The 57,671-nt window shown below is 67.2% G+C and carries 42 protein-coding genes (2 of these 42 cut by a window edge); 21 read left to right on the top strand and 21 right to left on the bottom strand.

All coding sequences use genetic code 11. From position 1 onward, the window contains the following. From D187_RS37880 to D187_RS37840, 9 genes are all read left to right on the top strand, one after another. Nucleotides 1-1,241, top strand: partial view of a xanthine dehydrogenase family protein molybdopterin-binding subunit gene (locus D187_RS37880; protein WP_002627445.1) — the 3' portion only. 964 nt of this gene lie to the left of the window's left edge; 1,241 of the gene's 2,205 nt are visible here — the last part of the coding sequence; its start codon lies beyond the left edge, outside the window; the stop codon is at nt 1,239-1,241. Nucleotides 1,242-1,309: 68 nt separating this feature from the next. Next, the gene (locus D187_RS37875) at nt 1,310-2,938 is read left to right on the top strand and encodes a peptide-N4-asparagine amidase (RefSeq protein ID WP_002627446.1); all 1,629 of its coding nucleotides are present in this window, start codon (nt 1,310-1,312) and stop codon (nt 2,936-2,938) included. Nucleotides 2,939-3,033: 95 nt separating this feature from the next. Continuing rightward, nucleotides 3,034-3,963 carry a LysR family transcriptional regulator gene (locus D187_RS37870; RefSeq protein WP_002627447.1) on the top strand — a complete coding sequence of 310 codons (930 nt, stop codon included), beginning with the start codon at nt 3,034-3,036 and terminating at the stop codon, nt 3,961-3,963. 87 nt (nt 3,964-4,050) lie between these two features. After that, complete coding sequence (locus D187_RS37865; RefSeq protein WP_002627448.1) at nt 4,051-5,784, top strand: DUF3616 domain-containing protein; 1,734 nt, start codon at nt 4,051-4,053, stop codon at nt 5,782-5,784. A 157-nt stretch (nt 5,785-5,941) separates the two neighbouring features. After that, nucleotides 5,942-6,877 (top strand): hypothetical protein, encoded by a 936-nt coding sequence (locus D187_RS37860; RefSeq protein ID WP_002627449.1) that lies wholly within the window; start codon nt 5,942-5,944, stop codon nt 6,875-6,877. Nucleotides 6,878-6,989: 112 nt separating this feature from the next. Beyond that, nucleotides 6,990-8,213, top strand: coding sequence for a cytochrome P450 (locus D187_RS37855; RefSeq protein ID WP_002627450.1), 1,224 nt, complete (start codon nt 6,990-6,992; stop codon nt 8,211-8,213). Nucleotides 8,214-8,241: 28 nt separating this feature from the next. After that, nucleotides 8,242-9,003, top strand: a complete 762-nt coding sequence (locus D187_RS37850; protein ID WP_002627451.1) for an SDR family oxidoreductase — start codon at nt 8,242-8,244, stop codon at nt 9,001-9,003. Between the two features lie 211 nt (nt 9,004-9,214). Beyond that, complete coding sequence (locus D187_RS37845) at nt 9,215-10,024, top strand: SDR family NAD(P)-dependent oxidoreductase (RefSeq protein WP_043433644.1); 810 nt, start codon at nt 9,215-9,217, stop codon at nt 10,022-10,024. A gap of 146 nt (nt 10,025-10,170) precedes the next feature. Continuing rightward, on the top strand, nt 10,171-11,430 hold the full coding sequence (locus D187_RS37840; RefSeq protein ID WP_002627453.1) for a cytochrome P450: 1,260 nt from the start codon (nt 10,171-10,173) through the stop codon (nt 11,428-11,430). Between the two features lie 2 nt (nt 11,431-11,432). Here D187_RS37840 and D187_RS37835 read toward each other — a convergent pair whose 3' ends face one another. Beyond that, nucleotides 11,433-12,587 (bottom strand): glycosyltransferase family 2 protein, encoded by a 1,155-nt coding sequence (locus tag D187_RS37835; RefSeq protein WP_002627454.1) that lies wholly within the window; start codon nt 12,585-12,587, stop codon nt 11,433-11,435. 161 nt (nt 12,588-12,748) lie between these two features. On the opposite strand from D187_RS37835, the gene D187_RS37830 reads away from it, so the two are divergent. Both D187_RS37830 and D187_RS37825 read left to right on the top strand, forming a co-directional pair. After that, nucleotides 12,749-14,053 carry a PQQ-dependent sugar dehydrogenase gene (locus D187_RS37830; RefSeq protein ID WP_438356973.1) on the top strand — a complete coding sequence of 435 codons (1,305 nt, stop codon included), beginning with the start codon at nt 12,749-12,751 and terminating at the stop codon, nt 14,051-14,053. Between the two features lie 120 nt (nt 14,054-14,173). Continuing rightward, on the top strand, nt 14,174-15,769 hold the full coding sequence (locus D187_RS37825) for an AMP-binding protein (RefSeq protein WP_020918539.1): 1,596 nt from the start codon (nt 14,174-14,176) through the stop codon (nt 15,767-15,769). Nucleotides 15,770-15,856: 87 nt separating this feature from the next. Here the strand turns inward: D187_RS37825 and D187_RS37820 are convergent, their stop codons facing one another. Further along, nucleotides 15,857-17,893, bottom strand: a complete 2,037-nt coding sequence (locus tag D187_RS37820) for a hypothetical protein (protein ID WP_002627457.1) — start codon at nt 17,891-17,893, stop codon at nt 15,857-15,859. 89 nt (nt 17,894-17,982) lie between these two features. Between D187_RS37820 and D187_RS55895 the strand changes: the two genes are divergently transcribed. Both D187_RS55895 and D187_RS37810 read left to right on the top strand, forming a co-directional pair. Then, the gene (locus D187_RS55895) at nt 17,983-18,387 is read left to right on the top strand and encodes a protein kinase family protein (RefSeq protein ID WP_155893881.1); all 405 of its coding nucleotides are present in this window, start codon (nt 17,983-17,985) and stop codon (nt 18,385-18,387) included. Next, a complete protein-coding gene (locus D187_RS37810; RefSeq protein ID WP_043433638.1) occupies nt 18,327-18,995 on the top strand; it encodes a phosphotransferase family protein in 669 nt (222 codons plus the stop codon). Before D187_RS55895 ends, D187_RS37810 begins: the two co-directional genes overlap by 61 nt. Before the next feature lie 16 nt (nt 18,996-19,011). On the opposite strand, the gene D187_RS37805 is transcribed toward D187_RS37810, so the two are convergent. The 3 genes from D187_RS37805 to D187_RS37795 form a co-directional block, all read right to left on the bottom strand. Continuing rightward, complete coding sequence (locus D187_RS37805; protein ID WP_002627459.1) at nt 19,012-19,908, bottom strand: RluA family pseudouridine synthase; 897 nt, start codon at nt 19,906-19,908, stop codon at nt 19,012-19,014. A 185-nt stretch (nt 19,909-20,093) separates the two neighbouring features. Further along, nucleotides 20,094-20,393 (bottom strand): hypothetical protein, encoded by a 300-nt coding sequence (locus tag D187_RS37800; RefSeq protein WP_002627461.1) that lies wholly within the window; start codon nt 20,391-20,393, stop codon nt 20,094-20,096. Between the two features lie 43 nt (nt 20,394-20,436). Then, entirely contained in the window at nt 20,437-26,970 is a 6,534-nt protein-coding gene (locus D187_RS37795; RefSeq protein WP_002627462.1) for an AAA family ATPase, read from the bottom strand. Between the two features lie 469 nt (nt 26,971-27,439). Between D187_RS37795 and D187_RS37790 the strand changes: the two genes are divergently transcribed. Then, nucleotides 27,440-28,837 (top strand): FAD-dependent oxidoreductase, encoded by a 1,398-nt coding sequence (locus D187_RS37790; protein WP_155893880.1) that lies wholly within the window; start codon nt 27,440-27,442, stop codon nt 28,835-28,837. A gap of 4 nt (nt 28,838-28,841) precedes the next feature. On the opposite strand, the gene D187_RS37785 is transcribed toward D187_RS37790, so the two are convergent. From D187_RS37785 to D187_RS37765, 5 genes are read right to left on the bottom strand one after another with little or no spacing between them, the layout of a single operon-like run. Next, complete coding sequence (locus tag D187_RS37785; protein ID WP_002627465.1) at nt 28,842-29,498, bottom strand: 2-hydroxychromene-2-carboxylate isomerase; 657 nt, start codon at nt 29,496-29,498, stop codon at nt 28,842-28,844. A gap of 27 nt (nt 29,499-29,525) precedes the next feature. Then, on the bottom strand, nt 29,526-30,476 hold the full coding sequence (locus tag D187_RS37780) for a hypothetical protein (RefSeq protein ID WP_002627466.1): 951 nt from the start codon (nt 30,474-30,476) through the stop codon (nt 29,526-29,528). A gap of 14 nt (nt 30,477-30,490) precedes the next feature. Then, nucleotides 30,491-32,110, bottom strand: coding sequence for a caspase family protein (locus D187_RS37775; RefSeq protein ID WP_002627467.1), 1,620 nt, complete (start codon nt 32,108-32,110; stop codon nt 30,491-30,493). Continuing rightward, the gene (locus tag D187_RS37770; RefSeq protein WP_002627468.1) at nt 32,089-32,835 is read right to left on the bottom strand and encodes an anti-sigma factor family protein; all 747 of its coding nucleotides are present in this window, start codon (nt 32,833-32,835) and stop codon (nt 32,089-32,091) included. The genes D187_RS37775 and D187_RS37770 overlap by 22 nt, the downstream gene beginning before the upstream one ends. Further along, on the bottom strand, nt 32,832-33,347 hold the full coding sequence (locus D187_RS37765) for an RNA polymerase sigma factor (RefSeq protein WP_002627469.1): 516 nt from the start codon (nt 33,345-33,347) through the stop codon (nt 32,832-32,834). Before D187_RS37765 ends, D187_RS37770 begins: the two co-directional genes overlap by 4 nt. A 396-nt stretch (nt 33,348-33,743) precedes the next feature. Between D187_RS37765 and D187_RS37760 the strand changes: the two genes are divergently transcribed. The 4 genes from D187_RS37760 (at nt 33,744) to D187_RS37745 (ending at nt 39,432) form a co-directional block, all read left to right on the top strand. Next, nucleotides 33,744-35,114: a hypothetical protein gene (locus D187_RS37760; protein ID WP_245591927.1), complete on the top strand. Its 1,371-nt coding sequence runs from the start codon at nt 33,744-33,746 to the stop codon at nt 35,112-35,114. Beyond that, nucleotides 35,104-35,790: a hypothetical protein gene (locus tag D187_RS37755; protein WP_002627471.1), complete on the top strand. Its 687-nt coding sequence runs from the start codon at nt 35,104-35,106 to the stop codon at nt 35,788-35,790. The genes D187_RS37760 and D187_RS37755 overlap by 11 nt, the downstream gene beginning before the upstream one ends. A 9-nt stretch (nt 35,791-35,799) precedes the next feature. Then, nucleotides 35,800-37,350 (top strand): DUF1501 domain-containing protein, encoded by a 1,551-nt coding sequence (locus D187_RS37750; protein WP_002627472.1) that lies wholly within the window; start codon nt 35,800-35,802, stop codon nt 37,348-37,350. Between the two features lie 117 nt (nt 37,351-37,467). Continuing rightward, a complete protein-coding gene (locus D187_RS37745) occupies nt 37,468-39,432 on the top strand; it encodes a PKD domain-containing protein (protein WP_002627473.1) in 1,965 nt (654 codons plus the stop codon). A gap of 109 nt (nt 39,433-39,541) precedes the next feature. Here D187_RS37745 and D187_RS37740 read toward each other — a convergent pair whose 3' ends face one another. Both D187_RS37740 and D187_RS50985 read right to left on the bottom strand, forming a co-directional pair. Beyond that, entirely contained in the window at nt 39,542-40,123 is a 582-nt protein-coding gene (locus D187_RS37740) for an imm11 family protein (RefSeq protein WP_043433636.1), read from the bottom strand. Next, the gene (locus tag D187_RS50985) at nt 40,120-41,478 is read right to left on the bottom strand and encodes an AHH domain-containing protein (RefSeq protein WP_002627475.1); all 1,359 of its coding nucleotides are present in this window, start codon (nt 41,476-41,478) and stop codon (nt 40,120-40,122) included. Before D187_RS50985 ends, D187_RS37740 begins: the two co-directional genes overlap by 4 nt. Nucleotides 41,479-41,693: 215 nt before the next feature. On the opposite strand from D187_RS50985, the gene D187_RS37730 reads away from it, so the two are divergent. Next, nucleotides 41,694-43,100 carry a serine/threonine protein kinase gene (locus D187_RS37730; RefSeq protein WP_002627476.1) on the top strand — a complete coding sequence of 469 codons (1,407 nt, stop codon included), beginning with the start codon at nt 41,694-41,696 and terminating at the stop codon, nt 43,098-43,100. Nucleotides 43,101-43,124: 24 nt separating this feature from the next. On the opposite strand, the gene D187_RS37725 is transcribed toward D187_RS37730, so the two are convergent. Beyond that, entirely contained in the window at nt 43,125-43,562 is a 438-nt protein-coding gene (locus tag D187_RS37725) for an SMI1/KNR4 family protein (RefSeq protein WP_081714015.1), read from the bottom strand. A gap of 22 nt (nt 43,563-43,584) precedes the next feature. Then, nucleotides 43,585-44,964, bottom strand: coding sequence for an HNH endonuclease (locus D187_RS50980; RefSeq protein WP_155893919.1), 1,380 nt, complete (start codon nt 44,962-44,964; stop codon nt 43,585-43,587). A 150-nt stretch (nt 44,965-45,114) separates the two neighbouring features. On the opposite strand from D187_RS50980, the gene D187_RS55890 reads away from it, so the two are divergent. Together D187_RS55890 and D187_RS37715 are read left to right on the top strand one after the other, a co-directional pair. Beyond that, a complete protein-coding gene (locus tag D187_RS55890) occupies nt 45,115-46,293 on the top strand; it encodes a hypothetical protein (RefSeq protein ID WP_162159747.1) in 1,179 nt (392 codons plus the stop codon). A gap of 159 nt (nt 46,294-46,452) precedes the next feature. Further along, on the top strand, nt 46,453-47,205 hold the full coding sequence (locus D187_RS37715; protein ID WP_002627480.1) for a TFIIB-type zinc ribbon-containing protein: 753 nt from the start codon (nt 46,453-46,455) through the stop codon (nt 47,203-47,205). A gap of 10 nt (nt 47,206-47,215) precedes the next feature. On the opposite strand, the gene cglE is transcribed toward D187_RS37715, so the two are convergent. The 7 genes from cglE to D187_RS37680 form a co-directional block, all read right to left on the bottom strand. Further along, nucleotides 47,216-47,812 (bottom strand): adventurous gliding motility protein CglE, encoded by a 597-nt coding sequence (gene cglE, locus D187_RS37710; RefSeq protein ID WP_043433635.1) that lies wholly within the window; start codon nt 47,810-47,812, stop codon nt 47,216-47,218. A gap of 86 nt (nt 47,813-47,898) precedes the next feature. Beyond that, complete coding sequence (locus D187_RS58960; RefSeq protein ID WP_002627482.1) at nt 47,899-49,797, bottom strand: AgmX/PglI C-terminal domain-containing protein; 1,899 nt, start codon at nt 49,795-49,797, stop codon at nt 47,899-47,901. 39 nt (nt 49,798-49,836) lie between these two features. After that, the gene (locus D187_RS37700; protein WP_002627483.1) at nt 49,837-50,118 is read right to left on the bottom strand and encodes a hypothetical protein; all 282 of its coding nucleotides are present in this window, start codon (nt 50,116-50,118) and stop codon (nt 49,837-49,839) included. A gap of 183 nt (nt 50,119-50,301) precedes the next feature. Next, the gene (locus D187_RS37695) at nt 50,302-51,720 is read right to left on the bottom strand and encodes a tetratricopeptide repeat protein (protein ID WP_043433785.1); all 1,419 of its coding nucleotides are present in this window, start codon (nt 51,718-51,720) and stop codon (nt 50,302-50,304) included. A gap of 11 nt (nt 51,721-51,731) precedes the next feature. Then, a complete protein-coding gene (locus D187_RS37690; protein WP_002627485.1) occupies nt 51,732-55,409 on the bottom strand; it encodes a tetratricopeptide repeat protein in 3,678 nt (1,225 codons plus the stop codon). 272 nt (nt 55,410-55,681) lie between these two features. Continuing rightward, nucleotides 55,682-57,154: a hypothetical protein gene (locus D187_RS37685; protein ID WP_002627486.1), complete on the bottom strand. Its 1,473-nt coding sequence runs from the start codon at nt 57,152-57,154 to the stop codon at nt 55,682-55,684. A gap of 10 nt (nt 57,155-57,164) precedes the next feature. Then, nucleotides 57,165-57,671, bottom strand: the 3' portion of a protein-coding gene (locus tag D187_RS37680) for an outer membrane beta-barrel domain-containing protein (RefSeq protein WP_002627487.1). The gene runs 510 nt beyond the window's last position; only the last 507 of its 1,017 coding nucleotides appear in the window; its start codon lies beyond the right edge, outside the window; the stop codon is at nt 57,165-57,167.

The following is a 57,671-nucleotide window of genomic DNA, read 5'->3' as shown; positions in this document are numbered from 1 at the left end:
AGGTGACCTCGCGCCTGTACGGCATCGCGAACTTCCGTGGCTACGAACGCCTGATCCGCAACGACATCCAGACACCGGGCTACGCGCGAGCCCCCTTCGAGCACATCGCCGCGTGTGCCTTCGAAACCGCCGTCGACGAGCTGGCGTACAAGCTCGGGATGGACCCGGTTGCGCTCCGCATCGCCAACGACACGTCGGTGGATGCATTGACCGGCCGGCCGTTGTCGTCCCGGCATGTCGCGGAGTGCCTGAAGAGGGGCGCCGCGCGGTTCGGCTGGGAGAAGCGGACCCCCACTCCGGGCTCGATGAGTCTGGCCGATGGCACCCTCGTCGGATGGGGCGTCGCCATCGGGGCCTACAAGGCGGCGACCGCGCCGGCCATCGCGCGGCTGCGCGTGACCGATGCGGGCGGAATCCACGTGAGCGTCGGTGGACACGAAATGGGCCAGGGCATCCGCACGGCCATCGCGGCCACCGTCGCGGCGGAGCTCGGCGTCCCGCCCGAGACGGTGACCGTTTCCGTCGGGAATACCGGGAGCCTGCCCCAGCACCTCACCGCGGGCTCCTGGGGCACCGCCACGGCGCTACCGGCCGTGCACCAGGCGGCCGTGAACCTGATGAAGGAACTGCGACAGCTCGAGGGGAACGGACCCGCTGGCCGCACGCCCCAGCAGATCCTGCGAGAGGCCGGCAAGCCGTTCCTCGAGGTCGAGGCACGGCACCGCGCGCCCGGCCAGCCCGAGGCGATCTTCGACCGTGTGTCCCAGGGACTCCCCTCGGCCGTCGGCCCGGTCTATCCCGACTACGTCTCCTTCAGTTACTGCGCCCACTTCGTCGAGGTGCGGATCGAGCCGCGCACCCGGCGGATCCGCGTGCCGCGTGTCGTGAGCGTGCTGGACTGTGGCCGGGTCATCAGCCCCCGCACGGCGCGCAGCCAGGTCTTCGGCGGCGTCATCTGGGGCCTCGGCGCGGCGCTGCGCGAGGAGAGCGAGGTGGATCCCCGCTACGGGGGCTTCCTCAACGCCGACCTCGCGGAGTACGCGATTCCCGTCCACGCGGACATTGGCTCACTCGAAGCGGAGTTCATCGACGAGCCGGATCCGCTCATCAACGAGCTGGGCGTCAAGGGGCTGGGCGAGGTGGTGATGGTCGGGGTAGCCCCCGCGATCGTCAACGCCATCCACCACGCCACCGGGCGCCGCATCCGTCACCTGCCCATCCGTATCGAGGACGTGCTGTAAGTGTCATTGCCCCCGGCGCCCATGAGTCCTACTCTCTCCAGGCTTTCCCTGCCTTCCTGGAGAACACCATGAATCGTCTCCCCGCCCTCCTCATGGCAACGGGCCTCGCGCTCGGAGCGATGAGCTCCGCCCGGGCCGCCGAGCCGCCCCCCGAGTTCGGTACGGATTGGGACGACCCGCGCACCGCCGCCCCCGCGGTGGAGAAGCCAGCGACGACGTCGTGCACGGTGAAGATCGTCGACGAGAAGTTCGACGACTTCACCCCCTACACCAGCACCTTCACTCCGCCCGCGGACTGCCCCGGGCCCTGGAACAAGGTGGTGCTGCGCATGGAAGGCAAGGTCCAGGGCGTCCAGTACGATCGGCTCGGTCACCTGGAGGTGGGTGGGGTCACGATCTTCAAGACGTCCACGCCCGAGCCCTCCCGGGACGGCATCACCTGGTCGGTGGAGAAGGACGTCACCGCCTACGCCCCGCTGCTCTCCCGGCCCCAGCCCATCTGGATGCTGATTGGCAACGTGGTCAACGAGACCTACACCGGCGTGCTGGACGTGCAGGTGTACCTGACCTTCTACCAGGCGAAGGGCCGCTACAAGCCGGCCGACACCGCGAGCGACGTGCTGCCCCTGGCCAACCCGCGCCGTGAGGGCAGCGCGCTGGTGGGAGAGGTGACGGTGCCCGCCAACACCGAGCGGCTCGTCGCCGAGGTGTACGCGACCGGCTCGGGCGGAGGCTGCGAGGAGTTCTGGTACTTCACCGTGCCCACGGTGGTGCCCTACTCCTGCCCCGCCGACTCGGGCCCGTACCGCGAGGTGCGGATCGAGGTGGATGGCAAGGTGGCCGGTATCGCCATGCCCTTCCCGCATGTCTACACGGGCGGCTGGTCCAACCCCTTCCTGTGGTACGTGCTGCCGGCGCCGCGCGCCTTCGACATCCGCCCCATCCGCTATGACCTGACCCCGTTCGTCGGAGGGCTGACCGACGGCCAGCCGCACCAGCTCGCGGTGCGGGTGCTGGGTGTTCCCGAAGGCCGCCCGGGCTGGGACCTGCCGACCCACGTGTTCGTCTGGCGCGACGCGCGGAGCAAGCGCGTCACTGGCGAGCTGACCGAGCATCGGCTCGGTGCGCAGACCAACGACTCGACGCACGCGCTGGTGGACGGCTGGAACCAACTGGACACACGGGGCGGCCACCGCCTGCGCGTCTCCGGTTTCCTGTGGACCTCGCACGGCCCGGTGGTGACGACCGTCGAGCAGTCGGTGTCCAACGAGAGCATGCACCGCTGGCTGGGAGAGCAGGAGAACCCGGATGCACTCACCGCGACCTGGAGCGACTCCAGCACCGTCACGGTCTTCGACCGCGGCCTCATCCCGACCGTGAGCCGGTCCGACAAGCGCTTCACGCTCGATGGGCGCATCAGCGTGTCGCCGGAGAACCGGCTCACCACGACCATCTCCCTGCACGACGAGGAGGACGCGCGCACCACCCGGTGGCCGCTCACGCTGGAGCACCGGGCGCTGAGTGACCTCTATACCGGCGAGGCCGCCTACAACTATGGAGTACCGCGTGCGCAGCGCAACGCGGTGGGCACCTCCACCCAGCGCTACCGGCTGACCGGGGAGCGCGGCGCCTGCTACGACCGCTCCATCTCCACGCGCAACGGCACGGTCACCGAGGACGTCCAGCACTGCGATTGACGGACGCGGGGCAGAAAGGAGGACCCACGCCCGGCGGGACGTGGGTCCCCGAGCGGAGAACACTGGACGGGCACTTGACGCGAAGGGCGAGGTGAATGGACCGTTTCGACGCGATGCGTGTCTTCACGCGCATTGTCGAGTTGGGCAGCTTCACGAAGGCGGCGACGGACCTGGGGTTGCCGCGCGCGACCGTCACGCTCGCGGTGCAGCAACTGGAGTCGAGGCTCGGCGCCCGGCTGCTGCACCGCACGACGCGCGAGGTGAGCGCGACCCCCGAGGGACAGCTCTACTACCGGCGCTGTACGCGCGTCCTCGCGGAGGTGGAGGACGCGGAGGCGGAGCTGGCGCAGGGCGCGGGCAAGCTCCGGGGCAAGGTGCGGATCCACATGGTCGCGGGCATGGCGGCGCACGTCGTCATCCCGGCGCTGCCCGATTTCCACGAGCGCTATCCGCGAATCGACGTGGAGGTTGGCACCGGGGACCGCGCCGTCGACCTCGTGCGGGAGGGCGTGGACTGCGCATTGCGCGCCGGCGTCGTGGATACGCCGCACCTGGTCGTACGGCGGCTGACGCCGATGCCGCAAGCCACCTTCGCGAGCACGATCTACCTCGCACGCAAGGGCGAGCCCCGCTCGCTCGAGGCCCTGGAGCGGCACTGGGCCGTCAACTACGTGGAGGCCACCACCGGCAAGCCCTATCCGCTGGACTTCGTCGTGCGCGGCGAACTGAAGCAGGTGACGATGAACGGCGTCCTGACGGTGATGGACTCGGAGGCATACGTCTCCGGGTGCCTGGCGCACTTCGGGCTCATCCAGGTGCCAGCCTATCGCCTCGCGGCCCACATGGCGGACGGACGGTTGCGTGAGGTGCTCCCGAATGCACGCCCCCCTCCCCTGCCGCTCGCGCTGGTGCACCCCTACCAGCGCAAGGTGCCGCCGCGCGTGCGGCTCTTCATGGATTGGATCGCCGCCCTCTGCGCGAAGCAGTTCGGCACGAGCGCGGAGGAGGCGCCCACCGGGGACTGACGTGGATTGTTGACGAAACGTCACGTGGCGCGTGCGCCAGATGGGCCACCGTCCCCGGCTTTCGCCTCAGGGCGCGAGGGACACGACATGCGTGGATGGAAGGTTCCAGTCAGTGGTGCGTTGGCGATGTGCTTCCTGGTGGCCGCGGGGTGCGGCTCCGAGCGATTCGACGAGAGCGGCGCGGAGACGGAGTTCTCCTCCCTCTCCCAGGGGCTGACGAGCACGTCGTTCCAGGACGGGGTGTCGCCGTCCTCGAGCTACGCGGGGACCCGCGATGCGATGATCGAGGAGGAAGACACCAACGCCAACCATGGCTCGGCCACCAGCCTCTCGGCGAGCGGAGACACGCCCGCCGGCAGCGGCAACGAGAACTACATCCTGCTGCGCTGGGATGTCTCCAGCATCCCGGCGAATGCCATCATCCGCTCGGCCTCCATCGTCGTGACGGTGTCCGACAAGGCGGACCAGAGCTACGACTTCTACGAACTGACGCGCGATTGGAACGAGAGCCAGGTCACCTGGCAGCAGGCGGACTCCAGCCAGGACTGGGCGTCGAATGGCGCGGATGGAGCAGGCGACCGGAACACGGCCTCGCTGGGCTCCATCCGGGCCTCCGCCACGGGGACGTACACCGTGACGCTGAACGCGCAAGGGCTCGAGGTGGTGCGCGGGTGGGTGGCCAATCCGTCGAGCAACCACGGGGTCATCGTCGCCAACAAGGACAATGACAACCGGCTGGAGATCCGCTCGAGCGAGTACTCGACCAAGACTTCCCGCCCGAAGCTGACGGTGTCCTGGGAGGTGTCCAGCGGGGATGGAGGAACGACTGGAGGGGGCGGCTCCGACGGTGGCACGGACGGGGGGGCACCGGTCGCGGGGACGTACAAGGGCACCTGCGACGGCTCGGGCGGGGTGTGGCTCGACTCCACCCACTTCCTGAACTTCAACGATGAGTCCCAGACCGCGCGCATCTTCGCCCAGGGCTCGGGAACCACCGCGGTCCAGAGCAAGGAGTTGAGCGGCGCGCTGGGCCTCTCGTCCTCGGACGAGGCCGACTTCGAGGACGCCGCGCGCGTGGGCAACCGCATCTACGTGACCACCTCCCATGCTCGCAACAAGAACGGAGAGCTCGAGACGTCGCGCTACAAGTTCTTCGCCCTCGACGTCTCGGGCACGGTGCCCACGGCCTCGCTCCAGGTCGCGGGAACCTCGTCGAACCTGTTGAGGGACATGCTGGTGGCGTCCAACTGGACCGTCCCCAACACCTCGGTCATCACGCTGCTCAAGGAGCGCTCGCGGCTGTCGGAGGCCACGGTGCCGGAGCTCGCGCCGAAGGTGAATGGCACCAACATCGAGGGGCTGGCGGCGCTTCCCTCGGGAGAGCTGGTGCTGGGCTTCCGCAACCCCCGCTCCGGCACGAGCGCGGTGATGGTCACGCTGACCAATCCCGACGCGGTGGTGGCGGGGGCCACGGCCCGGTTCGGGCAGGCGATCCTCGTGAACCTGGGAGGCCAGGGCATCCGGGGCATGGCGTGGTCCGAAGCCCATCAGGCGATGCTGCTGCTCAGCGGGCCCGCTGACGAGAGCAACGGGCCCTTCGCGCTCTGGCGGTGGAGCGGCGTCGCGGGCAGTGCGCCGGTGAAGGTGATGGACCTGAGCGCGCCCTCGGACTCCGCGCCGGAAACGGTGATTCCCACTCCTGGCGGCAAGCATGTGCGCATCCTGTTCGACATGGGCTCGCGCCTGATCGGCGGGACGGCGTGCAAGGACACGTCCTCCTCCACTCAGTCGTTCAGCGATTTGATCGTCCATCTGGACTGAACGAGGACGTCCTCGCGAGCTGGCGAGCTCCCCGGAGAGGGGGCTCGCCTCGGGGGCTGGTCCTGTCACGCCTCCATCACGCCCCTCGAGGGAGAACGCGTGTGCCCTGGCCGGTGGGGCAACGACAACGCGTCTTCACGAAGACAAGGGGTACAACATGATGAAGAAGATTCAATGGAAGGGAACCCTGGGGTTGCTGCTGGCGGCGCAGGTGCTGGCGGTGGGCTGCGGGCCCGCGCAGGAGTTCCACGCACCGTCGGCCCTCGCCAACCAGACCCAGGAGATCCGGATCGCCAACGGGCTGTCCACCAACGGGCTGTCCACCAACGGCTTGTCCACGAACGGGCTGTCCACGAACGGCTTGTCCACGAACGGCCTGTCCACGAATGGGGTGAACACGGCCGATTTCACGACGTGGTTCCAGGGTGACCCGGCGAGGAACGACACCCTGATGCAGTACGTGGTGCGCTGTGGCGTGCGGAGTGGCCAGAGCATCTCCTACACGGACCCGGCCACGGCGCACAGCTACACCTGGCAGGGGCTGCTGGGCCTCACGCCGGGGTGGGCGGGGGGCGCGTCGGTGACGGAGGCGGAGCAGCAGGTGATGACGGCGTGCCTGGTGGCGCACGTGAACAAATACGGGATGAACACTCCACTGTCCGTGCTGGGGCGGAACACGCAAGGGGAGGAGCTCGAGTACAGCCAGGAGGAGCTGGAGACATACTCACGGCCCGAGGGGTGCTTCTTCGGCAATCTCTTCACGAGCGAGGGCTTCTTCGTGGGGTCGGATGGAAGCCTCCTGCAGGACACGGAGAGCTCGCCGCGCGCCTGCGCCCTGATGTCCAGCACCACCGACTCCGCGTGCGCGCCGGTGACATACGTCGGAACGTGCGAGAGCCTGTGCACACGAACGGGCACCCAGCCGTACTACACGAGCTGCACGCTCAACGGACGCGAGTACCTGCCCATCACCACGAGGCTGCGGCCCGAGGAGGTGTACCAGTGCGGGGACGGGGTGTGCCAGTGGACCGAGCAGTGCGGCGGTGGGACGACGCGTGACAGCTGCGCGGCGGACTGCGGCATCTGTTCCTGAGTCCGCCCTACTTCATGCGCGGCACCGGCGCTCCCTGGCGACGTTTCATGCGCTCCCTGTCATGCTACGCCGCCAGCGAGCGCGACTTCTCCCACCGCGCCCAGGGAGCCCCATGCAACACGCCACCCAGCAGCAGCCCTCCACGTTCGACTTCCTCAGCCTCGAGGCCGCCCGGAACCCGCACCCGATGTACCACGAGCTTCGGGCCCAGCAGCCGATCCTCTGGAGCCCCCAGCTCAACGGCTGGGTGCTCACCCGCCACGCCGACATCGCCCAGGTGCTGAAGGATCCCCGCCTGGTGGCCGGGCCGATGACGGGGCAGTTCGAGCGCCTTCCCGAGGAGGTCCGCACGCAGCTCACGCGCCTGCGCGACGCCGTCAACATGTGGATGGGGCACACCACCAACGAGGGCCACCTTCGCTTCCAGGCGCTGCTCAAGCGCTACTTCACCCCGCGCACCGTGGAGAACTTCCGGCCCCGCATCCAGGCCCTCACCGACACGTTGCTCGACACCGCCGCGGCCCGCGGCTCCTTCGACATGGTGAAGGAGCTCGCCATCCCCCTGCCCGCGAACGTCATCGCCGACATGCTCGGCGTGCCGCTCACCGACGAGCACCTGCTCCAGCGCTGGTCTCGCGACCTGGCGGCCATCTTCAGCAACTTCCATCCCGAGCAGCTCTTCCACAGCCAGAAGAGCATCCTGGAGATGATGGACTACATGCGCGAGGTGCTCTCCAAGTACCGCCGCGGCTCGGGCGAGAACATCCTCGAGGTCTTCCTGCGCGCCCAGGACGAGGGACTCGTCTCCGAGGAGGAGATCCTCGCCAACTGCGCGCTGCTCCTGTTCGCCGGCCATGAAACCACCGCGCGGCTCATCAGCCGGGGCCTGGCTCTGCTCTTCGATCACCCGGAGCAGCTCGCGTTGTTGCGCCAGCAGCCCTCGCTCATTCCCCAGGCGGTGGAGGAGATGCTGCGCTACGGCGACGTGGCGGGCATGACCAACCGGCTCACCGTCGCGCCCGTGGAGCTCGGCGGCCAGACGATGCAGCCGTACCAGATGGTGTACGTGATGCTCGCCGCGGCGAACCGGGATCCCGCCCTCTTCCCCGAACCGGACCGTTTCGACATCACCCGCAAGCCGGGCAAGCACGTGGCGTTCGGGTACGGCTCGTTCTACTGCCTGGGCGCGGCACTGGCGCGGCTGGAGGCCCAGGTCTTCTTCGAAACGCTGCTGCGGCGCTTCCCCAACGTGCGGCCCGCGAAGGACGCCTCGCCCGAGTGGAAGCAGGAGGGTCTCCTCAACATGCATCTGGTCACGCTCCCGGTGGAGCTGTAACCCACCGCTTGAGCGCAGGGGGAATTCCATGAACGGGAGATTGGCAGGCAAGGCGGCGCTCGTGACGGGTTCGGGCTCTGGCATCGGTCGTGCGACGGCGCTGCTGTTCGCGCGAGAGGGCGCGCGGGTGATCGTCTCCGACGTCAACGTCTCCGGAGCAGAGGAGACCGTGGCGGCCATCCAGAAGAAGGGAGGCGAGGCGCGCTTCATCCGCTGCGACGTCTCGAAGTCCACCGAGGTGGAGGCGCTCATTCGCGGTGCCGTGGAGGCGTTCGGGCGGCTGGACTGCGCCGTGAACAACGCGGGCATCTCCGGGGTCATCGGCCCCACGGGGGACTACCCCGAGGAGGCCTGGGATCGGGTCATCGCCACCAACCTCACGGGGGTGTGGCTGTGCATGAAGCAGGAGATCCAGCAGATGCTGAAGCAGGGGGGCGGATGCATCGCCAACACCGCCTCGGTGGCGGGGCTGGTGGGCTTCCCGATGGCTCCGGCGTACACGGCCGCCAAGCACGGCGTCGTGGGTCTCACGAAGACGGCCGCGTTGGAGTACGCGAAGGCGAACATCCGCATCAACGCCGTGTGTCCCGGGCTCGTCCGCACGCCCATGATCACGGACACCACCAGCAAGAATCCGCAGATAGAGCAGGCGCTGATCGCGGATGAGCCAGTGGGCCGTATGGCGGACCCGGAGGAGATCGCCGAGGCCCTGGTCTGGCTGTGCTCGGGCCCGGCCTCCTTCATCACGGGCGCCGCGCTCCCGGTGGACGGAGGAGTCGTCGCTCGCTAGGACCACGGAGCGGGCAATGCCCAATGCCTCGCATGCGCGGGCGCTAACCCGCCACCACGAGCCGCGTCCCCATCAGTCAGGGGGACGCGGTTTGCTTTGGGGGGAAGAACCAACTCGACGTCTTCCTCGAATCTTCACTTCCCCTTATGCGCACCTGGTCATCAAAAACAAATAATGATGACTCTCTCCTGAGCGGGATTACAACCACTCCATGAATACTCTCGTGGATCGCACCGCCGTGGTGACCGGCGCGGCCAGCGGTATTGGCAAGGCACTGGCGCACCGTCTCGCCGAGGAAGGCTGTCACCTGGCGCTCGTGGACATCAATGGAGAGGCGCTGGAGCGCGTCCGCGCCGGGTTGGCCCTCCCCGGTCGAAAAGTCTCTCTTCACGTCGCCAATGTCGCCGATCGGCCCCGCATGCTCGCACTGCCCGAGGAAGTGCTCGCCGCGCACGGGCATGTGCACCTGCTCGTCAACAACGCGGGGGTGTCGGTGGCGGGCCGGTTCGAGGACGTGTCGCTCGAGGATATGGATTGGATCTTCGGCGTGAACTTCTGGGGCGTGGTCCATGGATGCAAGGCCTTCCTGCCGCACCTGCGGCGCGAGCCCGAGGCGCACATCGTCAACCTGTGCAGTTCCTTCGGGCTGCTGGGCTTCGCCGGCAAGACGGGCTACAGCGCCACCAAGTTCGCGGTGCGCGGCTTCAGCGAGGCGCTCCGGGCCGAACTGATCGGCGGTTCGGTGGGCCTGACCGTCGTGTATCCCGGTGCGGTGGATACGAACATCGTGCGCGCGGGGAGAGCGGTGAGCGACGCGCAGCGCGAGGCCGAGGCGCGCTTCATCACCGGTCGCGCCATCCCGGCCTCGCGGGTCGCGAGCCGTATCGTCCGGGGCATCCAGCGCAAGTCCGCGCGGGTCCTGGTGGGACTCGATTATCATCTCATCGATTGGATGGCACGGCTGTCGCCAGAGCTGTCTCAGGAGGTGACCGCGAGGCTGTCCCAGCGCATGCCCTTCTGAGCAGGTGGAGTTGGGCGTCGTCGCGAGGCCTCGGAGGAAAACACGTCCCTTGCTGCTCAGGCATCGTGCTACCGTATCCGCCTTTTCCCTGGTGTCCACGGAATCGGGGCCGGCCCACCCCTCTACCGTCGAGAAGGAGTTCATCGATGTCCGCCCAGCAGACGAACCCGAATGAGAACCGGCCCGAGGTGCCGTTCAATCCCTACGCGCCCGGGTATGACGTGAATCCCCATCCCGCGCTCGAGAAGCTGCGAGCGGAGGCGCCGATCTTCTACTGGGAGCAGGGGCGCTGCTGGGTCCTCAGCCGGTATGAGGATGGCGTCACCGTGCTCCGCGATGACAAGCGTTTCTCACCCAACCGGGACGATTGGGAGTTCGCCTCGGTGCTGGGCGCCGACGCGCTCATTCCCGAGATGGAGGAGTTGAACAAGAACGGGCTGTTCGCCCTGAACGAGGGGGGCCATGCCCGTGTGCGCAGGCTCGTCAGCCCGGCGTTCACTCCGCGCGCCACCGAGCGGCTGCGTCCGGAGATCCAGGCCATCACCGATGAGGTCCTCGACACCCTGGCGGCCAAGGGCCGGCTGGACATGGTCAAGGAATTCTCGGAGCGCATCCCGGCGCGGGTCATCGGCTCCATGCTGAAGATCCCCCAGGGGCACGAGGAGCAGTTCCTGGAGTTCACCAACGCGGTGGCCAAGAGCGTCTTCGCCGGCGCGCTCGCGCCCGAGGAGCTGGCGCCCCTGCGCCGGCAGATCCACGAGGGGATTGTCCTGGTGACGGAGACGATCGACGACCGGCGCCGCAACCCGCTGGAGAACGACATCCTGACGACGCTCATCCAGACGGAGGAGCAGGGAGACAAGCTCAACAAGCAGGAGCTGCTCGCGCTGGTGTCCTCACTCATCGTGGGAGGCTTCGAAACCACCGTCCACCTGGTGTCCTTCTGCGTGTACAACCTGTTGCAGCAGCCCGGGGTGTTGGCCGAGGTGAAAAGCAAGCCCGAGCTGATCAAGAACCTGGTCGAGGAGGTCCTGCGCTTCGACTACTTCGTGAAGATGGGGGCCGCCCGCTACGCCAGGGAAGACGTGGAGCTGGGGGGAATGCACATCAAGAAGGGGCAGATGCTGCTGGTGCTGCTCGGCAGCGTGCTGCGCGACGAACGCGCGTTCGACAAGGCCCATGTCTTCGATCTCCAGCGCAACGCGAACGTGAGCATCGCGTTCGGACACGGGGCGCACTTCTGCCTCGGGGCGAACCTGGCCCGGCTCATGGTGCAGATCGCCATGGGAAGCTTGGTGCGCCGCTTCCCGGAGATGCGGCTCGTGAAGCAGCCCTCGTTCGGGCCGCACTCCCTCATGCGCAAGATGGAAGAACTCGAGGTCGACCTGGGCTCGCCCTCGGCGTGAGGTCAGCGCCCCAGGCGCTGCCCGGCGCGCACCACGGACGTCGGGTAGAACGTCCCCCGCCAGAAGATGCCCCCGCGCACGCGCGCCAGCACGGCCGAGCGGAGCGAGACCCAAGCGGTCGGCAGGGCGCCCAGGAAGAGCAGGGGCGCGGGCCCTCGGGAAAAGCCCGCCCAGCCACTGAAAGCCCAGGCCATCCCGGCTCCCAGCGCCCAGGTCGCTCCTCCCAGGAGCACGAGCGCCGGGCGTCCCGAGAGCACTCCCGCGAGAAACCCGCACTCGAGCACCACCAGCAGCAGGTTGCCCAGGATGAGCGCGGAGAAGGGAGAGGACGCACCGCTCTTCTCCATGGCCTGGGAGAAGGCGCCGAGAGAGGGGTAGAACTCGAGGCTCACGCTGTTGCGGCCGTTGAGCACGGCCTGCTTCGCGCCAGAGCGCTTGAGCATCGTTCCGAACATGACGTCGTCGGCGATCTCCATCTTCAGCCACTCCAGCCCGGGGGTGCGCTCCAGGGCCGAGCGGCGCACGAGGTTGAAGGCTCCAATTCCCATGCTGGCGGACGAGCGTGGATCGGACACCTCCCACATCCGGGTTCTCACGCACACGAGCCGGAACAGGGCGCTGAACGTCATCTGCAGCAGGAAGCCGGAGCAGGTAATCTGGGGCAACACGGTGACATGGTCGAGCCCCTCGTGCTCCGCGTGGGCGATGATCTTCTCCAGGGCGCCCGGGGCCAGGTGGACATCCGCGTCGCTGAAGAGGACCCACTCGCCGCTCGCGCGTTCCAGCCCCCGCTGCAGGGCGTGGACCTTCCCGAGCCAGCCCTCCGGCAGGTGCTCGACGTGCACCACCTGGAGTCGGGGCTCGGTCCGGGCGAACTGGTCGGCGATGGCTCCCGTCGCATCCGTCGAGCGGTCATCCACCAGCACCATCTCGAGCTCCGGGTAGGTGTTCCCCAGCTTGGAGCGCATGGCGGACTCCAACGTGCGCTCCTCGTCGCGCGCGGGCATGACCAGCGACACCCGAGGCCACCGCGCGGGCGGCGGCGCATTCAACCGCTCGATCTGGGGCATGGCACGCATGACCCGGAGCAGCTGAACGGCCATGTTGAGCGAATAGAGGGCACTGACCGCGGTGAGGAGCAGGAGGAAGATGAACATGGTTTCCTCGGGAGTGGTTCTCCCTGAGCCTGCCCCAGAACGGGCCGGGCCCGGGCCGAGGTAGTAACGCAGGAACGTGCGCTGCGTCGACTGTCCGTTTCTCGAAGCCCCGACGGACGTCACGCGCCACAGGTGCCCCGTCCAGGGAATGCTCCGTGCCCATGAATGCAATGCGTGCATGGGGAGTGGCAGGGCTGCTGGGCAGTGGATTCCTGGGATGCACCCACGCGGAGACCGCACCCGCGACCCGGGTGACGACGGCGACGGGGACGGTGGAGTTGCCAGCTCCGTACACCACGGACTCGGTGCGCCAGTTCAGCAAGGTCGTGGGCTGGCCCGAGGGGAAGGCTCCAGTGGCCGAGGGCTTCACGGTGAGCCGCTACGCCACCGGGCTCGTCAGCCCGCGCAACCTCTACGTCACGCCCAATGGGGACGTGCTGGTGGCCGAGGCCAACACCGAGCTGCGCGGCTTGATGAAGCTCGGCGCGAAGCTGGTGGGCTATTCCGCCTCCCAGCGCACCGGGCCCAGCGCCAACCGCATCACGCTGCTGCGCGACGCGGACCACGACGGCGTACCGGAGACGCGCACGGTGTTCCTGTCTGGCCTGAACCAGCCCTTCGGCATGTGGGTGCTGGGAGACTCCTTCTACGTGGCCAACACGGATGCGCTCTGGCGCTACCCCTACCGGCCCGGGGACACCGCCATCACCGGCGAGGGAAAGAAGATCCTCGAGCTGCCCGCGGGCGGCTACAACAACCACTGGACGCGCAACCTCCTGGGCAACCCGGAGGGGACGAAGCTCTACGTGTCGGTGGGCTCGGGCAGCAACGTGGGGGAGCACGGCCTCTCCAACGAGGTCCGCCGCGCCAACGTGCTGGAGCTCAATCCGGATGGCTCGGGCGAGCGCATCTACGCCAGTGGCCTGCGCAACCCCGTGGGCCTGCGCTTCGCACCGGGCACGCGCGTGCTGTGGACCGCGGTGAACGAGCGAGACGAGCTGGGTGACGAGCTGGTGCCCGACTACCTCACCCACGTGGAGGACGGGGGCTTCTACGGCTGGCCCTTCAGCTACTTCGGTGCCCACCTCGACCCGCGCGTGAAGGAGCAGGACCCCGAGCGCGTGAAGCGCGCGCTCGTGCCGGACGTGCCGCTGGGCTCGCACACCGCCAGCCTGGGGCTCGCCTTCAACGAGGGGACGATGTTCCCCGAGCGCTTCCGCGGCGGGGCCTTCATCGGCCAGCACGGCTCGTGGAACCGCTCGAAGCTCTCCGGCTACCAGGTGGTCTTCGTTCCGTTCTCCAATGGCCAGCCCACCGGAGCGCCCGAGCCGTTCCTCACGGGCTTCATCCAGGACGTGGACAAGCGCGAGGTGCACGGCCGGCCCGTGGGCGTGACCTTCCTGCCGGATGGCGCACTCCTGGTGGCGGACGATGCCGGCGACACCGTGTGGCGGGTGAGCCGATAACCCACGCGAGAGGCCGAGGTCGGCGCGACCTTGACGCGGGGCGACGTGCCGGTGGTACTCGAAACGATGAAGATCACGCCACGTCGTCCCGGTCGTCTCGCCCGAGGAAAAGGAAGCCGCATGAGTGAAGCGACTGAGGAAGCGCGCTACAGGCGCATCAGCCGGGTCTCGCTGGGAGATGTCGTCCACCGGTCGGCGCTGCGCTGGCCGGAGAAGACGGCGCTCGTCGACGGGGCGCTCGAGTTCTCCTATACGGAGCTCGACCGGCGTTCGAGCGCGTTCGCGCACTACCTGCTCGCGCAAGGCCTCCCCCAGGGCGCGCGCATCGCCATGCTCTGCGGTAACTCCGCGCAGATGGTCACCGCGTTCATTGGCATCTACAAGGCGGGCCTCGTCTGGGTGCCGATCAACACCGGCCTCGCCGTGGATGCCGTCCGCTACATCCTCGAGCATGCCGGGGCGACGCACGTCGTCATCGACACCGAGTTCCTCGCGAAACCGGAGCTGCGGGCGATGCTCGACGCGCTCGGCACCCGGATCATCGTCTGTGTCCCCGAGGGGCAGGCCTCGCCGGGCAGGGACACGACCGCCTTCCTCGACACGCTCAAGGACCAGCACGACACCCCGCCGGAGGTGGACATCGAGAGCGGCCAGCTCGCCCAGCTCATGTACACGAGTGGAACCACCGGTCAGCAGAAGGGGGTCATGCACTCGCACGCGTCGGTGCACGCGGCGCTCAGCGGAAACCTGTTCGAGCTGGGGCTGCGGCCGAGCGACTCGGCCCTCTGCGTGCTCCCGATGTTCCACTGCGCGCAGCACGCCGTCTCGATGTCCTTCCTGCTCGCCGGCGCGACCATCGTCGTGCGGCGCGCCTTCGAGCCGGGCGCGATGCTCGCGACCATCGAGCAGCGCGGCATCACGTTCCTGATGGGCCTGCCGATCATGTACGCCGCGATGCTCGCGCACCCGGCACGTCCGACGACGAAGCTGTCCAGCCTGCGCCTGTGCCTCTACGTCATGGCACCGATGGCGCGCACGTTGCTCGTGGAGCTCATCGAGAAATTCTGCCCGGGAGGCTTCGCGCTCGCGTCGGGGCAGACGGAGATGTACCCGGCGACGACCCTGTTCAAGCCGGAGCAGCAGCTCAAGCGGTTCGGTTCCTACTGGGGCGACTCGGTCGTGACGAACGAGACGGCCATCATGGACGACGAAGGCCAGCTGCTCGGGCGCGGCGAAGTGGGAGAAATCGTCCATCGCGGGCCGAACGTGATGCTGGGCTACTACAAGGACCCGGAGGCGACCGCGCGCTCACGCGCGTTCGGCTGGCACCACACCGGTGACCTCGGCATGTTCGACGCCGACGGCCAGCTCCTCTTCGTGGACCGCAAGAAGGACATGATCAAGACCGGCGGCGAGAACGTCCCGTCCATCAAGGTCGAGGAGGTGCTCCTGCGTCACCCCGCTGTCCTCCAGGTCGCGATCGTGGGCCTGCCGCACCCGCGCTGGGCCGAGGCGGTCACCGGCTTCGTCGTGCTCAAGCCCGGCGCCTCCGCGACCGAGGCGGAAATCCTCGCCCACTGCCGCCAGCACCTCGGTGGGTTCGAGGTGCCGAAGTCCATCGTCCTGCTCGGGGCGATGCCGCAGACGACCACCGGCAAGGCGCAGAAGTTCGTGCTCCGGCAACGGTACGAACGGCACTACGCGGAACAGCCGTGACGTAGGAGGGGCCGGTCCTGACCCGTCAGGACCGGCCCGCTCGATTCGGCCAGCTCTCGTGGCTGGAGGCCCCCTCCCCGCTCGAGTCTACCGGTCGCCCGTCCAGCTGTTCCCGCCGCCGTCCTTGAACGAGAACGTCCCGGTCGAGACCTCGTCCTTCGAGAACAGGTTTCCGGAGTTCGCCCGCTGGCCGGTGATGCTCGAGTTCTTGAGGGTGATGGAACCCGTGGTGGCGATCTTCCCGCTCAACGGGCCAGGCGGTGCCTTGTGAGAGTCATTGGCCACCATTCCCAACTCGCCTGATTTGTCCATGACGATACGGACGCCGTCGAACTCGGTGTCCTCGATCCGCTGCCCCTGCGTGGTCTGAACCAGGACTCCGTAATGAACGGGATCGATGATATCGATGTCCTTCAAACGGATGCCTTGAAAGCGGATGGGAGAGTACGGCTCGGCCGGAGAGTACGGGTTGGCGGCGAACAACCAGACCGCGCCCCACTTGCGCCGCGCGGTTTCGTCTCCCTGCGCTCCGTCGTCGTCCCACCACATGTCTCCTCCGCAGCGCTCCACCGTCATGTTCTGAAAGGTGGTGAGCCCGGAGAACTCATGCTGGGGCGCGAACTCGTTGTCCACGGTAATGCCCGGGTAGCGCAGGGTGTCATAGACAACCGAGTCCTTGACCACGTTGTCATGGCCGCCGTAGACCGCGAAACCGGCCGCCCGCCAGATGAGTCCCGCGGTGCAGCGCTCGATGACGTTGCCCTGATCGGGGCCCTCGGGCTGGTGCACCCAGGGCGTGTCTCCAATGGGCGACTTGTCCCAGGTAATGGCGGACCACATGGCGAAGGCATCGTCGCCGTTGTTTCGCGCCGTGCAGTTCACGATCCGTGAGTTCGTGGTTCCGTTGCAGAGGTTGATGCCATCCGCCAGGGTATTGCGGAACCGACTGTCCTCCCACAGCATGTTGTTGCCACCCTCGACCCAGCCCCCCACGATCATCCGCTCGATCCACAGCCGCTTGAAGGCCGCGTTGTTGTGCATGTAGCGGTCGAAGGCGCGCCCTACCCCGTCATAGCTGTCCCACGGCCAGTTGCCGAGATCGGCCGCGGCCTTGTTGTAGCGAGCCGTCCGGTTGCGCCAGGTTCCGAAGATGGCGAAGTCCTGGAAGGTGATGTTGTCGCCGCTCAGGCGGAACCCGAACTCGTAGTTGTAGCCCACCTGCTGCGGGGGAGGCGGCACGAAGCGCGTGTACCACATGCCAGCGCCCTGGACGGTCAGGCCGGCGGGAACGTAGACCTTGGGGACCGCCGGATTCACGTGCGACATCACGTAGTCGCCAGGCGGGAGGAAGATGCCAGGTTTGCCGCCGGCCACGGCGTCCTGAAGGGCCCGCACCACCGCGGCCTCGGTGAATTCGCTCACGACGACGTAGTCCGCCGGGGCGGAGAGGGGCGCCGGCACGAGCTCGAGGTCCATGAAGTCGATGGTGACGGGGAGTTGCGCGGAGGCATCCGGCGAGACGATCTTCACCACATCGCCCTCCTTGATGGTCTCCCTGCCGTCGGTCGCCAGCAGCACGTGCGCCTCGTCGTAGATATGGTGCGCCGAGGTCCAAGGCAGCCGCAGGCCAAAACCCTCGTCGCTGGTGCTCGGGTTCTGGGGGAGCTCGTCCACCTGTTGGCGCGGCAAGGCGTTGTGCGTCCCGGTGTTGTTCGGGCCGGTGTAGAGCCAGGCGAAATCCGAGTTCACCGTGAGCGTGGCGACCTTCGCGTCATTCACGTACACATCCAAATGGGCCTCTTTCTCGTCTGGCACGCTGTAGCGCACCAGGACGGAGTTGGCCTTCACGCGGCTCGTCCACGCGACCGCGTCGGTGGGGCCATGCAGTGTCACCGCCTCGCGGCCCGAGGCCTCGCCGGAGAGCGTGCCTTCCCGCCACTGGCCACTGGTGGTCCGCTCGAGCGTGGCGCCACCGGAGGAAGCGCCCGCCTCGGCCTCGTACTCGTCCCAGGGAACGGCGGCGCCGCGAGGGACTGGGGCCTCGCCAGGGTTGTCGTCAGGGTTGTCGCGGCAAGCGGCGAGCAGAAGGGATGCGCAGATGGAGACGAGGATCGGACGAATCATCGTTTGCTGGTTCCTCTTCGAGACGTGAAGTTTCACAGTATACACACGGACGAACACGTCGAAGTCGAGGTGCTTTCCGGGAGGAACACGTGTCCAACGATTCCCTCTACGCCCTTGTCCCCGCCTCGCGGCGTGACGCCGTGGCGGCGGCCATCCGCGAGACATTTGGGAGCGGGGAGTCCGTCGTCCTGACCCCGCTTCACGGGGGCTACTCCGGGGCGCCCGTGATCAAGCTCACCGTCGCGGGCAAGCCCCACGTGCTGCGGGTCATCCACGCGCCCTCCCCGCTCAATGACCCCAAGCGCCACTTCGCCTGCATGACGGCCGCCGCCGACCAGGGCCTCGCGCCCCCCATGCTCTTCGCGGATGAATCGACACCCAACCCGTCCGCCCCGTGCTCGACACGGACGACGGCCTCGAGCGGTTCGGCGAGATGCTGCGCCGCCTCCATGCCGGCCCCGCGTTCCCCGTCTTCATGGATGGGCTCCAGATGATCCACGGGGGCGTGGGGGCCCTGCGCGGGGCGAGGTTCCCCATCCCCGAGCTCATCGAGACCTTCCTCACCCGATTCGAGGCCGTCCAGGCGGCGCTGCGGCCCCACCTGACGCTCGCGCCGTGCCACAACGACCTCAACCCCAACAACCTGCTCTTCGATGGCGCCCGGCTGTGGCTCATCGACTGGGAGACGGCGTGCATGGGGGAGCCGTTCCTCGACCTGACCACGGCGATGCTCTGGTTCGACTTCCCTCCCGCGCGGGAAGAGCTCCTGCTGCGCGCCTATTGGGGCGCGGAGCCCACCGCCTGGCAGCGGGCCAGGCTGGAGCTGATGCGGCAGGTGTCGCGGTGCTTCTACGCCGTCGTCTTCCTGCTGCTCGCGCTCCAGAACGGGCAGCAGCCGCCCGCCACCCTACCCCGACGCGAGGAGCTGCCTTCCTGGTCCGAGACGCGGCGCGCCCTGGGCACGGGAACCCTCGCGGCCCAGGGCGTGGAGTACCGCTTCCAGCTCAGCCTCATCCTCGCCCGGGATGGGCTCGAGGCCATGGAGCAGCCGGAGTTCGCCCGGGCGCTCCAGCTCCTGGAGATGGCTCTTCCGCCTGGCTGATCGAACCCGACAAGAGCTACCGCACCTCGAGTTCGCTCGGAATGGAGGCGTGTAGTTCCAGGCGCTCGCCCGTGAGCGGATGCACGAAGCACAGCCGCTCCGCGTGCAGCAGGTAGCCGACATCCCCGAGCAGTCCCGGATGCTCGGCGCGCGGCACGCCTCCCACCGCGTAGACGGGATCTCCCTCGAGCGGATGCCCGATGAAGGCCAGATGGATGCGGATCTGCTGGGAGCGGCCCGTCTGGATGTCCACCTCGAAGAGGGTGCTCGCCGCGCGCCGCTGGAGCACGCGCGCCAGGCTTCGGGACGCCTTCCCGCCAGGCATCGCCATGGGGACCATGCCCATGCCCGGATGCACCGCCTCGCCGATGGGCGCGGTGATGTCGTAGCGCTCCTGGGTGGCCACGCCACCCGACAGGGCCCGGTAGCGCTTCTCCACCTCGTGCTCGCGCCAGGCGCGCGACAGCTTCGCCGCCGCGTCGTGCGTGCGCGCGAAGAGCACCAGGCCCGAGGTCCCACGTCCCAGCCGATGCAGGGGACTCGCCTCTGGAAAGCGCTCCCGCACGAGGAAGAGCAGGGTGTTCACCAGGAAGCCTCCACCCGGCACCGTGGGCAGGCCGCCCGGCTTGATGACCGCCAGGAGCGCCTCGTCCTCGTGCACGAGCGAGTAGTCGCGCGGCGTCTCCTTCTCCTCCCAGGGGGGCCGGTTCCAGACGAGCCACTGGCCGGCTTTCAGACGCTCCTCACCCGTCGCGGGGATGTCATCCAACAGGACCTCGCCCCGGGAGAGCCGCTCCCGCCACACCTCCAGCGGGGAGTGCCGGTAGGCGGCGACCAGATAGGCGAGTGTGCTCTGTCCTCGTGCCCGGGCGCCCAACTGTTCGCGGTAGGCATAGCCCGTGTTGAGTGTCATGCCGCTACGCCCCCTCGAAGAGGGGGATGAACTCCCGGGAGACGCGCTTCTCGCGCGGACCGTGCGTGATGTCGCTCATGGTGTGGTGGGAGAGCATAGACGAACTCCCAGGAGGAACTGGCACCGACACCGCCAAAGTCCCCCCGCCTCCACGTTCACGGGCAATCTGCGACTGACACCCTGAGTCAGCGCCTGGGGCGACGGGCGCCCCTGCCCCGCCCCGTTCGTCCTCCGCCGCCCGTGTCGCGCGCCGCCTCGAGCTCGTCGGGCATCCATGGCATGTCGAGCAGTTCCTGCAAGTCGAGCAGCGAATCGGCGCGCACGGCGCCACGCCGGCCCCGGCCCACGATGAAGCGCACCGGCCGATCGAACAACGGAAGCTCCTCCTCCACGAGCGTGCGCGCGAGCTTCTCCGGCAGGTGGAGCCGAACCACCCCGACGGGCGCCCCCTCCTCGTCCTGCTCCACCTCGTAGTCCAGCTCCACCTCTTAACGACTGAGCAAGCGGGAGGCCCCCCCGACGGGCTGGTCACGCTCTCGTGAACGGCTCGGGCCCACCAGCCGCCTTCGGCAACGGCCTTTGTCGACTCCCGCTGGCCCTTCGAGGGAACTCGACGAAGAAGGTCGTCCCCACCCCAGGCTCGCTTTCCAGCCAGATTCGCCCGGCATGTGCCAGGACGATCTGCCGCGCGATGAAGAGCCCGAGGCCGAACCCACCGTAGTTGTGCGAGGCCGCGCGTTCAAAAACCTCGAAGATCCTCGTCTGGTCCTCCTTGGGAATCCCGAGCCCGCGATCTTCGACCCGCAGCAGCGCCTTGTCTTCCTCGCTCCACACCTTCATCCGGATGGGGCCATGCGCTCCGTACTTCATGGCATTGGTCAGCAGGTTCATCACGACCTGCTCGAGGCGAAGCCTGTCCCACTCTCCAACCACCGGTAGCTCGAGCTCCAGCTCGAGCGTGCAACCGGCATTCTCGACCTGCTCGGCGAGTCGCTCCGCGACCTCTCGCGCGACGGCGGCGAGGTCTGTCTCTTCCACGTGCAGCTCGAGCCGCCCGGTATTGATACGGGAGACGTCGAGGAGTTGATCGACCAGTTGCCCCAAGCGCTTCATCTGGTCACTGAAGGTGGCGAGCATGCTCGACACCTTGCAGCCGAGCCGTGGCTCCAGGGGTTGATGGGCGAGGGCGAGTTCCACCTGGCGGGCGCGCAGCTTCATGGAGGTGAGGGGGGTCTTGAGTTCGTGCGAGGCGATCGACAGGAATTCATCCCTCACGCGAATGGACTCCTGGGCTTTGCGATAGAGCAGGGCATTGTCGATGGCGAAGGCCGCTCGGCGTCCCAGCTCCTCCGCCAGGGCCAGGTCGGCCGGGCCATGGACCCGGCTCGACCGCGTGGAGAGCAGCGACAGCACGCCGAGGCAGCGCCCCCTCGCCCAGAGCGGCACGCAGATGGAGGGTTTCCCCTCCAGTGCCTTCAGTGCGTTCCACCGCGCCTCCTCCGGAATGGGCTGCCCCAGCAGCCCGGGCCTTCCCGGGAAGGCCTCCGGCTGGCCGGAGCAGATCACCTGGTGAGGGCCGGTCGAAGCGTTGGCATCCAGGGGATGGTGATGGAGGAATTCGCGCACGCGCTCGGCTCGAGCTGGGAGGACATCGGCCACCGCCATCGGCCGGCGCTGCCCACTCTCGTGGAGCGCGAAGACGATGCACAGCTCCGCCAGCTGGGGCACCGCGAGCCCGGCGATGCGCTGGAAGGTGGTTTCGTAGTCGAGCGAGGCCACCAACTCCCTGCTGGCCTCGGCCAGGAAACGCTCCGCCACTTCCATCCGCTTTCGCTCGGTGATGTCCGTGGAGATGCCGCAGAGCGCGTGGGGGGTCTCGGCCGCGTCCGCGAGGGGAAACTTGACGGAGAGGTACGTATGCGGGCCATCGCCCTGGAGCACCACCTCCTCCCATTCCAGCGGCCTGCCCGCTTCGAGCACATCGAGGTCATGGGCGCGGAACTGCTCCGCCTGCTCCTTGGGGAAGACCTCGTCGTCGCTCTTGCCGATGAGCTGTTCCGCCTTGACCCCGAGGAGACTCTCGAAGCGCCGGTTGACCAGGAGGAAGCGTCCCTGGGTGTCCTTGATGGAGACGAGCGCGGGAGTGTTGTCGATGATCGACTGGAGCTGGTGCTGGCTTCTGCGCAGCGTCTCCTCCGCCTCCTTGATGTCGGTCACGTCACTGACGACGGCGACCCCTCCTCGCAGGGTGCCCTGGTCGTCCTTGAGCGGGCGGGCGCTCACGAGCAGCCACGTCCCCTCCGGCTTCGAGGGGTGGCGCATGAAGAGTTCCACCCTGTCCACGGCCTCGCCCCGGATGGCCCGGGCGAGCGGCAGCTCCGCGGAGGGATGGAGAGTGACCTGGTCGTGCAGGTAGAAGCCGTAGTGCTCCGACCATTGTCCGAGGGGCGTGTCGGTCACACCGATTCCCAGGACCTGTTCCGCCGCCGGGTTGAAGAGCACGAACTGTCCGTGCTCGTCCGCGACCACCACTCCTTCTCCCATGTTCGTGAGGATGGACTGGAGGAGTTGTCTCTCGGCGTGGAGCGCCTGCTCCGAGCGGGCCAACGCCGCTGCCCGCTCCGAGGCGGCTGCCTCCGCCCGCTCGCGCTCCCTGCTCTCCTCCTGCACATCGGAATAGAGCCTGGCATTCTCCAGGGAGATGGCGGCCTGGGCGGCCAGCAGATCGAGCGTCGCCATCCGGTCCGCGGAGAAGGCATTGCTCGCCAGGTTGTTCTCCAGGTACAGCAGCGCCACCAGCTCTCCCTGCCTCAAGATGGGCAGGCACAGCGCGGAGCGAGGCAACCTCGAAGCGCCGGAGCCATCCGCGCCGAACAGCCCCGGGGTGGACGAGTCCCCCAGGATGACTCGCTCCCGGGTCCGCTTCACATAGTTGATGACGGCTTGGGGCGGCGCCTGGGCCGAGGGCTCCGGAGGGAAGAGCCGGACCACGACCTCCTCCGTGTCGAGCCGCGCCTCGGCGCTGATGGACAGGTCCTCTCCCCGGCGCAGCATCAGCAAGCCCCTCTGGGCACCCGCCTGCTCGAGCAGGACGCGCATCAGGGTCTCCAGGAGCCGCTCCAGCACGATTTCACCGGAGATGGCCTGCGAGGCCTTCATCACCGAGAGCAGGTCCAGTTGCTCCGGGCGCGCCACGACCGTGGCGGTGATGGGGAGCGCTGGCCGCCCCAGCAGGTCCGGGTAGCGCTCGTCGAGCTGCCGGACCTTCCCGTCGGCTCCCCAGCTCTCGTAGCAGGCTCGGGCCTTGCGCAGATAGGTGTGGGCGAAGTCCTCATATCCCCGCTGGAGATAGAACCGGGCGGCCAGCTCGTAGGAGAGGCCCTCGTTCTGGATGAAGCCATTGTCCCGTGCCGAGCGGATCGCTTCCTCGTACAGGCGCATGGCCTCCAGGTCCCGGCCAAGGAGGCGGGCGATCTCCGCCGACACCAGCGCATGGGTGTTGGAGAAGTTCTCCGGACAGTTCTCCGCCCACTCCTGGAGCTGCCGCTGGTGGGTGGCGAGCGTCTCCAGACAGCGCGCACGTTCATCGGGAGGAGCCTTGTCATGGGAGGCGGCCAGGGTGAGCGCGGCGTAGAAGTGGTAGTCGTGAACCTGGATGAGTCCGAGGACTGCCCACAGGAACTTCTTCGCCCGGGACGCCGCCACGAGTGCCTCCTCGTCATCGCCTGACATGAAGCAGGCCTGGAGCTTGAGGATGTGGTACAGGCAGGTCCTCATGCTCAGCCGGTTCTCTGTCCGCCGGACCTCGAATTCCTCCTGGTTGAAGCTCTCGTCCGTGAAGGTCGAGAAGCCCTGGGCGAGTCCTCGCATGTTCTGGATGAAGCACTGAATGTTGACGATGGTCTCGTCGAGATCCTGGAACCTGGCCTTGCGCACGTAGTCCAGCCGCTCCTCGGTCTCGCGGTAGACCTCGCTCAGAGGGACTCCCTGGGAGAGTTCCGCCGCGATGAAATTCTCGCAGCAATAACAGGCGATGGAGATGTCACCCGTCTCGGTGGCTGCCTGAAACGCTATCTGGAGATAGCCGAGATCCTCTCGGAGCGGACGGCTCCAGTGGGAGATGATCGCCATGGCGAGATTGACCTTGGCTTTGTATGCGAGGAAGTGGTGGGTGTCGACGAGGTCGCGGGCCAGCCGCCCGAAACGGTAGCCGTCCTGGTAGCGGTGGAAGGCGGAGCCAAGCATGAGGCCGAAATGGGCGTAGCCGTGGGGCGTGGCGTCGGTGGTGCCATGGTGAAGGCTGATATTCACCATGTGGCAGAGGTGGAGGTAGTACAGGTTGTGGTCCGTGAAGTAGGCCGGGGCGAACACGCTCGACAGCACCCTCATGGTGGTCTGTACCTCGGGGTCCGTCGTGAGGGGCAGACCGAGGAGGTCCTCGATGCGACGGCCGCCCAGGTTCGCCCAGACCTGCTCGTATTCCGCCTCGACCTCGCTCCAGTCCGGGTGGGGAGACAGGCGGAGGCCGAAGAGCGCGAGGCATTCCAGGGCAATGTCGACGGCCCTCGCGTTCTCCGCTTTCGTGACATGGAGTTCGATCAAGACGCGATAGACCGTGGCCTTGTCGGCCCGCGTCCTGGCCCGTTCGATGACCCCGGTGAGCAGCCGCTCCGCCTCTTCGGTGCCACCACTCAAGAACTCGCACTCCGCCAACTCCTCGTGCAACGCATACGCCAGCGCGTACTGCTCTTCCCAGCAGCGCCCGGAGAGCAGCGTCACGCCGGCGGACAGATACTTGAGGGCGGAGCGGTAGGCGGTGGAAGCCTTGGCCTTTCTTCCGGCCAGGAGGTTGAGCCCCGCGAGCCGCTCCTTCTCCTCGGGCGAGACGACTCCGGAGACACCGCGGTCGAGCTGGTTCACCACATCGAAGATCCTCTCTTCGATTTCCGCCGATGGGAGATGGGCCAGCAGCAGGCGGCCATTTCGCAGGTGCGCCGCGCTTCGTTGGTCCTCGGGGATGAGCGAATAAGCCGCCTGCTGGACCCGGTCGTGAAGGAATCGATAGGAATCCCCCATGCGCAGCATCAGCCCTTCCCGGACGGCTTCCCACATCTCCCGGTGGATCCCCTCCTCTGCTTGACCGCGAATCACCGCGAGCAGCCGCGCCTCGATGCGGTCGCCACTACTGGCGGCGAGCATCAGCACGTTCTGGGTTGTCACCGGGAGGCGCTTCAGCCTCGCCAGCATCAGCTCGACGACGTTGTCCGTATAGCTCTTGGCGCGGATCCGATCGATGTCCCACCGCCACGCCGCCGCCGCCCGCTCCAGCTCCACCAGACCCTCTTGATAGAGCATCGTCAGGAATTGGGTGACGAAGAAGGGGTTTCCCTGTGTCTTCTCCTGGATGAGCCGGGTCAGCGGGTAGGTATGAGATGGCTCCTGATGCAGGGTGTCGGCGACGAGCAGATTGAGGTGCTCGAGGGAGAGCGGCGAGAGGACGAGCTCGTTCACGACCGCCCCCGTCTCGCGGATTTCGCTCAAGGTCAGCATCAAGGGGTGGGAGGGACTGACCTCGTTGTCCCGGTAGGCGCCAATCACCAGGAGGTGCCGGGTCCCCGGGTGGGTGATGAGGTGTTTGAGCAGCTGGAGACTGGCGGCATCGGCCCACTGGAGATCATCCAGGAAAAGGGCCAACGGGTGCTCGCTCCGGGTGAACACTCCCAGGAACTTCTGGAAGATCCGATGGAAGCGGTGCCGCGCCTCGAGCAGCGGCAGCTGCTGGACGGGTGGCTGTCTGCCGATGATGAGCTCTATCTGGGGAACGACGTCGACGAGGAGCTGCCCATCGAGACCCACGGCCGACTGGAGCCGCCGTCTCCAGTCCGCGATCCGCTCTTCATCCTCGGTGAGGAGTTGCTGCACGAGTTCGCGGAAGGCCTGGGAGAGCGTGGCGTAGGGGGCGTCACGTTTGAACTGGTCGAACTTGCCCGAGAGGAAGCTCCCCCTCACCTTCACGAGGGGCCCGTACAGCTCGCGGACCAGCGAGGACTTTCCGATGCCGGGGCATCCCGAGACGAGCATCAGCTCGGGGGCTCCCCTGGAGACGACCCGCTCGAAGGCGTCCAACAGCGCGGCGACCTCCTCCTCGCGTCCGTAGAGCTTCTGCGGAATCTGGAAGCGCTCCGAGACATCATGGGCACCGAGTGGAAAGGGCACGAGGCAACCGTGCGCCTTCCACTGCTCGAGACACCTCTCCAGGTCGAACTTCAGGCCGAGCGCACTCTGGTAGCGCTCCTCGGCCATCTTGGACATCAGCTTGAGGACGATCTGGGAGAGCACCTCGGCAACCGCGGGGATGATGTCGGAGGGGCTCGGTGGAGGCCGGGCGATGTGGCAATGGATCCAGCCCAGGAGATCTTCGGCGTGGAAGGGCAAGGTGCCGGTGAGCATCTCGAAGAAGGTGACACCGAGCGAGTACAGGTCGCTGCGATAGTCGACGGCCCGGGCCATCCGTCCCGTCTGCTCGGGAGACAGGTAGGGCAGTGAGCCTTCGATGAGCCGGGGGTTCTGCAGTCCCTGGTATTCTCGGGGGAGAAGTGAGGCTCTTCCGAGGTCCGTGAGCTTCACCTCTCCCGTTTCGGGGTGGACGAGGATGTTGCCGGGCTTGATGTCCCTGTGAGCGACACCATGCCGATGGAGCTCGGCGAGGGCCCGGGTGATTCGGGTGGCGAGTTCGAGGAAGCGCCCGGGTTCCATGGGGGCGCCGAGGAAGTGCGCGAGGGGCTGGCCGCCAAAGTCTTCCAGGATCAGGACCAGCCGGTCCCGGCTGCGCTCCAGGGAATACGGCTTCACCGCCGCCGCGCCCCCTACCCGCATCCCCAGTTCATACTCACTTCTCAGCCGCTCGAGGTCTCGGAGGGCTGGGTGCTCGGTGCTGGGCATCTTGAGGATGACCGGCCGCCCATCCTGTTCCCGCAACGCGCGGAAGACGACGGTCGAGGCTCCTTCCCGGATCGTTTCGGTGACGGTGTATCCCTGGAGGACAGGCGTACCGAGAGGCATACCCAGACGTTAACCACTCTCCCGGAGCACCATGCCTCGCGATGGGGGTGGGCGAGCCATCGCCCTTCCCGCGTCGCCGCGGCCAGCGCGCGAGCGGTAGGCCGCCGGGCCGCCGCGGCAAGGGCGCGCTCGCGCGGGGTGTATCCTTCGAGCGCGCGGCCATGACGCTCGGCCAGGGCGGGAAGCTGCGTCCAGCGCCACGGCGAGCAGGAACGCGTCGTCGATGACGAGGACGCGGTTGCCGCTGAGATCATCAACACTCCCAGAGCAAACGCTTTTCACACGAGTGAAAGATAAACACATCCAGCCCCGGACGCTCGCGCGCTCAGTGCGACATGGGTTCTCTTTTCCCGTTCCGGTGAACGTCCGCTGAAGCGTGACTGAAAGATGACCGTGCATCAGGAGCCGCCGCGCCTCCGGCGCCCGCCCGGTTGAGGCGCCCCCGGGGGGCTGGGGTAAACCTGGGGCCATGACGACTGCTCCCCATTCCCTCCAAGGCCGAAGCCACGCCGTGGTCATCGGCGCCAGCGTCACCGGACTGAGCACCGCGCGAGTGCTCGCGGACCACTTCGAGCGGGTGACGGTGCTCGACCAGGACGCGCTGCCGGACAGTCCCGTGCCCCGGCGCGGCGTGCCCCAGGCCAGCCACGTGCACAACCTCATGGCGCGCGGATGTCAGATCTTCGAGCGGCTCTTCCCCGGGCTCATCGCCGAGCTGGAATCCCACGGCGCCCTCACCTTCGACTATGGCGAGAACACCCGCATCCTCTTCCAGGGGCAATTGCTGCCGCGCTTCCGCTCCGGGGTGCGCTCGGTGGCGAGCAGCCGCGCCCTGCTGGAGTGGTGCCTGCAAGGCCGGCTGCGCGCCCTGCCCCAGCTGACCGTGCGCACGGGCACGTCCGTCTCCCGGCTCCAGGGGGAGCGGGGCGGCCGGATACGAGGGGTGGTGCTGAAAGAAGGCGCGTCCACGGACACCGAGCAGGTGCTGGAGGCGGACCTGGTGGTGGATGCCAGCGGGCGCGGTTCGCACGCCCCCCAGTGGCTGCAAGCCCTGGGACGCGCGCTTCCGCCCGAGCAGCTCATCCGCCCCGGCCTGGCCTACGCCACCCGCTGGTACCGCGTGCCCCCCAATCGCCAGGTGGAGCGACTGGGGGACTGGGTCATCATCGGCACGTCGCCCGAGTTCCCCGCCAGGCCCTACAGCGGCGCCGTGTGCCGCGTGGAGGGCGAGCAGATGATCGTCACCCTCCTGGGAGCCGGCAACCACCCGATGCCGACGGATGACACGGACTTCCTCGCGCTGGCCCGCGAGCTGCCCCTGCCCGCCATCGCCGAGCTGATCCAGGACGCCGAGCCCCTCTCCCCCATCCACACGTTCCGCGGGGCCCGCAACCGGTGGCGCCACTACGAGCGGGTCGCCCACTGGCCCGAGGGCTTCGTGGTGCTGGGAGACGCGGCCTGTGTCTTCAACCCGGCCTATGGTCAGGGCATGACCGTGGCGGGCCTGAGCGCCCTGCTGCTGGATGCGTGCCTGAGGGAGGACGGTGCCGGGATGTGCCACACCTTCCAGAAGCGACTGGCCGAACTGCACCAGGTGCCCTGGGGCATGGTCCGCGGCGATGACACCTTGTGGGAGCTGGGCGACAAGGCCACGTGGGTGCAGCGGCTCACCAGCCAGGTGCAGCGGCAGCTCGTGGGCTCGCTCTTCTTCTCCGAGGCCGGCACCCGGCGCTTCCTCGAGGTCATGCACATGCTGCGCACCCCCGAGTCGATGCTGGACAGGGAGGGCCTCGTGCAGGTGGGCCGCGGGGTGGTGAACCGGCTCGCCCGGCGGCTGCCCCCGTCCCTGCGCCCCGCCTGGTTGTGAGCGCTCAGAGACGGGACGCGGCCATGGGGAGGGTCCGCAGGCGTTCGCGCTCCTCGGGGGAGAGTGGATCCTCCCCGCGCAGGAAGCGCTCCAGGTGCCCCAGGGAGTCGACACCGAAGAAGAGCTCCTGGTCCGCGAGGACGGTGGGAACGCCGAAGCCTCCCAGCGCGAGCAGCTCCTCGGTGCCGCGGCGCACCTGATCCTTCACGTCCGGCGTCCCCGCGGCGGCGAGCAACGCCTGGGCCTCCAGCCCCACCGCGCTCACACAGGCGCCCACGCGCTCGGGCTCCACGAGGCCGCCCCCGCCCGCCCACGCCGCCGAGAACAGCGCGGAGACGAGCCGCTTCCGGGCATCCGCCTCCCGTACGGCGGCCGTCACCCGGAGCGCGAGCAACGGATTGAAGGGGTGCGCCGAGGGGAAGGCGAAGGGCACGCCGAGGTCATGGGCGAGCCGGTGGGTGTGCTTGTAGATGTAGAACCGTTTGGCGGGCACCTCCGCGGGCCCCATGGTTCCAAGCGCATTGAGCACGCCGGCGAAGAGCACCGGCACCACTTCCAGCGCGCGGCCATGACGCTCGGCCAGGGCGGGAAGCTGCGTCCAGGCGAGGTACGCGTACGGCGAGACGTAATCGAAGAAGAAGCGCAGGGGAGCGGGGCTCATGGACCCCGGAGTCTAACCCCGGGGTCCTCACTCTCCCAGCGGAGAGACGTCCGGGCAGGAGGAGGCATTGCCCTCCTCGTCCGCATCCCAGCTTCGCTTCTCGTAGGTGGTCCGGAAGCTGGCATCCCAACACTCGACAAGGGTGACGGTGAAATCCGTGGGCACGTCTCCGCCCGTTGCCTCCACGATGGCCATGCCCCCCTGGTCTTGCGTCCAACGGCTGAGGATGGCCAGCGTCTCCTTCTGTTCGCCGGGGTAGATGTCGAGGTTCTCGCGCGAGAACCTCATCTCCCCCGAGCCTCCAGGAAACTCGTGGTAGGCGTAGTCCAGCTCGAACCCACTCACGGGGATGAAGTGCATCCGCACGCTGCTGGGCAACGTACTCGTCTGGTAGTCGATGTCCAATCGCTTCAGATCCGACATCCAAGGCACGTTGAGGCCGTGCTCCATCACCTCCGCCATGAAGATGCTCAGCGTCCCCTTGCCCTGACGCGGCCCACCTTCCGACTGGAAGCTCCCCACCAGGGCGGACCACCACGCCTCCTCGTCCGAGCCCATGGGTCGAAACTGGACCCGGTAGTCGAAGCGCTCGGCCTCGCGCGTCATCATGATTCGCATCTCGTGGCCGGGATTGCCCGGGTCTTGCGCCGGCCCCCAGATGCGGAGCTCCGGCGCGCGTGTCGTCGGAGGACTCTTTCGAGTCTCCTCCAAGATGGAGAGCACTCCATCGAACCCTCCGTTGAACTCGTCCGCTGCCTGGCGAGTGATGTCATAGAGTCGAGAGGGTTCACCCAGCGCCAGCGAGTCCACGCGCTGACGCGAGATTCCCATTCTCCTGACACTCTCGGCTCCAGGCAGCTTGGCGGACAGGAGCTCTCGCGTTGGCAGCGCGTTGAGGAACTGGAGATCGTCGTTGGAGATATTCCCACCGCACGCGGTGGCGAGGCAGCCCAGAAGCAAGAGCCGGGTCCGCATCATGCCTGTCTTTCCTTTCAGAGGCGGTACTTCGCGATGACCAGGAACTCCCAGTACCCGAGGGAGCGCTGATAATCGACGTTGTAGAAGAAGTAGTGGAGGCGGAGGTTCCCGGTGAACTCGACACGCTCCAAGGGCCGCCAGCGCACGCCCGCCACGACACCTGGGGTGAGCATCCCATACCGTTGATCCGGGAAGTTCACATCCTCGAAGTCGCGCTGCATGCCCAGGTAGGCGAGCCGCGGTCCAATGAAGGGAGACACGCGACCCAGGGGCCACTCGACCAACAGCGAAGTCCCCACGTTCAGCAGCGAATAGCGGTAGCGCGTGCCCTCGAGGGTGGGCAACCCCAGCCTGGCATTTTGCATGCCCAGCGCCAGATCGAAGGTCCAGCTCCAGCCCTCGCGCAAGTAATCGTGCAGGCCCAATTCCAGAGCCATCAGGGGCACGTAGGGGAAGAGGTTGTCGCGGGTGGAGGTATCGAAGAAGGAGTGATGTCCGAGGGCGAGACCCACCGTCCAATACGAAAGGGGGTCACGCCCCCGGGAAGGCACGCCTTTCACCGGATCATCCGAGAAGGGCGTGTCCCGCAGCCGCGACTCGTCGAGCACCGTGGTGCGCCCGCGCTGGACCTCGGCCTCGCCCACGCGCAGCCGGTCCGTCATCCTCCGCTTCACCGTATACGTGCCCGGGGCCAGGGCGAGCCTCCGCTCGGAGTCCGCGGCCTTGTGCAGCTCCGCCACCACGAGGCCACGAGGGTTCACGAAGTAGTAGTCCCCCACGGGCGCGGTGCGAGGCACCAGCAGGCCCTCGTCGCTCCCCCGCGGACTCGTCAACACCAGGTCGCCCTGGCCAGCCATGTCGTAGCTGAAGGTCGGGTGCTGGGCCCCCGCGCTGCTGTCCGCGGTGTCCGCCACGGTGCGGGCATAGGCATGGGAGTAGGCCTCGAAGAGTGTCACCTGGCCATCCGCGGAACGGTCCGCGTCCCCCATCAGTCCGCTGACCAGGTGATGGGAGAAATAGCTGCCCCCCAGCAGATCCGACTCCTGCGAGTCCTCGTCCGCCGAGCTGGAGGTGAGGATGACGAGCCCCCGGCTTTCCTGCACGGTGCCCGTGTCGACGACGAAGGAGGGAGCGCGCCGGGCGCCCTTCCTCCGCGTGAGCGCCCCGGAGCGGCACGAGTCCAGGATGGCGATGCGGATGTCCACGGGCGTCGCCGCCAGCCGGCGCTTGAGCGCCTCCAGGTTCAGCGCGCTGTCTCCCATCCGCAGCGAGTCGTCCTTCGCATGGCCCGAGTAGTAGACAAGAAGCGAGGTGCGCTCGCCCCGAGCCCGTGCCGCTTGGACGCGCGTTTCCAGCCTGGCGAGCGACTGGAGGAAGTCCTCCGCGGACTCGTCCAGCAGCAGTCGCGCATCGCCGGGCTCCACGCCCCCCAGTCGCACCAGGAGGTCGTGCATCTTGCGCGCATCGTCCTTCGCGAACCGCAGGGGCCGGGTGCCCGCGCCGCCCTCGTCGTTGCCCGCCACCAGGGCGAAGCGGCGCAGCGGCTGCGCCTGCACGGCCGTTGCCAGCAACACGCCCAGGACGAGCACCCGGGCATGATCCGCCAGGCGCCTCAAGGCTTGAGCAGCAGCCAATGGAGCTCCTCACCCTCCACGCCCAGCGTGGACATGGCCGCCACCTTGCCTCCCGCGGCCTCCCAGCCCCGCCGGGCCGCCGCCTGCACGGTCTCCACCCTCAACGGGTTCTCGGAGAGCACCAACACCACCCGCTCGTGGCCCGTGCCCGTGAACTGCACGCTCTCGGGCAGCCAATGTCTGCCGGCTCCTGCTTCGACGGGGAGGCTCATCCCCTGCTCGGAATAGAGCGCCGACACCTCACCGGTATCGTCCACGGACACCGCCATCACGTACCGGTAGGAACCCGCCACATACCCCAGGCGTACCCGCTCGTCCGGGAGGAGCGCCTCGGTGTCACCCGGTTGGATCGCGCGCTGGGGCCCATCGCCGCCGATACGCAGCTCCGCGGAGGCTCCGCCCTTGAGCCGGTTGAGGGAAGGAGACGACGAGAGCATCGGACGGGCCGCCACCACCACCAGGACCGTGGCCGCCACGGCGATCAGCACACCATGGAACCGGGGCCGGGAAGGTGGCGGCTTGCGCAGGGCGCGCTCCACATTGGCCGCGAAGCGGTCGAAGGGAACCTCCGCCTCGAAGCGGGCCTGGTCCGCCTCGAGGCCCTTCATCACCTCGTGACACTCCGCGCACGAGGACACATGCGCCTGGATCTGCTGGGTCTCCGGGCCGGGAAGCTCTCCGGCGTGCAACCGCCGCAGCGTCCATTCCAAGGGGTGAGTGCTCATGAGACCTTCAGCTCCTCGTTCGTCAGGGCGGCGAACCGCTCCAGCCGCTTGCGCACCGTGGGCACCGAACGCTCCAGGATCGCGGCCACCTCCTCCAGCGTCATTCCGTCCACCCAGTAGTGCACCACCGCCGCCTGCGTCTCCAGGTCCACCCGGGACAGCAGCGAGCGCACCAGCTCCCGCGCCTCCATCTTCAGCTCTCCCCCATCCGCCTTCGGACGGGCCAGGGCGGTCAGCTCGAACCAGCGCCGCCAGGGGGCCTGCTCCGCGCGCAGCAGGTTGAGACAGTGATGGGTGGCGATCTTCAGCAACCACGCCAGGGGCGAGGAGCCCACGCGAAATTCGTCCGCGGAGTTGAGGGCGCGGGCGAACACCTCTTGCATCGCGTCCTCCGCGTTCGCGGGGTTCTTCAACAGAAAGAGGCAGCGCCCATACACGCTGCCGCCATACGCGGTGTACAGCTCGCGCAGGAACTCGCTCCGGCTCTTCTTCCCTCCAGTGATGGCCTTCAATGGGGATGGGGTGGCTCCTGCCACGAACGGCCTCGCCTCGCTATGGGATGGAGGACTCGGAGCATACGACGAGGGGTCACGCGGCGTGGCGGCGAGACCGCGGAGGGCAGGCTGGCGTCCCAGCGCCCGTGTCTCGCGCTGATCCAGCCCAGGGACATCGATTTCGAGGGTGAGCGCCAGGTCGATCTTCCCGATGCGGGTTGTCACCCCTAGAGACACCGCAGGGCCCAGAAGCAGAAAAGCCAATCCGCAGGGGGCGCTTGCTGGAAGAAATCGTCTCGCGGTTTTTCATCAGAATGCCGTTGGCGTGTTTCTGCACCGGACCCTTTTCACCGAGGAGCACTGGTGCTTCGACGACTCATACTGGCAGCCACCCTCTGCCTCGCGGGGGGCGCGTTGGCCAAACCTCCCGCGGGAGGAGTGTTCTGCTCCACCTACCCTTCGGCGCCCGCGTGTACGGGACGGCAGCCGTCCTGCAACTACTGCCACATCGCGCCGCCCCAACGAAACGTCTTCGGCGCCGGGCTGGAGCCCCACCTGGTGCCCCAAGCGGCGCGCCCCCTGTCCGACACGGACTTCGCGGCCGCGCTCCCCACGGCACTCAATGCCGCCGAGACGGAGGACGCCGACGGTGACGGCGTGTCCAACCTCGTGGAGATCCAGCGCGGCACCTCACCGGCGGATCCCAACAGCGTGCCCGTGGACACCGGCCGCTGCCAGGAGGGTGACAACAATCCCCGCTACGACGTGTGCCGCTACGACGCGCGCTTCGCCTACAAGCGCATGCTGCTCGACGTCTGCGGCGTGCCGCCCACCTACGCGCAGCACCAGGAGTTCAGTGCGTTGAGCCGTAACGACCAGCTCGCCCGGCTGGATGCCGAACTGGACCGGTGCTCCCAGAGCGAGTTCTGGCGCGGCAAGAATGGGCAACTGTGGAAGCTGGCCCACCCGAAGATCCGCCCGGTGGGCACGTTCAAGGCGGGCCCGGAGGACACCGGGAGCAATCCCCTCGCCGACTATTATGACGACTACGCGCTCTACGCCTACACGCAGATCGACGACCACGACGCGCGCGAGGTGATGACGGCGAAGTACTACGTGCGCCGGGAGAGCAACCCCACCCGCTACACGGCGGTGCCCTCGCTGCCGACGCAAACCCTGGATGAGCAGTACCGCGCGGGCAACATCAACTCCCATTGGAGCATCCTCTACTTCGTGATGTTCAGCGCGATGCCACGCAACGCCGCGTCCCAGGCCTATCGGGCCTACCTGGGCCTCGACATCGCCAGGCAGGAGGGCCTCTTCAGCATTCCCGGCGAGCCCCGCGACTACGACCACGCGGGAGTGACCGCGCCCGCCTGCGCGGCCTGCCACGCCACGCTCGACCCGCTGACCTATCCCTTCCGCAACTTCCAGGGCATCTACATCTATGAGCCACGTGGCACCTGGGGCAGCTACGTGCCCAACCGCCTCGAGAAGTACTTCTCTTATGTCTCTCCGATCATCGGCCAGACACCGGAGACCGGCTACCTCTTCGGCCAGAAGGTGAACAACCTCGCCGAGTGGGCGCAGGTCGGAGCCAACAGCGATGCCTTCGCCATCGCCGCCGTCACCGACTACTGGAAGCTGCTCGTGGGCCACCCCCCCACCCCCGAGGAGAACGCCGAGTTCGTCGCCACCTGGAAGCGCTTCAAGGGCACGCACGAGTACCGCGTGCAGCGCATGCTTCATGACCTGATCCGCACGGAGGCCTACGGTGCGCCCTGATTTCCTTCGCGTGTTGTTGCTGTCCTCCGCCTGTGTCCTCTCCGCGTGCCCCGCCCCCTCGCCCTCGCCCTCGCCTTCGGAGCCGGATGCCGGTACGCCACCGCCCGCCGATGCCGGCACGGGTTCCACCGGTGACGTGACCCCCTCCTCGCGCAACAGCCTGCGCATCCTGAATCCGGAGCAGCTCACGGCCCACTTCTCCGCGGCGTTGTCCCTGCCGCCCGAGCAGTTGTGCAACGAGTTGGGCAGGTACGCCTGCACCACGAACGTGCACACCGTGGTCCTCAACGGCGTCGATCCGTATGTCGTCGGCCTCTTCGAGCCCCTGAAGACCACGGGCGCGACGACTCCCAACGTCATCGATCGCGTGGCGCTGGCGGCTTGCGCGCGGCGCGTCTCGCTCGACGTCACCACCCCTGGGGAGGCGGTCCTCTTCAAGGGCCTCGAGCTCGACGCGCAGGGGCGTCTGGCCCACCGGGAGGGCGCGCCGGTCCGCGACGCCATCACCTCGCTCTACCAGCGCACCCTGTTGCGAGACCCCACGGAGACCGAGGTGGGCACCCTGTCTCAACTGGCCGCCCAGATCGAGGCCTCGGGAAGCCAGACACCGGGCCGCGACTGGATGACCATGGCCTGCTTCGCCGTCCTCTCCTCCGCCGAATCCATCTTCTTCTAAGGGAACGTCATGTCACTGCGTAACAATGGACGGCTCTCGCGCCGGGAAATCTTGAAGGCGTTGTCGATGTGCGCGGCGGGCTCCGCCATGGGGCCCCTGCTGACGGGCTGCCGGGACGGACTCAATACCCCGGCGGCACTCGAGCAACTCGGGGGCGTGCGCCAGGCGCGCCTGGATGGCAAGCCCCGCTTCCTCATCGTCGTGGGCGCCGTGGGTGGCGCCTCCATCGTCGACAGCATGCTGGCGGTGCGCGCCTCGGAGACGACGGCCGCGGGCGGCGACGCCAGGAAGCTCAACACCTTCGCCGACGCGCAGGTGCAGAACGTGGACGGCTCTCCGTTCCGTGCCGTGAAGGTGGAATCCGGTGTCCTGGGCAGCATCCCCACGACGGTGAAGACGGACCAGTCAGCCTTCGTGAAGAAGTACAAGGACTCCATGCTGGTGGCCACCTCGGTGGGCACGTCGGTGAACCACGTCATCGCGCAGAAGCGCAGCCTCACCGGCAGCAACGCCTGGCGCGGCCGGACGTTGCAGGAGTGTGTGGCCCTCCAGTACGGCGCGGGCTTCCCCCTTCCCAACGTGAACATGGGCAACCAGGGCTTCTCCGAGCGCGGCGGCGACAACGCCCTGCCCGCCTGCTGCTACGGAGAGGTGGTGGCCAAACCCTCGTTCTGGCCCCTGGGCCTGGATGGCATGAAGGGCATCAAGGATCTGCCTTCCCGCGACGTGGTGAACCTGACCCGGGTCGTGCGCAACTCGCTCGAGGCCCAGTCGGTCTTCGGGAAGACCTTCGACGACGCGGCGGCGCTCAAGCTGTGGAACGAGCAGCGCACCTCGGGGCAGTCCGCGCTGGAGATGCAGGAGCTCATCGGCCGCCTCAACATGATGCCCGACAATCCGGAGACGCCGCTCTCCGAGTACGGCCTGTCGAGCTCCCCCGACGCGGAGCGGCTGCGCGCGGTGTTCCCGAACTACTTGACGGATCCCGTGGAGGGGCAGGCGGCGCTGGCCTTCCTGCTGATCAAGAACCGGGTATCGGTGACGGTGACCCTGGGCCCTACGTTCAACATCGCGATGGGTTCATCAAAGCAGTTCACCAACCCGCCGCTGGCCTTCGACTTCAGCCACAATGAGCACCGCTCGGTCCAGGCCTTCATGTGGTCGCGCCTGATGGACACGATCGACAAGCTCATCGAGCTGCTCAAGTCGGAGCCCTTCGACTCGAGCGGCGAGAGCCTGTGGGACCGTTCGTTGATCTACATGGCGACCGAGTTCGGGCGCACGCGCACACGACAGGAGGGGGCCACCCGGTTCGGCACCGGGCATGACCTCAACAACGGGTTCATGATTCTCTCGCCGAGGGTCCGGGGCAACACGGTGCTCGGAGGCGTCGATCCGAAGACCACGCTGACCTACGGCTTCGACCCGCGCACCGGCGCGCCCCAGCCCGGCAAGCTGGAGGCGAACGAGGCGGACATCTTCTCGGGCATCCTCACCGCGATGGGCGTCGATACCTCCGGCAGCGGGCTGCCCGATGCGAGCGCCTTCGTGCGCACCTGACATCAACCGGAAGTGGATCAATCAATGAAGAGCGCAAACACACAGCACATGTCTTGGAGCAGAACGAGGGCGAGGAGCCTTCGACCCTTTGTCTGGAAGGCGGTAGGTGTCGGGGCCATGCTCAGCGCGTGCGTGAGCAACCCTGCTGCGACGCCACTGCCGGAGTGCGCACCACGGGAAGTCGGTGGGCCCCTGTGGGTCACGGCTGACTGTGTCGACCCGCTGTACAACCACCCGGTCATCGACAGCCAGACCGATCTGACGACCCCGGTGCCGCACCACAAGGTATCGGGCCACTTCGAGGGCACCGAGAAGCGGTTCAACTTCTACTTCCCGCCGAAGAGTCAGTGGGAGGGCCGCTTCTTCAACTTCGTGTACCCGCTCCAGGACGAGAACGTGGCCGACGAGAACGTCAGCTTCGGCGCGGACAGTGGGGCGTACATGGTGCAGACAAACGGCGGCGGTGGCTACCGGGTCGACGCGGCCGCGGCCAGGTTCTCCAAGACGGTCGCGGCGAGCTACTACGGTTCGTCCAGACGGATTCATGGCTATATCTGCGGCGGGAGCGGTGGCTCCTTCCAGACCTTCGGTGCCATCGAGAACAGCTCCGGGGTGTGGGATGGCGCCGTGCCGTTCATCCCAGGCGTGCCGAGCTCCATCCCGAACGATTTCTTCATCCGGGCCTTCGCGCGTTTCGTGCTGGAGGACAAGGCACCGCGGATCGCGAGCGCGGTGAGCCCCGGGGGGAGCGGTGACCCCTACGCCGGGCTCGATGATGTGGAGCGGGCGGTGCTGCTCGAGGTGACGAGGCTGGGCGTACCGCTACGGGCCTGGGAGGATTACGAGTATGTGCTCGGTCTGAACGATCCTCAGGGCCTCCTCGGTTTCGGAAACGTGATTCGGGGCAGCGATCCCACGTATGTCGACGACTTCTGGCACAAGCCGGGGTATCTCGGTACGGAGCAGTCGGCCCTCGGCGAGCGGTTCCGTGCCGCCAGGCGCGACCACCTCGCCACCATCACCGAGGTCAGCCGGAACGCACAGAACGAACCGACAAGCCTGATCCTCGATGGCGGGCCAGCGCTCCCGGCGACCACCGGTCTCGACTTCACGCTCTACGCAGCCGATGGCACGACGCAGGTCGGGACCCTGTCGGGTTCATTGGACCCGGCCACGAAGGTCTTCACCCTCGGGATCGGGAACCCCGCCAGTGTGCTGAGCGCCATCGGCACCGGCGCCAGGCTGAGGATCGACAACCGGTGGTCCCTCGCGCTGCTCTCGTACCATCGGCACCAGGTTCCGACGCGGCCGGGCTTCTCCGCTTGGGACCAGTTCAGGGCGCCTGACGGAACACCCCTCTACCCTCAGCGTCCCCTCGAGATGGGCCCGATCATCTCCCGCGGCGTGACCGACGGCGGTACGCACAACGGCATGATCCAGGGCAAGGTCATCGTGGTCGCCAACCTGCTCGACACCGACGCCTACCCCTGGCATGCCGACTGGTACAGCGCGAGGGTGAGGGAGTCCCTCGGCGAGCGCTACGACGACAACTTCCGGCTCTGGTACAACGACAACGCGGACCATGTTGGTCCCCGTACTGCCCGTCTCGTGCAGTACAACGGCATCCTCCATCAGGCACTTCGGGACGTGAGCGCCTGGGCGGAGCGGGGTGTGGCGCCCGCGCGATCGACCCGTTACGACGTGGTCGACAGTCAGATCCGGGTGCCGGAGAATGCCGAGGCGCGCCAAGGTATCCAACCCGTCGTCGAGCTGACCGTCAACGGCGCCGCCTTGGTCGACGTCGCCGCCGGCCAGACCGTCACCTTCGTGGCGAAGATCCAGGTCCCGCCAGGGGCCGGCAAGGTCGTGGGCACCGAGTGGGACTTCGTCGGCACGGGCCACTTCACGGCATCGCCCTTCGGAAGCCCCAACGAGACGGTGGAGGTGTCGGTGCCATTCACCTACACCACGCCTGGTACCTACTTCCCAGCGCTGCGAGTGACCTCCCAGCGTGAGGGAGACACGAGCACGCCCTTCGCGAAGGTCCAAAACCTGGGTCGAGTTCGTGTCGTGGTCCACTAGTACTATCGGTCACTCGCCTTGGACATTCGGCGATCCTCCGAGGGGAGTCTCCCTCGGAGTGGGAGCGAAATGACCAAACAAGCCGCCACTGACGCCATTTCGAGAGAACTCAAACCTCGACAAAATCGGTGCCGGTGATGCCCTCTTCGTCCATGGCCAACTTGACGCGCTCGGAGACGATGAGGACCACTGTCCAGCCCCAAGGACGGAAGATGTTGGCGTCCCCTACTCTCGCCGGATCCACCTTTAGCCCTCGAACGTTCTTGTAGTGCCCTACCCTGTCCGGCTCACCGTCCTCGGGCCTCCAATAGAACACCTCGTCGCACCGGGCATCGTCGATGCACCGAATGATTTGCAAGGCATTGAGGATGAAGAAGGGCTCCGACTGACCTTCTATTTCAACTGGGATGAATTGCACTTCCCGCTGAAGGCCCAGACGCTCGAAGAGCGCGACCACCCGGCGGTGGACGATGGGAATCCCAAAGGCATGAGAGAACTCGAGCGCGATTCCAGGCGGCATCATGCGCATACGAATTGGATGCTCGATGTTCAGGCTCCTTCCCTCGCTGAACCGCCAGACGTCGAACATCTCACCCAGACCCGCCTCGTCGGTGCGAGGCATCCGCAGATACCATCGCCCTGGAATGTATTTGTCGTCGTCTATCTCGTAATACTTAGTTCGCGCTGTCATTGTGTCCTCGTGGCGAGCTTGTTGAGCTGGGAGCCGGGGGTGCACACATCCCTTGCGATCTCGTCGAGCACCCCCACGAGTTTGGCTCGGCATGCAACCAGAGTCTTACAGCCCTTGAGTGCATCACTGAGTCGCTTGAAAACCTCCCTGTGGTACTCCCGAGGATGAGGCCCCTTGTGGTCTCGCAGATAGACGATGTTCTTCGGATCCTCGAGACTCATCCCCGCCTCCTCGAAGAGTTCCTCGAACACAGGTGTCCAGGGACCACCATTGCTCTCGGACTTGTCGTTCTTGTTGGTGCACAGATGGTGAGCATGATTGTCGTCCTTCTTCGATTCGGCGCAGGCCCCTGTCGTCCGTGGCGCGGGTACCGCCGAGGCCACGGAGGATGCCGTCGTGTTCGCCGATACGCCCATGAGCACCACGGTCCCGTTCGCCACGCTCACCTGCGCACGGGCCCCCGTCCCCACCGAGAAACCGCTCCGCCCGCCCGCGAAGGCGAATCGCGGAGGTGACAGCCGCCCCCATAGACCGCCCCGGGGCACCTCCGGCAGTCCCCTGGCCAGCTTCGCCCCCGCTACTGTCACCAGCACGCGCAGTCCCACGCCCCCGAGTGCCTTGCCGAAGCGCTCGGCCACCGCCTCCAGTTGCGCCTGCGTCCTCGCCGCTTCCGCCTCCCGGTACAGCGTCAGGCACGCCATCCCCACGTTGTAGAGCTCCGTCGCCGTGTACGTCATCAGAAGCCCCAACGTCACCGCCGCCGCGAATGCCTTGGAGAACAGGGGCTCCGGTGCCGCCCACGCCACCATGTAGAGCATCATCGACATGCCGACCGAAAAAGCCATCGCCGGAGAGCTGAACATCTCCACCGCAGCCTCCCGTACCCCCTCCCCCATGTAGCGCGGGGAGAGCTTCAGGGCCTGGAACCATCTGGCGCTCTCCAGCGACGGTGGCAGCGGCAGCAGGGCCGTTCCATACAGCGCCTCGTCCTCCTCGCGCACACGCCTCTCCAGGTCCGACGACCATGCCTTGGGCGCCGACCCGACCACCATCCCCGTCGACAGCGCCCCCAGGGTGGCCGCCCCCGGCGAACGCGGCTCGGGCCTCGCCACCTTGAATCCCCCCTCCAGCGCCGCCACCACCGCCCGCGCCTCCTCCAGCGAGAACAGCGCCAGCGCCGGATTGGGCCTGAGTGGCTCGAAGGTGAGCTTCAGCCCCTCCCCTGGCTCACCTCGATAGGGGCTCACCCGCACGGGCTCCAACACCGGCAGCCGCGCTTCGACTTCGGACGAAGCCGCTTGGACCGCGAGCGGCACCAGCAGCAGACAGAGGACGGGGATGATGCGCGAGTGCATGACACGTGATTGTGCGTCCCCGGTGCGGTGGGGAGACCAGAACCGGCCAGACCACATGAGAGGAGAACTCCCGCCCCCACCGGGCACTTGATTCGACCATGACCTGTCGTGTCACCTCTCCTCGAGAACATGGCCCTCCGTCCGAGGTTACTTCCGCCGTCACCTCGTAGTATGAGGCAGCGTCCTCGTTGTCGGACGAGCGCGGAGGTTCAAGGGTGTCCACGAACCATGGAGAGGTGACGGTCTCCCCGGACGAATTGGAGCCGGGGACGCAGGTGGGCCGCTGGCGCGTGGTGGAGCGGTTGGGCGTGGGAGGCCAGGGGGCCGTCTACCGCGTGGAGGACCTGGAGCACCCCGGCGTCTTCTACGCGCTCAAGCTCGCGTTACATGCGCGCGATGGGCGGTCCGAGCGTGAGGTGGCGCTGATGATGAGCCGGGCAGCCCATCCCCACGTGGTGGGCTTCCACGGCTGCGTGCGCTGGCTCCGCCCTCGAGAGGGCTACCTGGGTTTCGTCATGGATTGGGTGCCCGGCCTGGCCCTGGACGTGTGGGCGGAGACGGACGGCACCACCTTCCGGCAGCTCGCCACCGCGGGCGCCACGGTGGCGCGGACCCTGGGCGAGCTGCATGACCGAGGGGTGCTGCACCGCGACCTCAAGCCCGAGCACATCCGCATTCGGCAGTCGGATGGCCAACCCGTGCTGCTCGACTTCGGCGTGGGCTGGTACGAGGGCGCGGCCCCACTCACCACGGGACCCCTCCCCCCGGCCACCCTGTACCTGCTCAGCCCCGAGGCAGTGCGCTTCCTGTGGCACAGCCCCGAGCGCCCCAGCTCGCACTACACCTTCCAACCCACCGATGACCTGTACGCCCTGGGGGTGTGCCTGTACCGGGCCACCACCGGGCACTACCCCTTCTCCGAGTGGCTGCCGGCCGACGTGTTGCAGTCCGCCATCGTCCACGTGCGACCGCTGGCGCCCGTCCTCGTCAATCCCCGAGTGCCGCGGGCCTTGAGTGACGTGATCGTCCGGCTGCTGGCGAAGAACCCCCAGGCGCGCTACCCGAGTGGCGCGGTGCTCCACGCGGCGCTGGTCGCGGTGGCCTCCAGTCACGAGGCTGCGTGGGACGCGAGCATCTTCGAGTGGGAAGAAGTGCCACCGGTGCAGGAGGGAGGCGCACCCGAGCGGCACCTCCTACGACCCCCGAGACCCAGGCCCGTCTTGACCTCTCGGCCGCCCTTCCCCTTGCGCATGGCTCGACGGAGGTGCTGGCCCAGGAGGCTCGCGCTCGCCGCATCGGTGCTGCTGACCCTGGCGCCCGTAACGCGCGTTCCACCCGAGGTGCCAGGCCTCCGTGTTCCAGACGAGCAGTGGGCCACGGACAGCCGGATAGACCCGGCCCCCGTCCAGTATGAACAGGCGCCGCTACCGGAGAGAAATCAGAAGCTGGCCCCTTGCACGAAGGAGCTTGAAGTGGAGCTGTCCGGCGCGTGCTGGCTTTCACTCGTCAAGCGACGGCCCCCGAACTGTCCACCCCAGACGGCCGTGTACAAAGGCGAGTGCCTCTGGCCAGTGCCGAAATCGCGCCCAATTCCGACCAGCGTGGATGGCGGGGCACCATGATCCTGTCCTCAATGCGGTTACTGCTCAGTCATCATATAGCCCCTCCATCAGTTCTTGGAAGCTGTTGGCCACGGGGTGGATGGACATTTCGACCGTCACCAGAACGATTCGGGGCTGATGGGCGATCCCCTCGTAGTCAAAGCATAAATACTCTCCGCCTGGCGTCTTCCCGAACGGGTAGATTCCCGTGGGAACATGAGAGCGGATGAGATCGTATGAATCCTGGATGGAGTAGCTCGCACGGTCCACGTCCCGGGCCGCTGTCAGTAAGACGCTGAAGACGTTGGCTCCCTTCCCCACCTTGAAGACGCATGGTTCGGGAGTTTTTCCCTGATGGGCTGCGAGAACCTTCTTGTAATCCCCAGGCAGTTCGACTCCCCACATCGATTCAAGCCGCTCGATGTCAGAGAGGGCCACAGGGCGAGGCTCTTTCCAGACATAGTTCTCCCATCGGATCTCCATTATTGAACCCTCCGTGGAACCGTCAGTAGCCGCCGCCCCATATTGCCATCCCTCCTGTGTGTGGCATCGCAAGGTCGTGAGCACTATCGGTGATAAGTTGCATCCGTCCAACGTCCTGATGGTGGTGCCAGGTGTGGCCAGCGGGTGGCTTCCTGCTTGTTGGTAACAAAGCCACTTTTTCCGCTGACAAATTCAATTGCCTTGCCAAGCTGGAATCGGCTTGAATCGCTTCGTAAAGCCGTTTGTTGGCTGCCCTGAAGTGGAGATCTGCTCGGCCACTTCCAATGTGGCTCTCATCGATAAGCGTCTCAAACCGGGTCTCGAACTCCGCGAAGCCGTCTTTGTCGAAACGAATGGTGTCTTTGCCGTTCGTTAGGGTCTTGCCTGCCCGGTTACGTCCCAGGTTGAAGATAGGATCCTGCGGATTCCTCGTGCCTTTGTACGGGAGAACATGGCCGTCCTCCGTAAATTGCGGCTTGCGCCATTCCTCGACTCGCTCCAGGCGCGCAAAGCTTGGCTGCGCGGCCAAAGGGCGCGAACTCGGTCCTGCCCCTAATCCCCGAGAAGCCATGTAGTAGGCCGGTGGAGCCAACGCCACGGTGATGTTGGGTTGAGCCACCATGACGGCACTGACTTCGCTCGCCACTCTCGAAAGGTTCAGTCCTGTTTCAGCACTCAAGAACTGCGCCGCGCGCCCGAATCCTGGCAGCCCTGGCCCTTTCGTGGTCATGTGACTCCCCCACCCAACCGCCGCCGTCGCAGCCATGATCAGCACCTGCCCCACCCGCTCCCCCATGATTCGGCCATAACGCTCCCCTGCTGCCTTCAACTCCGCAAAGCTGCGAGCCCGCTGGGCACTGGCCCTGAGTTGCCTGTACCCCTCCACGAGGTTGAAGAGGGTCTCCGCCCCCAGATAGGCGAGGAGAACTCCTGTCATTGATACCGCCACCAGCTTCGATGTTGGCTCTGGCAGGAGCAGTAGCCCTAAATAAAGGGAGAGCGACGTGAACACCGCGACCCGGAGTTGGTCTGGATCGACCGAGGCCTTCACCACCGCCTCTACTCCTGGCCACAGGCTCTCGAAGGCGAGCATGAGGGCCATGTCCGTTCGCTCGTCCTCGTCCAGGTGCAGATCCGTTCTCCGCAAGGACAGACAGTTACTGCTACGCCCTCCTTGTGCGCACCTCCTCTGGTGGTCGCGGATCAGCCCTCCCTGCGCAGCTCGTGCGCCCGATGGTGCCCACTTGAGGTCCAGCCGGCTCAAGAAGGGTGCCGGTACGCCCGGCATGTCAGCCGCAAGCCAAGCCATCGCTTGCTCGAATTCTGTCCGATTCAATCCTACGGGTTCTCGATGGGGCACTGAGTGTCGAGCCACCAGGAGGCCTGGACGTGCCTCGAGCATCACGCGTGTTGACCCCTGCTGCGACTCGCAGGCCACCTCTTTTGAGATCTCCGGCTCAAGGCTTTTTTGCTGGCCACCGTCCGATGCGCAGGCGCACACCAGGAGAAGCACCCACAGCAGGGGCCATTGACTCAGGGGCCGGCTCGAACGATGGTGGCGGTCCTGCTCGGTGTAGTTGCTCGCAACTGGCATGAGCGAAAGAATGCCAGGAACTGCTCCCCAGGAACAACCTCCATTCTCAAGCCACAAGCGATCTCCATGATACACGCGAAGCAAGCCCTCCGAGCCGGGCTGAAGGCGATCAGAACTCTGGAGGCAAGAGCCAAACTCCACCCATCAGGCAACTTCTGGGTGGTCAATGAACACGTCCTCTATGACAATGGGGAGCAGGGTTGGCTGTATCACCGAACTCGCACGCTGTTCCGCTGGAAAACCGAGCAATACTCCTCTCTAGAGGCTGCGACCGAAGCTGCGGAGCGAATCCTCGCCGAAGAAGCCAACCGCGAGGCCATGCAGGAATCAACACGTTTGAGGCAAAGAAAGAAACATGATTCCTTGAAAAGGCTCAGCGATGAGGAGGCGCAGATGCGAGAAGAGGCCAAATCTCTATGGGCCAATAAACCTCGCCCTTCGCCTGAAAACATCGAAATCGACCCCACAAACCCCAAGGCCATCCGGCTCATTCTCGAGAAGCTCTCCGAAATGCCCTATCTCCGTCATATCTGGGTCGACGACTACTGGCCAGGAAGCTTATACTTTTCTCAGGATGGCTTTCATTGGAAACCCGATCCCGAATTTGTAAAGGCGCATCTTGACGCCGTCCGGAAACGAGCGCGCGAGATCGCCAAAAGAGCAGAGATCGCCGAAGCATGGGGCATAGACCCACGTGGGCGCTGGAATGAAATCAAAGCGAAAGTTCGCCGCCATCTAAAGCCGCGCGCCAACGAACTGTTGGAACAGGCAAGTGTCAAGCGTTTATTGGACGAAGCTCTAGCTCGCGGATGTAAAGCCATCCTGTATCAGAACATCATGTTCTGGTACGAAGAGAAAGAACTCCATTGGGAAATCAAGGAAGCACAGCGTGCACACGATGCGGCACGCGGCAACTCCTTGTGGATTGAAGGAAAAATCATATCAAAAAACCACGGACGGATCATCATCCTCCCGTATATCAAGGAAGATGGCACCAAGAACAACGGACACACAAAGAATGCACCCGGCGATGGCCCCGCGCTTCCACGTCATCCGGCTGACTATGTTGAGATTCCCTTCGAAATCTATAATGGCGATTTAATGATCGGCCTCAAAGGTGAACTCCCTTACGAGTGAATCCTCAATAGGAAATGATGCGGGCTTGGCACTCCAAGAAGCAATCATGCCATGTGCAATCAGTGGCCACATAATGAGCGTGCGCACGAGCAAGGCTGCGACAGTCTGTGGGAAGAAAAACAGATCTGGACTAGACTGCACTCCACCGGAGGTCACACGATGAAATGTCCGGAGTGCAAGCAGCCCATGCTCGAGCGCGCCTTCGAGGGCCGCAACGGCACGCGCGTCACCATCGACGTCTGCCAGGAGTGCGGCGGGCTGTGGTTCGACACCCACGAGAGCCTGCGGCTCTCCCCCACGGGCACCCTCCAGCTCTTCCGCGCCGTGTACGGCCAGCGGGGCTCCTACCACCCGAGGCGCTCGGGCACCCTGTCCTGCCCGCGTGGTGACGAGAAGCTCGCGCTCGTCCACGACATGGCCCACGGCCACCGCTTCCAGTACTCGCGCTGCCCCCAGCAGCACGGCCACTTCATCACCTTCTTCCAGTTCCTCCGGGAGAAGGGCCTCGCCCGCGAGCTCACCCCCCAGGAGCAGGTGGAGCTGCGCAAGCACGTGGACACCCTGCTGTGCTCCGACTGCGGCGAGCCCGTGCGCCTGGCCAACATGACCGCCTGCGCGCGCTGCCGCGCCCCCTTGAGCCTCCTCGACCCGGCCTGTGTGGAAACCACCCTCCGCGAGGCCCGGCAGCCGGGCGACTCGCGCCGGGACGTGGCCCCCGAGGTCGCCGCGCGGCTCCTGATGGCGAACCAGGGAGCGACGCGGTTCCGCGCGAGCGCCCCACCCCGCTCCCAAGACCCGGTCGTCATCCTCCCCGCCGCGGAGCCGTCAACCAAGAGCGAGACCCTCGATCTCATCGCGGCCGGCGGCGAGCTCCTGATGGATGCCCTGGAGCTGCTGAACTTGATCTTCTAGGGACGCCCGCTCAGAAGGTGTACTTCACCCGCGGGAAGACGGCGAAGGTCGGGATGTTGGGCCCGATGAGGTAGCGCGCCATCACGTCCGCGCCCACGGAGAAGTGGTCCAGGGGCGTCGCGTACTCCACCCCAATCCCCACGCCCGCGTTGGGCACCGTCTGGGGCTCCGCAGGATCCCCCGTGCCCGTGGGCGACAGATCCAGGCGCGACAGCCCCGCCGCCAGCTTCGGCACCAGGTAGAAGCGCGTGGCCAGCGGCACCAGGTAGCCCGCCGTCACGTCGGCGAACACCACCGAGAAGTTGTCGCTCCGGGCGCACTCGTTCGTCCCCGGCAGGTAGCTGGCGAAGCAGTTCGCCGCCGACGCCCCCAGGCCGAAGTGCACTCCCAGCGTCACGCGATCCGCGATGTCATACCCCACGCCCAATTGCAGGTACGTCTGCGCGTTGGAGTAGCGGTTGAGCCCTCCCACCGTGAAGAACACCCCGATATCGGCCTCGGTGAAGAAGCCCCGGCGCACCTCGAGCGGCACTCCCTCGGGGGCGGTGGCCGACAGGGCGGCGGTGGGCAGCAGCGCGAGCACGGCGGTCAACAACGGCGTCTTCATCTCCACGAACCCTCTCGTAAAAACTCGCCCCCCTCCCAGGCCGGGAGAGGGGCGTGCACGTCATGAGCGCTTCAGATTGGCAGGGACTACTCGCCCGCGGGCGAGAACAACCAGGGATACGTCACCGCCACGACACCGCCACCCTTGGGCTCGGGGAACTTCCAGCGGCGGATGCGCGAGAGCATGCAGGCCTCGGCCGTGGAGTTGTTCAGCGTCGTCTCCGTCACGTTCGCCTCGGCCACCCCACCCGCCGGGTCGATCGTGAAGGCCACCGCCACCTTGCCCGCCAGGCTCGGGTTCTTGTTCAGCTCCGTCTCGTAGCAGTATTTGATCTCGTTCTGGTGGCTGCGGATGATCTTCGCGATGACGTCCTTGTCCAGACCGCCAATCACCGTGGTCTTGCCGGGGACGATCTTCGTCACCGTCTTGCCCCGGCCGGACAGGTCGATACCGCCACCGCCCATGCCCCGGCCGTTGCCCTTGGTGCCCAGGCCGCCCATGCCGAGCCCCGTGCCCCCACCGCCCGTGCCCTGGCCGCGCGAGCCCAGTCCGCCCACGCCCTGCGCGTCACCCATGCCCGCGCCGCTCTTGAGGCCACCCAGCGCGGTGTTGATGCCCGTGCCCAGGCCGCCCGGGCCGAACACGTCCGAGGCGCCGCCCTTGAGGCCCTTCATCGCGCCGAGCAGACCCACCTGGGCGATCGTCTTGCGGTCCTGCTCCTTCTTGTTCTTGTTGACGATGGGCGTGCCCGCCTTGGAGGGATCCGCCTCGGCCTTCTTCGCCTCCTCCTTGCCGAACTTGCCCTCCTCGTCCTTGGCCTTGGCCCCCTCGTCCGCGCTCTTCTTGTCGAAGCGCTTCATGTCGATGGGCTTGCTCGGCTTGACGAGGAACTTGGCCACCCGCTGCTGCGCCTGGAACACGTCATCCGCGTTGGGCGCGTCCGAGCGGGGCGTCAGCAGCATCGCCGCCACCACGGCCGCGGCCGCCAGCAGGCTGACGCTGAGGATCTTGAACCAGGTGTAGTCCGCCGGCTTCAGGTCGTTCACCGGAAGCGCCGGCGAGGGCTTCACGAAGCGCACCACGAAGGTGAGCGTGCCGAGCGACACCTCGGCGCGCTCGTGCAACCCCAGCGTATACAGGTGCTCCCCGTCCGTGGCCTTGAGCCGCCCCTGCGAGCGCAGCATGTCCTTGGTGCGCACGTCCCCGTTGTCGGTGACGATGACGCCCGCGCCCGCCGGCACGCGCAGCTCGAACTGCTCGCCCGTGGCCCGCGCCAGCACGTGCCGCGCGCCCACCTCGGGCTCGTACACGTGGAAGAAGTTCTTCTTGCCCTCGCCGATGGTGACGGGCACCCCGTCCCGGAAGTGTTCCACCGCCAGCATCTGATCGCCCCAGAGCTGACGCACCTGGAGGACCTTGGCGTCCTTCGTCGGCAGCGCCTCGGGCGGCAGCGGCTCCTGCAGATACGCCGCGGCCTGGGTCCTCGGCTTGCGCGCCACGGCGGCCACGGGAGCCGGTGCTACGGCCGGAATCCCCGTGCGGCTGCGCATCCCCGGCGGCACCGCCCGGGGCGCCTGCTCCGGAGCCCTCGGCGCCGGCGCGATCACCCGCGAGGCCGGCAGCAGCACCGAGCCCTGCATGGAACCGCTGTTGACCTGCGCTCCCGCGTGCGACTCGTCCCCGAAGAAGACCTCCACCTGCGAGCCGCCCACCATCAGCACGTCGCCCGGAGCGAGCGTCTTCGGGCCGATCACCCGCTGGCCGCCCACCTGAGTGCCCGCCTCGCTGCCCAGATCGATCGCCGTCACCGAGCCCCGCTCCACCTTCAACATCACGTGGAGGTTCGAGACCCGTGGATCCAGGATCTTCACCGCCGCCTGCGCGCCCGAGCCAACGATGACGCTCTCGGCGTCCGAAACGGCCTCGTGCACGGAGCCGTCCGGACCGGTGATACGCAGCACCAACCCATTCATCTTCCCCACCATCCCCGCCTCCTCCCTTCCGTCCCGCGTTCCTACCCGCCCCTAGAGGTTGTCGACCGACTTCTGCAGCTCCGGATTGAAGTTGTCCCGGACCCGGATGAGACTTTGAAAGTCTGTTTTCTTCCGGTTGAGCACGTACGAGCCCTCCGGCTTGGTGAGCTCGCCCTCCACCGCCATGTCGGTGAAGTCGATGGTCGTCTTCTTGCGCACGACCACCTTGTCCTCTTCCTGGATGACCTTGACCTGGGTCTGCGATTCACCCTGGGCCAGCACGGGGGCCGCCCACATCGCGACCACCAGTACCGCCGCCGTCCATCGTCTCATCTCGGTTCTCCTCGTCCCTGCCGCTTGGACCGCACGGGGTGGATGAAGCTCCTCACCCGTGCTCTTGCATGACCTGCACCAACCGTGAGGCACTGGAAGTCCGCGAAACTCCAAGCGCGTTTCCCAGCGCCTTCCTCACGAAGCCCACCCGGAGGAAAAAATTTCCTCCGGGCGGGGTGCAGCTTATTCGGCCTTCGGCGCCTTGGCCGGAGACTCGGAGCCCTCGGCCTGCCCGGCGGGCGCGGCCTCCGTCGCGGGGGCGGCCTCCTGCGCGGTGGTGCCCTCCGGGGCCGCCTGCTCCGCCTGCTCACCGGACGAGCCGCCCTGCAGCGCGCCACTGCCGCCCACGGCGGTGGGCGACGCAGCCCCGTCCTCGGCCGGAGCCGCGGGCGCGCCGCTCTTGCGCATGGCGGCGATGCCCTGGAGCTTCGCGGCGATCATCTGCTTGTCCTGCGCGCTCGTGGTCGCCGCCGCCTGGCAGCGCTGGAGGAAGCCCTCGGCCTTGTCCCAGCCGGCGCGATCCACCGCGTAGGCCCAGCCCGCGCCGCACACGGCCTCGGGCGAGTCGGCGCGCAGCGCGAGCACCTTCTCGAAGGCCTCGCCCGCCTGGAGGCCCTTCTTCGCGTCCCGGCCCTTCTGTCCGTCCAGCGCGTAGGCGTAGGACAGCCAGGCCTCGTGCGACTGGGGCTCGAGCTCCACCGCCTTGGAGAAGGAGCGCTCGGCGCCCGCGTAGTCGCGCCAGGCGAGCGCCAGGGCGCCCAGGTTCACGTAGCCCGGAGCGAAGCGCTCGTCGAGCGACACCGCCTTCTGGAACTGGGCGAGCGCGCGGGGCCTGTCCTCGAGCTTGAGGTAGACCATGCCGAGGTTGTTGGAGATGCCCGGGTCCTTCTCGGCGAGCTTGCGCGCGTTGACGAGCACCGTCTCGGCGAGCCGGTAGCGGCCCTGCTCGTAGTAGACGAGCGCGAGGTTCTTGTAGGCCTCGGCGTCGTCCGGGTGACGGGAGAGCACGCGGCGCGAGGTGGCCTCGGCCTGGGGCAGCTTGCCCGCGAGCCGGTAGGCGACCGAGAGGTTGTTGAGCAGCGCGGGCTCCGTGTCGCGCCCCGGCGTCTTCAACCCGGCCTCGTAGAGGGAGATGGCCTCGGCGAACTTGCCCTGCATGCGGTAGAGGCGGCCCAGGTTGAGCAGCGTGGGCACATGGCCCGCGTCGAGGAAGCGCACCTTCTCGTAGGCGGCCTGGGCATCGGCGAGCCGGCCCTGGCGCTCGGCGATGACGCCCAGGTTGAACTGGGCGTTGAGGCTCTGCGGGGCGCGGTGGAGCACCTCCTGGAAGCCCTCCTCGGCGCGGGCGTAGTCCCCGGCGTCGAAGGCGGCCACGGCCTCGGCGAAGCGCTCACGGGCCTTGGCGGCGGGCGTGTCCGCGGGGGCCGGAGCCGGCGCGGGCGCGGCCTCGACCTGGACGGGCACCGGGGCCTCGGCGGTGGCCACGGGCGTGGACTTCACCGACGAGGTGGTGGCGCACGCGGCGGTGAAGGCCAGCGTGGTGGCGGCCAGACCGCGGCCGAGCGACAGGAGCGTCCTGCCCATGGAGTGGAGTGGATGCATGGTGGTCACCTTCACGGCTGGACCTCTCGCGAAGCAGTGGACGGCTTGGGCGTCTCATCGGCCCGGGGGGAGTCCCCCTGCTTGGGCTCGTCGGCGACGCCGGACTCCTTGGCCACGTCGGCGGTGGCGAAGAACTCGCTGCCGCGGAAGGGCACCTGGCGCACCTGGGCGTAGGTGCCCGGGTGGTAGCGGTTGACCTGCTCCTGGGCCGCGAGCGTCCACTCGTTGTACAGGGACAACTCGTAGGCCTTGCCCAGCGCCTTGTCGAGGGCCTCGCTCGCCTTGTCCTCCAGGGGCAGCGCGAGGTTCTCCAGCTCGCCGCGGTACATGGCGAGCTGCTCCTCGTCGAGCCCCGGCGGGTTGGGCGACTCCTGGATGTTGCGCGCGAAGTCCGCGTAGGCCATGCCGATGCGGGTGAGCGCCGCGATGCCCCACTCGCCCGAGCCGCTGGAGAGCACGTCGATGTAGGACTTCTCCAGCTTCTGGATGGCGCGCTGCTTGGCGGCCAGGTCCCCGCGGATGGTGGACACGCGCTTGAAGCGGATGGCCACGTACTGGTTCCAGTCGTCCTCCACGGCGATGAAGCGCGCGTGGCCGTAGGCGTCGAGGATCTCCGGCTTCTGCTTGTCCTCGGGGCTCAGGCGGTTCCAGAGGTAGACGAGATCCTTCTGCAGGCGCTCGGTGTTGGAGGCGTCCTTGAGCTTGCGGTAGCCGACGAACTGCTTGTAGCGCGCGAGGTAGACCTGACCGGCGGAGGTGCGCGAGTCGCGGCCATACGTCTCGACGAAGGAGGTGAAGGCGCGCACGGCGTCGCCCCACTTGCCGTCCTTCTCGTGCACCAGGCCCACGTTGTAGGCGATGCGCGGCACGTCCGGCAGATCCTTGAAGCGCGCGAGGTAGGCGCGGTAGGCGGTGAGCGCCTTGTCGGACTCGCCGAGGCTCTCCCACCACAGGCCCGCGTTGAAGAGCGCGTCGGACACCCACTTGCTCGCCTCGGCGATGAGCGCGCGGCGCTCCTCTTCCCGGGAGCCCGCCGTGTCGTCGGAGGGGGCATCGGCCGGAGGCGGCGCGGCGGCGGCGGTGGTCGTCTTCTTGCCCTTGTTCTTGCGCGCGGCGGCGCGGGCCTCGGCGCGGGCGGCGGCCTGCTTCGCCTTGGCGTCGGAGATGTCGCCGCTGGCGGCGTCATAGGTGGCCACGAACGAGGAGTACATGGCGGCGGCCTTGGCGAAGTCGGCCGTCTTCTCGTAGAGGTGCGCGAGCGTGTAGCGCACCTTGGGCTCGAAGATGCTGCGCGGGTAGTCGGCGAGCACGCGCTCTCCGGCGAGCACGCCCCGGTCGATCTGCCCGGCCTCCTGGAAGAAGACCATGGCGGAGGTGAGCGCCCGGTCCGCGTTGCCCGAGCGCGGGAACTCCTTCACGTAGTCCAGGAAGAGGCTGGCCGCCTTCGCCGGGTTCTTCTCCTTCTGGTAGACGTCCTCGTGGATCCACTTGTACTGCGCGCCCTCGGCGACGCGGGCCACGCGCGCGGCGAACTCGGGATTGGGCTTGATGAGCTTGTCGTTGGCGAGGAACAGCCGCGCCTGCTTGCTCAGCTCCGCCCATTCCCCGCGCGACTCGAGGATGAACATGGTGAGGTCGGCCGCGTCGCGGCTGCGGCGCTCGGCGGGGAACTTCTGGATGATGTCGCCGAAGCGGCGCGCCGCGTCCACGTAGTGGTGCCGGTCATAGACGGTGAGGGCCGCCTGGTAGCGCAGATCAATCTCGTCCGGGTTGTCCGGGAAGAGGCGGTTGTACGTGTCGCACGCGGCGACGAGCTTCTCCTCGTGGCGCGTGAGGGGCTCCTCGGCCTGGTTCGTGTCCTTCTTGGTGATGCGGCCCTTCTTCTCCACCTGGCCCTTGGACTTGTTCTCGTCGACCTTCTGGCCGTCCTTGAGGTCGCTCTGGGCGAGCTGGCCGCGCTCGATCTTCACGAGCTTGTCGTAGGCCATGATGGCGGCGAACGAGGCGCTCTTGCGGTAGCTCTCGTTGGAGACCTCGCGCGCCGAGTCCCGGTCCGGCACCTGGAAGGAGGCCACGAGGTCGTACTGGGCGGCGGCGGCCTCCCACTCCTCGAGCGCCCAGAGGATCTCCGCGTAGAAGAAGCGCATGTTGAACGCGGAGTCGGAGAGGAACTCGGGATCCTCGCTGGAGGCGAAGGTGTCCACGTATTCCTTGTAGATGTCGCGGGCGAGCCGGTACGTCTCCACCTGGCGCGTCTTCTGCGCCTCCTGGTGGTAGTCCGTCACCATCACCCGCATGGCCTCCTCGGTGACGCTGAAGGCGTTGCGAAGCACGGGCGTGTTGCCCTCGTTGGCCTTCCACCAGTCGCCGCCGGGCCGGTAGGAAGCCACCATGTGCTTCATCTCCGCGCGCACCTTGTCGCGCTGGCGCAGCCCCTCGTAGGAGCGGACGATGGCCTGCTGGTACTCGGGAGCACCGGCACCCAGGGGCCGGTCCTGGATGAGGACGCGGTAGGTCTCGATGGCGCTGTCGTACAGACCCACGTCCATGAGCTGCACGGCCATCTTGGAGATGAGCCGCTCCTGGCGCTTCTCCGGGGCCTTCTGCTTGAAGAAGGCGACGCCCTCCTTGGCCTTGTCGAGCTTCACGTAGAAGACGATGAGGTCGTTGAGTGCCTCGGTGCGCAGGTCGCCCAGCTCCTCGCCGCGGGCGCTCGCGAAGTCGACGACCTCGTGCATGCGGGCGAGGCCCTCGTCGTAGCCGCCGGCGTTGTAGTCACACCAGGCGAGCTTGTAGACGGCGTAGGCGTAGATCTTCGGCACCTTGGAGGCGAGCGCCTTCTCGTAGTAGCCGCGCGCCTCCTTGAGCTTGTTGTTGTCGAAGAAGTGGTTGCCGAGCTGGATGTACGTGTCCGGCACGAACTGGGACTGGGGGTACTTCTGCACCAGCTCCAGGTAGTTCTTCACCGCCTCGTCGCGCTGGTTGAGCTCCTGCTGGTTGTAGCCCAGGTAGAAGAGCGCCTCGTCGCGCTGCGGCCACTCCGGGTAGTCGCGCAAGAGCTCCTTGTAGATGCGCATCGTCTCGGCGCGGTAGCGCTCGCTCTCGGCGTGCTCCTGCTTGGGCTGTTCGATCTGCTCGCCCCGGGCGATGGCCGCGTCATAGGCCTTCTCCGCGGCGAGGAAGCGGTTCATCTCCAGCTGGTAGAGGTACTTGGACTTCTCCCAGTACAGCTCGCCCATGCGGTAGAGCATGTCCGCCCTGCGGTGCGAGCCCTCCTGCAGCTTGGGGATGAGGCGCTTGAAGCCCTCCAGGGCCTCGTCGCGCTTGGCGTCGGCCAGGGCGTCCTTCTTCTCGTCCGCGATGCGCGGAGCGCTGGCCATGGCCGCCGGGCTCATGCGCGCGGGGCCCACCCGCGTGGGCACGTCGTCCTCGGCCGCGAGGGCCGTCTGGGGCCGGGTCTCCTCCGCGGAGGAGCGGCCCGCCGCGTCCTTCTTGGAGGAGGGCTTGGCCGCCCCCGCCTTGCGAGCCGACGGCTGCTTGCGCGCTCCCGCCTTGGATTTGGAGGTGGTGCCCTTGCGCGACTCCACCGTCTGGGAGGACTTGGAGGAAGACTGGGCGGCCTCCCCTGTTCCGCCCGCGGTCAGCGCCACACCCATCGCCAGCGCACCGAAACGAAGGACCGACTTCATGCGAGCTCCTGTGGTGGGGCCAGGAAATAGAGGGCACCTTGGCGGCCCCGGGGGCTCCGATCACCGGAGTTGCCCTTGTCCGCCCCCATCGCCTCCGTCACCACCCACCGAAAGGTACGGGCCAAAGTAGAAACGGGGAGTTGGAATGAGAAGTGCTCTACCCACTGAGATCCGCACGCTTCACAACACCGTGGGAAACACCGAGGGGCGGCACCCCGCGATCATCCGCGTGGGCCCGCCCCTCGTGTGTGATTCCAGACGTTGTGCGCGCGCTACTGGGGCTTGGCCGGGCAGCCGCGCTTGAGCGTGTACTGGTAGTAGCCAATCTCGTCGCGCCAGAACTCGCCCTCGAACTTCCAGTAGTTCCACGCGGCGCCCGGCATCTTCGGCCGGTAGATGGATTGGGTCTTGAGCACCGCCTTCTGATCCACTCCGGCGAGCAGCAGATCCTTCTCGTCCAGGGCCGTCTGCACGCGGATGATCTCCGCCTGATCCGCGAAGGTGCGCAGGTTCTGGGCGGCCTCGAGCAGGCGGCTGTGGGCGAAACGTCCGCCGATCTGCGTGAGCGTGGCGCGCACCTCCTCCAGGCCGGACACCGCCTCCTGGACGAGCCCCGTGCCCCGCCAGGCCGCTCGCTCGCTGATCCGTCGGCGCTCGGCGTCCACCTGGGCCACCATCCGCATCACGTCCTGGATGCGCTCGTTGCCGTGGATCCACAGGTAGACGGGCCCGGGCAACCGCCGGTTCTCCGCCGACACCAGGTTGTAGGCGCTCAGTGGATCCTCGTCCCGGGTGAAGGGCTCGAGCTGCTTCGCCATGGGCTCGTAGAGGGCCTCGTAGGCGGCGAGCGTGGTCTTCACCTCGTCGAACAGACAGCTGTAGTAGTAGACGGTGGCCTTGAGGATCCACGACTCGGGCTGGAAGGCGCCCTCGAACTGGGGGGCGTGCAGCGCCTGGAGGCTGCCGAGCGCGCCACCGAAGTCCTCGTCCTGGAAGCGGGCGAAGCCGTTCTCGAACAGGGCCTGATCCCAGAAGCGGCCGTAGCGCGGCACGGCCTCGTAGGCGGCGATGGCCTGAGGGTACTCGTGCCGGCCGTAGTGCAGGCGGCCGAGCCCCAGCAGGGCCAGCTGCTTCACCTCGTCGAGGCCGAGCTGGTTGCCCTTGGCGTCGCGCGCGGCCTGGAAGGCGGCGACGGCGGCGGCGTCCAGCGTCTGCGCCTCACCGGGGCGGCCGGGGAACTTGGGATCCGCGAGCACCACGCCCAGCAGGTAGCGCGAGCGGGCGTACACGCGGCTGTCGGCGGGCACGGCCTCGAGCAGGGCACGGGCCTCCTCGAAGCGGCCGCGGCGGTGGTGGATGGTGCCGAGCTGGTAGTTCACGCGGGCGAGCACCTCGCGGGGCAGCTTCGTCCAGGAGTCGCGCGCCTCCGGGGTGTAGGCCTTGTCGAGCAGGTTGGGCACGAGGTTCTGCTCGTTGAGCCGCTCCTGCATGTCCACGAGCCCCTCGAGGCCCTGGAGGTAGGCGGGGTGCTTGGGCCCGGCGGCGACGATGCGCGCGTAGGCGACGAGCGCGCTGACGGGCAGGTCCTCACTGGCGAAGGTCTGGGCCAGGGAGAGCTCGGCGCGGCCGCGCTCGTCGGCGTTGGTGGCGCGGGTGGCCTGCTCCTGGAAGCGCAGCGCCGCGTCCTGCGCGGAGGCGGCCAGAGGAGCGAGGAGCAGCCAGGAAGAGACAAACAGGCGTTTCATGGCTCGGGCCTCAGAAGAGGTAGGAGAAGCCGGCGTAGAAGCCGAGGTTGTTGAGCACGTCCGACGAGGGGTTGCCGACGAGGTCCTTGCCCAGGACGATGTCCTCGCGCAGGTTCTTGCCCGTCTTGGGATCCACGCCGTCGAAGCGGGAGTACTGGCAGCCGCCGCTCAGGGGCAGCGCGTTGAAGGGCTGGCCGGTGCCACGCGCCTCGTCGAGCAGCGCGAAGTCCTGCTGGTTGCACCCATCCACGCGATCCACGCGCGCGGTGTAGACGAGGTCCCTCAGCTCCAGGCGCAGGGCCATGGAGTCGCCGAACTGCACGCGCAGGCCACCGCCCACCGAGCCGACGAACTTGGTGCCCGTGTCGCCCAGGCGCGCCGGGACGACGGTCCCCACTCCATCCACCTGGTTGGTGACCTGGGGACGCACGAGCACGCGCGAGGCGCCCACCCCCGCCCCACCGTTGATCACCACGCTGAACTGCAGGAGGTGGTTGTCGTAGAAGGCGAACTTGCC

Source organism: Cystobacter fuscus DSM 2262 (genome assembly GCF_000335475.2).
In the GTDB taxonomy this organism is placed as follows: domain Bacteria; phylum Myxococcota; class Myxococcia; order Myxococcales; family Myxococcaceae; genus Cystobacter; species Cystobacter fuscus.
This window is presented reverse-complemented; position numbering and strand designations above follow the sequence as displayed.

What these genes read in the sequence shown, in the direction of transcription:
- D187_RS37875 (WP_002627446.1), top strand. Translation starts at nt 1,310, where the DNA reads ATGAATCGTCTCCCCGCCCTCCTCATGGCAACGGGCCTCGCGCTCGGA.
- D187_RS37870 (WP_002627447.1), top strand. Translation starts at nt 3,034, where the DNA reads ATGGACCGTTTCGACGCGATGCGTGTCTTCACGCGCATTGTCGAGTTG.
- D187_RS37865 (WP_002627448.1), top strand. Translation starts at nt 4,051, where the DNA reads ATGCGTGGATGGAAGGTTCCAGTCAGTGGTGCGTTGGCGATGTGCTTC.
- D187_RS37860 (WP_002627449.1), top strand. Translation starts at nt 5,942, where the DNA reads ATGATGAAGAAGATTCAATGGAAGGGAACCCTGGGGTTGCTGCTGGCG.
- D187_RS37855 (WP_002627450.1), top strand. Translation starts at nt 6,990, where the DNA reads ATGCAACACGCCACCCAGCAGCAGCCCTCCACGTTCGACTTCCTCAGC.
- D187_RS37850 (WP_002627451.1), top strand. Translation starts at nt 8,242, where the DNA reads ATGAACGGGAGATTGGCAGGCAAGGCGGCGCTCGTGACGGGTTCGGGC.
- D187_RS37845 (WP_043433644.1), top strand. Translation starts at nt 9,215, where the DNA reads ATGAATACTCTCGTGGATCGCACCGCCGTGGTGACCGGCGCGGCCAGC.
- D187_RS37840 (WP_002627453.1), top strand. Translation starts at nt 10,171, where the DNA reads ATGTCCGCCCAGCAGACGAACCCGAATGAGAACCGGCCCGAGGTGCCG.
- D187_RS37835 (WP_002627454.1), bottom strand. Translation starts at nt 12,587, where the DNA reads ATGTTCATCTTCCTCCTGCTCCTCACCGCGGTCAGTGCCCTCTATTCG.
- D187_RS37830 (WP_438356973.1), top strand. Translation starts at nt 12,749, where the DNA reads ATGAATGCAATGCGTGCATGGGGAGTGGCAGGGCTGCTGGGCAGTGGA.
- D187_RS37825 (WP_020918539.1), top strand. Translation starts at nt 14,174, where the DNA reads ATGAGTGAAGCGACTGAGGAAGCGCGCTACAGGCGCATCAGCCGGGTC.
- D187_RS37820 (WP_002627457.1), bottom strand. Translation starts at nt 17,893, where the DNA reads ATGATTCGTCCGATCCTCGTCTCCATCTGCGCATCCCTTCTGCTCGCC.
- D187_RS37810 (WP_043433638.1), top strand. Translation starts at nt 18,327, where the DNA reads ATGCTGCGCCGCCTCCATGCCGGCCCCGCGTTCCCCGTCTTCATGGAT.
- D187_RS37805 (WP_002627459.1), bottom strand. Translation starts at nt 19,908, where the DNA reads ATGACACTCAACACGGGCTATGCCTACCGCGAACAGTTGGGCGCCCGG.
- D187_RS37795 (WP_002627462.1), bottom strand. Translation starts at nt 26,970, where the DNA reads ATGCCTCTCGGTACGCCTGTCCTCCAGGGATACACCGTCACCGAAACG.
- D187_RS37790 (WP_155893880.1), top strand. Translation starts at nt 27,440, where the DNA reads ATGACGACTGCTCCCCATTCCCTCCAAGGCCGAAGCCACGCCGTGGTC.
- D187_RS37785 (WP_002627465.1), bottom strand. Translation starts at nt 29,498, where the DNA reads ATGAGCCCCGCTCCCCTGCGCTTCTTCTTCGATTACGTCTCGCCGTAC.
- D187_RS37780 (WP_002627466.1), bottom strand. Translation starts at nt 30,476, where the DNA reads ATGATGCGGACCCGGCTCTTGCTTCTGGGCTGCCTCGCCACCGCGTGC.
- D187_RS37770 (WP_002627468.1), bottom strand. Translation starts at nt 32,835, where the DNA reads ATGAGCACTCACCCCTTGGAATGGACGCTGCGGCGGTTGCACGCCGGA.
- D187_RS37750 (WP_002627472.1), top strand. Translation starts at nt 35,800, where the DNA reads ATGTCACTGCGTAACAATGGACGGCTCTCGCGCCGGGAAATCTTGAAG.
- D187_RS37745 (WP_002627473.1), top strand. Translation starts at nt 37,468, where the DNA reads ATGCTCAGCGCGTGCGTGAGCAACCCTGCTGCGACGCCACTGCCGGAG.
- D187_RS37740 (WP_043433636.1), bottom strand. Translation starts at nt 40,123, where the DNA reads ATGACAGCGCGAACTAAGTATTACGAGATAGACGACGACAAATACATT.
- D187_RS50985 (WP_002627475.1), bottom strand. Translation starts at nt 41,478, where the DNA reads ATGCACTCGCGCATCATCCCCGTCCTCTGTCTGCTGCTGGTGCCGCTC.
- D187_RS37725 (WP_081714015.1), bottom strand. Translation starts at nt 43,562, where the DNA reads ATGGAGATCCGATGGGAGAACTATGTCTGGAAAGAGCCTCGCCCTGTG.
- D187_RS50980 (WP_155893919.1), bottom strand. Translation starts at nt 44,964, where the DNA reads ATGCTCGAGGCACGTCCAGGCCTCCTGGTGGCTCGACACTCAGTGCCC.
- D187_RS55890 (WP_162159747.1), top strand. Translation starts at nt 45,115, where the DNA reads ATGGTGGCGGTCCTGCTCGGTGTAGTTGCTCGCAACTGGCATGAGCGA.
- D187_RS37715 (WP_002627480.1), top strand. Translation starts at nt 46,453, where the DNA reads ATGAAATGTCCGGAGTGCAAGCAGCCCATGCTCGAGCGCGCCTTCGAG.
- cglE (WP_043433635.1), bottom strand. Translation starts at nt 47,812, where the DNA reads ATGAAGACGCCGTTGTTGACCGCCGTGCTCGCGCTGCTGCCCACCGCC.
- D187_RS58960 (WP_002627482.1), bottom strand. Translation starts at nt 49,797, where the DNA reads ATGGTGGGGAAGATGAATGGGTTGGTGCTGCGTATCACCGGTCCGGAC.
- D187_RS37700 (WP_002627483.1), bottom strand. Translation starts at nt 50,118, where the DNA reads ATGAGACGATGGACGGCGGCGGTACTGGTGGTCGCGATGTGGGCGGCC.
- D187_RS37695 (WP_043433785.1), bottom strand. Translation starts at nt 51,720, where the DNA reads ATGCATCCACTCCACTCCATGGGCAGGACGCTCCTGTCGCTCGGCCGC.
- D187_RS37690 (WP_002627485.1), bottom strand. Translation starts at nt 55,409, where the DNA reads ATGAAGTCGGTCCTTCGTTTCGGTGCGCTGGCGATGGGTGTGGCGCTG.
- D187_RS37685 (WP_002627486.1), bottom strand. Translation starts at nt 57,154, where the DNA reads ATGAAACGCCTGTTTGTCTCTTCCTGGCTGCTCCTCGCTCCTCTGGCC.